Origin of the sequence: Paenibacillus sp. FSL H8-0457, assembly GCF_038051935.1 — a bacterium.
In the GTDB taxonomy this organism is placed as follows: domain Bacteria; phylum Bacillota; class Bacilli; order Paenibacillales; family Paenibacillaceae; genus Paenibacillus_AQ; species Paenibacillus_AQ lautus_A.
In genome coordinates, this window is record NZ_CP150293.1 from 4,984,435 (window position 1) to 5,042,105 (window position 57,671).

Here is a 57,671-nt window from a genome sequence, read left to right on the forward strand (position 1 = left end):
GTCTGAACATCACGCTGAGATTTAACCAGCCGTGAGATGCAGGCGATATTTCCTCTTTGGATATCGTCTGACATCGAAACGGTTCCTAAAGTTCATCTCAAGTCTAATCCATATTCGCTGCAGCTAAAAGCTCCTCCATTTTGAACAGGGAATGCAAAATAAGACCGGCTTCCTCCAGTCTCTGTCTTCCTGCCGGATTACGTTCAATGACGCAGATGACATGCTCGACGACCGCTCCAGCTTCTCTCAAATCGTGAACGCTTAACAAGATTTGTCCTCCGGTCGTCACCACGTCCTCAATCACACATACGCGTTTACCCTTAATGTCCGCACCTTCCGCCAATTTGCAGGTACCGTATTCCTTTGCTTTTTTTCTTACAAATGCGGACGGAGTGCCTGACTTCAAGGATAGCGCAGTTGCAATCGGAATCCCCCCCATTTCAAGTCCTGCTAACACTTCCGTATCTTCAGGGATAAGTCCGACCAGTTCCTCAGCTACTTGGGCCAGAATAGCGGGATCTGACTCAAACAAGTATTTATCAAAATACTCATCAGACGTTTGACCCGAGCGTAAAGTAAAGGTTCCCGTTAAATGGGTTACATCATAGATTTCCTTTGCCAAATTCAACGTCATCATGGTCCTCCCAGTGTGGATATAATCGTATGCTCTCCCGCCAGTTCCATCTGCTGCTCGATATAATGCGCCACGCCATCCAGCTCGTTCGAGTCGATAATATGATCAGCCAGCTGCCGTATCCTTTCATGCGCGTTCCGGACTGCGATCCGAGTGCCTCCGGCCTCGAACAAGCCGACATCATTGATGTGGTCGCCGAACACCACCGTGTTCTCCAGATCAATCCCCATGTGGGCGGACCATAATTGGAGGCCGTCTCTTTTGTTTGCTTTGGCATGGCTGAATTCGAGGAAATAGTGGTTGCGAATGTAATAATCCGGCATCATATGAGCATGAATCACGTCGCCGTAGAATGCCGTAACCTCTTGCCGAATCGGCTCCAATTCTTCATGTAATCCGATGTAGGTAAGAGCTAACGTCCGGTAATCCGGCGGACATTTCAAGTTCTTCACTTCCAGGAACCGCGGATCATGGGGGCGGCCGGCATAGAAGGTCTTCTCTCCCTCTCTGCGCAGCGTCTCATGCAGAACACGCTCCCGCTGGTCCTTATCGAGCGAGAAATAAAAAGGTGTAATGCCGTGCTTTTTCCCAACGCCGATAATCTCATTCGAAATGTCGCGCTCCAGCCAGTATCCATCCACAACGGTTTGATTCAACCCGTCATATAACAAAGCGCCGTTATATAGAATCACGGGGTATTTCCACGGGATATCCGAAACGACGCTCTGAGCGCTAATATAACCGCGGGCAGTCGCATACGTGACGATCAAGTCCCGCTCCAATGCATCCGTGACAACGTTCATCGTATAGGATGACAAGGTTTGATCCGATCGCAAAAGCGTCCCGTCGAGATCCGTAATATATGCTCTTTTTTTCATAGTGAAGCAGTCCTCCTTCGCCGTCCGGTATGTGACAAAACCCAGCCTTAGAATAGCTCATGCCAAGACTGGGCCATACGTGTGAGTTAGACGTCTTCCATGATTATACAACTTCCGGGAGGAAGATGGTAAAGCTTAATTGCTTATTTCGCTTCAACAAGCGTTTATTTCTGAGCCAGGTCTGTTAGCGCAGCATCGGGAAGGCTTCACCGCTCGGAATGAAGGCCCCCACCGGGCAAATGAAGCCGTTGAATCCTATTTGCTCGAGGAGCAGCGAATCGGGAGAGTATCGGAGTTTGTTAAACCGAGATCCGCTGCGGACATGCTGCTGGGAAGCTGCTATCAATATGCTTTTCAATTAAACTTCCTAGGCCTCCCCTTGTCCGATGAAGAGCAGAATGAGTATGACATCGGTGTTGGATACATTGTTTGCAGGCATTGGGAACGAATGAACGGAGAGCAGGCATGACTTGCCCTTTCTTTGGTAACCTTACACACCGAGAATCAGGTATCCCAGTGTCATGAATAGAAAAAGAAATAATAGCAGCACGGAGTGACCTACAATGGCTGTAATACCGATTCGTGATAGTTCACCACGAGTCATGCTAATGAGTGCCAACAGAATCCCCACGGGCGACAACAGAAGAATCGACGCATACGACAGTCCCTGTAAGGGACTGCCTGCCTCCGGCGGAAACATGAAGCTGTACAGCGTGAACAGGGTGATGCAGATAAATAATGTCAGAGACACATGGGACAAATACCATCTCATCACGTAACCTCGGCCAGCATGCCTGATAGAATGCCGGCTCTGCGAACGACCTCAATCTTTAGAGGAATTTCCCTTATAAAACTCAGCATAGGGTTGGCACCTCCGAAAATTATTTAGTGATACGCGGCTGAAGATACCCCACGACTTCTTGTATGTCCTGAATTTCGGCAAACGGTAAAACTCCCATGCGGTTCATTTTGGCGATGTCCCCACGATATGCGATAAACGGAATTCCGGCGCTCTCGGAGGCCTTGCCGTCCACCCAGGCATCTCCGACAGACAGCCATTCCTTCGGCGATGTATGGTGAAAATGCCTCAGCACCTCCATATATCCATCCGGCGCAGGCTTTAATAAGTCCATGGCTTCCCTGCCGATAATGAGATCGAAGTAATGAGCAATCCGGTTCTCTTCGAGTGCAGTCATCGCTGCTTCTACCGCATTATTCGTCACAATGGCCAGATGCAGCTGTCCATGTAATTGCTGGACGATCTCCATAACTCCATCTTCAAGTTTTGCTCCCGTCATCCCTTGAATCTCATGTTCCTTGGCGATATCCCACATCATGCAGCTCAGCTCTTCCGACAGCCGTCCCGTATTCATGGCTTCAGCGATGACGGTTGAGGTGGTATGGGTATCCATGGATAGGCCGGGAGACAGAATGCTGTGACTGCACAAAAAGGCATAGATGTCTCTTTTCATAGCTCCAAAATCAATGCTGGAATGCAGCAGCGTATTATCCATATCAAAGACAATCCCTTTTATCTTAAACTCGATATCTAATCAACTCCCGTCATGGTAACGCCATGAATGGCTGCCCCGCTAGGTAATCCTGATTTACGTAACCCCTTCATTCCCTAGTCATATACAACTTCCGTACCGGCGATAAAATCGTGCAGCGAACGCTTATCCTCTCGCAGCGCAACCATAAAGATGCTCACAATAATTCCAATTCCAAGGGTTAACGCATACACGATTCCCGCCACGAGGTTGCGAAGCAGCATCGTCCCGAGGCCCGGCGGCTCAAGAAAATCGAATTTGCGGATACGAATGCCGCACATGCGCTTACCGATCGTATACCCATTCCAATACACCGGCACCAGAATACCGTATAAACCGAAGATCAAGTTACTGATCGGCTCATTCTCATAATTCCCCGTGATAAGTCCAGCTATGATCGTTAGCGGAAGCGACACTATAAGTCCATCCAGAATGTTGGCTCCTAGCCTGATCCAAAAGCCGGCCACTTGGTTATCGGTCATCTCGACTCCCCCTTGAATTCACTCCATACTCAAAAAGACTCCCTGCCGACACTTCATTTGTTATTAGGCGGATCGAATTCCTTCCAGTTCTTCTTGATCTTATTCAAATCTTCCGAATTCCATTTGCCGATGCTCGGACCTAAGAAACACAAGATGCCGACAATCAGGCTGATCCAGCTTAATACCAGCGGGCCTTTGCCTACATAGGTCAACATCGAATCAAACATCTCTTTGCTCCATGACGTCAAGTTGGATCCGAATATGGCAGCTGCCAGATACCGGACAGCATACAAGAACACCGAAATGCAGATAAATATCATACCCATCGTTTTATGGTTCATCGAATGCCTCTCTTTCCACACAACATTTTCCAAATACCTGATATCATTGTAAGCTTCGGTTCCTGATCGAACAATAGTTTTTCCACTTTTCCCCATTCCGTTGTCATCATACCAAGGAGTAAATAACCTTTACACGCAACAACATTCGCCACATAAAAGAAAGGAATGACTTCCTACGTTGTAGTGAAGCCATTCCATTCTGCTTGTTATACACTATTGTGCCGTTGGCCGGATTATGCAGCTATCCGCTCCTCCATTTCCTGACGACTCCCAGCAATTCACGAATATTTGTCCAGAACAAAATCCTCGATCATTTCAATATTTCGGCGATCCATAGCGTACTGTCTGATGTGTTTCTTAATATTCGGATACAAAATAATGTCGTCCAGCTGCTCGAGCGGTATCCATTTCACATCGGTTTGATTCGGATCTGGCGCCGCCGGAAGCTTCGGAAATGACCCTTCAAGCGGATAACATTCGAACACGATGTATAACGTATGGATGCCCGATAAATTATCTCTGGACTGTTTATGCGGAGCATACTCGTACACGAATGCGACTGGCCCCACCTGCGCCTCCAGCGTGGTTTCCTCACGCAATTCCCTCAAGGCTCCCTCCACGATCGACTCCCCCGGCTCGGCCCCGCCCCCTGGCAAATTATAATGCAATCCGTTCTCATCTACATACTCGACTAATAACACAGACTCATCCCTCAGAACCAAGGCTGTCGGTCTCACCCGAATGTGATACGTCATCATAACCACCTCTCCCGGCTTACAAAAAACGGCCGAACGTACTTGATCTGTCTATCATACAATCAACGCGGCCGATATGGAAATATGATGCATCCTTTCCTCAGTATATCGCTAGTCAGTATATCCCGTGTTTGTTCTGCTATCATTCACTTCGATCGCTTTCATCCAGTCTCACGTTTTCTCCCGTTACGCGGGAAACATTCGCCGCCTCCAGAAAACGAACGATCTCCAGCGTTTCGGATAAGGGAACATCGGAAACCCCCGTCGTGAACATCTTCATGATCTGATCCAGCAGACTGGCATAATAGGGCTTGGGGTGCTCCATGATGTCCACGAAGGTGCTGGCCTCCGCGCGATGAACGGTCAACCCGAAGCGGTCGTTGCCTGCCCGATTGCCCCGTATCGTTCCGATCCTCCCGTCATTCCAAACCGCCGTTAACACCTCGTGCAGCTCCGTTGCGGCTACATGGACGCTTACGCATCCGGGTCCGAGAACACGGTACAGCATTTCAGCCGCATGAATGCCGTACCAGAAAAATCCCGGCTGCGTAGGTTGAAGGGGAAGCGGTCCTGCGCAATCCACGCCAATGATATTATCCGCCCCGCCCCGAGCCAATTCATCCTGTAATCCTTGCGCATACCGGAGAGACGAGCAACTCATAACGGTCACCTGATACTGCTCCGCCAATTCGGCAATTTCCCTTGCGTCCTTACTGCTCACCGCAAACGGCTTATCAATAAATACCTGTTTGCAATAAGGAGCAATCGCGCGAAATAAAGACAGATGCGACCTTCCGTCCACCGCTTCCAGCATGACGGCATCGACCTGTTTGGCCACGTCTTCCGGACTCTCCAATATCTCCGTTCCCCATGCCGCGAGTTCCTTTGTATATCCCTCCACTCGGTTTACGCTCAGCTCAAAGTCCGGCGACCCTCCGGGAAAAGCCGCCGTCACCCGTGCACCAGGAACGTGATATGGATGCGCCTTGTCATGGAGCATTTTCGCGAAAATGGAAACATGGGATGTATCCAAACCAATCATACCGATCTTCATAGTCATAAGTTCATTCTCCTTTACCTTCAGCATTTTAGATGATCACGCTGATTTTCCACTCACTACATTACTGAGGATATCCAGCTGCCGGACATAGGCTTTTCTTTCAACCATCATATCATCCTGTTCGACTAAAGGACGTGACTTTAAATCGTCTTTTATCCTGCACCTGGATCCAATACAAAAAGACCGCCTCCATCTGTCAACCAGATGAGGGGCAGTCTTTCGCATGAGCTTAAAAATGTGTTATGCAATTGCATAATGCGCACTTTCAATATTCTATGGCTGCATCCTCCACTTGATCACGAAGAAGCGGTTGGCCATAGCCACGATAGCGAACACGATGGCAAAGGTTATTAAACCAGAGTCGATCAGGCAAGCAACCGCCGTCGCAAATATGAGGAATTCAATAAGCAGCACGACAGCAAGCGGCAGCTTGACCCTTGCCTTCGGCGATATGGTCATGCCCCAGATGACGGCTGCCAGCAGCGGTAGTCCAATACCGAGAGCTGCCTGTGCCACGAGACCGGAACCATAATGGAAGCCCCAGTAACCTATCGAAAATAACAGAATCAATTCCAATATAAATCGGACGGCGAGATTCAGTACTTTGAACATGGAGGGACACCTTCCGTTTCATGTCATGAACCTATTTATAGTGCAGGCATTAAAGCTCGATTTGCTCCAAATGATGGATCAGGTGATCAACATAATCGTTAAACAACCACTCCAGCGTGACCTCCGTTTTATCGGGCAGCACGCATTTCTTCTGGAAGTCGGATGAATCGGCTCTTTGCATGACCCGCAGAATCATCCGGTTAACCTGCTGCCACAGTGCCAAAACATCCGATTGATCATATCGATTCTGATAATCGTTCACCCGAACCCAATCGTTCTGCGCGTAACCTTGAATCGCGATAGGGTAATCCGACACCAATATTTTTACAAACCGGATATGGTTATTGACCGCCGAATCGCATAGATGGCCCAGGATCTCCTTCTTGGACCATTTATCAGGCGTAAGCTTCAGATTGAATTCCACCTCGTCGATTGCCGTTACAATCTCCGTTACTTCAGAGATCAAAGATTCCAGCTTCATAATGGATTCCATGCGTTATTCCTCCTTCTCGTTCATGATTCTATTCGTGTAATCGGCAGGCCCATGAAATCACTGTAATGTTTAGCCGCCTCCCGAAACGCCTCTTCTCGATCGCCCAACGCCGAGAACGGGCTTAACGTGATTTCGATGCCGCTGCGCTTGATCTCCCGCTTCCAGATACCGACCACTTCTCCTCCTGCGACCATGATGGGTTGGAAAACCCCGTTGCGAAAGGGAGCGATTTTGGCATCATGCTCTGACTCAATAATTGCGCTGCGATCCTTGTACCCCAAGTAATATTCATCAAAACCCGGAAGCAGAACCGCCGAATCCGTATCAGCGGACGCGGATGGCCCAGTAACAGAGCTCCAGTATTCCGTGCCGTTGACAAAATCTAAACGAAGATTGGAATGGACAGCCTCAAAGCCTCGTTTAGCTTCTGTCAGCGTTAATCCGACCCACCATGCAAAATCTTGGACCGTTGCAGGCCCGTGACCTGTAAAATAGCGGAGCGCAAGCTCCGCCAGCGATTCTTCGAGCGATAGCTCCCTTGAATTCGGGACCCACTCGTCGAGCAGTACGAAGCTTTGCTGTTTGCCTTCATGCGGGCCGAAACAGATCATGCCGGTCCGCCCCAAATATCCGAGAATGTAATAGCCGCGGCCATTCTTGGTGCTGATCCCCGCTTCCTCCAGCTGCTCCATCAGTCTAGGGCGGGATACGGGTAAACAGCCTCTCAGCGCGTTGCCAATGATCGTACCGCATTGATGGAGCGTACCTTCGTCAAGCTCAAGCTCGGCCTGCTTCTTCTTATCATGCGTCTGAAACCGCGATGCCGTCAGCCTCAGCATCCACTTGGCATCCTCCGCAGGCACGAAGAAAATCGTTCCACGCATCGGCCAAGTCAGCACGATTTTGCGATCGATCACGGCCTGCTCCACATCGGATATCTTGGCAGACTGCGTACGGAGACCGATTCCCCATACCGCTTGGTGGTAATCCTGTGTCTGAACAGCGCCTAATTCTCTTACTGCTTCTACCGGGCTCACATGCTTCATCCCTGTTATGCGCTGATTGTAGAGCCGTTGATTCGCTATGGTGTGACTTAGCACATCTATCCACTCTCCCAGGCCATGAATATTGTCGGACGCAAAGCTTCTATTTCAAGTCCGGAATGGACATCCAGGCCCGATCATTCTGCCAGCTCACCTCGACCGGCGTCTCAAAGAACGAGGTCAAATTGTCGCTGGTCAGCATGTCCCGGGAACGTCCCTTCCCGAAGACGGTCCCCCGGCGGATGAGCAAGGAGTGCGAGAAAATCGGCAGAATTTCTTCGATATGATGCGTAACGAACAGCAGGGTCGGCGCATCGGGCTTTGAAGCCAGAGCCGTTATGCTGGACAGCAGCGCTTCCCTCGACAGAAAATCCAGTCCGTTGCAGGCCTCGTCCAGTATCAACAGCCTTGGCGAAGCCATGAGGGCCCGGGCGATCAGCAGTTTCTGCTTCTCCCCTTGCGAACAAGTTTCATATGTACGCCCCAGCAGATGAATACAATTAAAATCCTTCATCAACTGCTCGGCCCGTTCCCGGTCTGCTTCATCCACCTTCTGATACAGTCCGATCGAGGCGTGTTTGCCGCTAATTACGACATCCAGCGTGGATTCGCTCGGGCGGATTCTTTCCTGCAGCGAGGAGCTGACCCAGCCTATCGATTTACGCAGTTCTCTTAAATCCACCCTGCCAAAACGATGCCCGAGCACCGAAACCGTGCCGCTGGTCGGCCAGATGTAACCGTTAATCATATTCAAAATGGTTGTCTTCCCGGAGCCGTTCAGTCCGAGCACCGCCCAATGCTCCCCTTGCTGCACGGTCCAATCCACGCCTGTAAGAACGGTCTTTTGCTCCCGTCTCCAGGTTACGTCATCCAGTTCAATCATCGTGTTCATTGCCGTTCCCTCTCCTTCTTCAATCTGCTGCGCCATTTCGTTTCTCTTTTCAAGGATTATACCAGCAATTACATATTCCTCAATAGGGAGATGAAACCCCGCCTTGTGATCAGCCTACGACTTGGAATCATGCAAAGTATGCCAGGCAGGACATTTCATGCCTAAACGAGGATTTTAGTTCATAAATTGAATATTGACAAATAATTATTTTTATGTTATAATAAAATATTTTTCTGTTTACAAAGGTTCGTTGATTTGATAATCTACTTCTGCTCGTTCTTCTCTGGAGATTGAATTTGGGAGAAGACATTCCAATATAGTGGAGGTATGTAAACATGCTACTAATCGATCAAGGCATTGCCATGCTGGAAATTTCCGCAGCCATGATGGGACGTACCGAAACGATCCACCCGACATTCCTCTGGGATCATCAGAATCGGGTGCTTATCGATACTGGCTATCCCGGTCAGTTCCCGCTGATTCAGGAGCAGATATCGGACTGCGGCTTTTCCGTTCAGGATGTAAGCAAAATTATTATAACACACCAGGATTTGGATCATATCGGCAGTTTGCCAGCTATAATCCAGCACTGCAAGCAAGCCCCGGAAGTGTTCGCCAGCGAAATCGAAAAGCCTTATATCGAAGGAGATACAAGGCTTGTCAAATTATCGCCCGAGGCGATCGCGCAAGCGCTGGCTTCGTTGCCGGATCACGTGCCGCCGGAGTGGAGGAACGCGTTTAAACACACGCTGGAGAACCCGCCCTCAGCACCCGTGAACCGCATGTTGCGCGACGGCGAGATGCTGCCGTTTGGCGGCGGTATCATCGCGATCCATACGCCGGGCCATACCCCGGGCCACACCAGCTTATATCATATGCCGAGCAAAACCCTGATTGCAGCGGATGCGCTGAACGTCAGAGCGGGGCAACTGATCGGGCCGGATCCGGCAACCACTATTGATTTGGCGTTAGCCCAGCTCTCCTTGCAGAAGCTCACTCACTATGATATCCGCAACGTGATCTGTTACCACGGCGGATTATTTACGGACAATCCCAACCAGCGCATTCGTGAATTGGCTTGATGCTTAAACGGTTGCCGGTCCACTGTCGATCAAGAAGACTTCACTTCGATCTTCTGCCGTTAATCCAGCTAATCTCAAGGTACCACGTATACGTGCCGCCAGCCGGCACTTCGGCCGCTGCCTGACGATGCATGGCATACGAGAGATCATCGAGCAGCCCCGTCGCAGGCTCAAGCGCAAGATGATACTGTCCCTGATAGCCGCCATAGTTCGCCCATATCGCTAGATAAGGCACCTGCTCTTTAGGAAACATCATGCGTAGTCCTTCACCTGTAACCGGATCGTAAATGGAGGCTGTCCCCTCCGGCAGCTCACCAGCAAAATAAAACTTCTCCGCCGATGCTTCAAGCCTGCTGCCGGTTCGATTCAAGCGGATTTGGGGATTTTCCTCCCATGGCTGCGGCCATTTCCGAATATCGCCGAAATCGCCCAACCGACCGTTCGCAGAGTATGATACGATGATCTCCCTCAGCTCGTGTGGAACGATAATCTCTGCGCCTTCATCGATTTGAAACAACGGATGCGCAGCCCACAGGAAAGAGAACGGGAACGGACTCGAATTATGAACGGCATAATCGATCCGTAAGGTATCTTCACGGGGGAAGGAGTAGGTTTTGCGCAGCCGATAAGGAATCCGGATTCCCTGCACGCTGCAGTGAAGCTGTTCTTCCTCGCTGTGCGCCTTCCATGGAATGGACCATACCTCGCCATGATCCGGAAGCTCCGTTCCTTCCCATGGATGCGCGGGATACCGGCAGACATTGATCGTTGGAAACATTTCGTCCCAGCCGCTGCCGTCCCGCTTTCCGAAGGAGCTTGCATACCCGTTCTTTTCCAGAACTCCAACAGGCTGCACCAGCCATTCCCGGCCTGTCATTCGATTGCGAAGGGAGATGACCCTGCTTCCGAGTTCAGGCACCACGACCATCTCCATCACCTCCGTGCGCCCTGTCCAAACCTCATATCCATCCAGCATCCCTTTGCTCCAGATCATTCATCGTCATCCTCCTCCGTTGTAGTCAACGCATCACCCGGAATGCACAAATGCTCAAGGACCGTTCGTAACGGCCCTTGAGAATGAAGTGTCAATCTCTTACACCAACGTCTTGCAAAGCGCCAAATGCAGCGCAGCTCCTTGATGGTGAGACTCCAGCTGCAGCACCTCGCGGAACAGGGTTTCCGCGGACTGCCGGTCACCAAGTCCAAGATGCCCGAGGCCCATCATGTAGCGGCAATGAATTTCGTTCCTTCGGTCCAGATCTTCATCAAACACCAGGAAGTCCGGCAGCGATACGGCAAAGTAATCAATGCTCTGAGGCTCGAATATATGCTTCTCCCCGTAATCGATCAGCTTGTTAAACCGGCTGCGGGCTTCATTCTCCCGGCCAAGCCTCCGCAGCGCGGCTCCTTGATAAAAAATCATGTGCGGCGGCTGATCGTTGTAATACATCGCGCTGGTCGGCTGATCCAGCCCCTCCGAAGCTTTCAGGAAGCACGCCTCCGCCTCTTCCGACAAGCTCAGCCCCTCGTATGCGCAGCCCAAGTAATAATCGATATTATTCTCCTGCGCTCCCGTCAGCTTCCCTTCATTGATGTTGAGCGGATATTGCTTGGCAGCAAGCAGCTGCTCTATAGCATCCTCGTAGCGACGATCCTGAAGCAGCTGCTTCGCCAGCTCCACGCGGGCCAATACATACTGGGCCGGCACCTTGCCCTCGCCGCCTTCCCAAGGGTGAAAGTTGCGTTTCAGAATCAATGCCAACGCCTCCTCATAACGATTCAGCGTATTGTGCAGCGTCAAGTATTCCAGATATACATCGTCGCGCTGCTCGACCAGTTCCAAGTGCTCCTCCATCGCTTTCAAGCGATCAGCCGGAGCATGACCGAGCTTTTTATACAATTGGTCCAGTTCGTAGAAGATCCTCGCGTCCGCCGGATTCAGCGAGAAGGCGGTTTGCAGGGATGCCAATGCTTTATCGTGGTCCTGCCTCTTGTTATAGTAAGCGAGCGCCAGATTCCGATGCGGCGTAGCGAAGCTGCCATCCAAAGCAACCGAAGCTTCCCAACTGCTTATGGCCTCCTCGTAGCGCTTCTTGTCGTACAGCAGATTCCCTAAGTAGTACAACGCCTTCGCATCCTGTGGCTGTACGCTGAGCGCCTGCTTTAACGTCACATAGTCATGCTGGGAATTCGGGAAGCAGTACGAGGGATCGGCCTCCGAAGCCAATCGGTAGCAAGCGGATGCCTCTTCCGCCCGGTTCATCTTCATGAGTGCACTGCCTTGGTAGTAATAAACCATCGGATAGACGGCAGATGCCGTAAGGCGTTCGATGCGCTGCAGCACATCCAAAGCGTCATCATATTGGCCTGCATCCGCATAGTCCTGAGCTATGGCAATATAATGGTGCGGATTATCGCGCAGGCGCTGGACAAGTGATTCGTAAACATGCCGGCTCTTGTCCTCTTGCTTCAGTTCTTGATATACGGCTGCCAGCTCGTTCATCGCGCCCGCATCCATGGGATCCAGCTTGAGCGTTTCCTCAAGCCATGATGCCGCATCCGCCAAACGTCCCAGCTTTCTTAAGACGAAACTCTTGAGATGCCGCGCCTTATAATTACGGTACTGGGCAGCCAGGGATCGTTCGATCAGCTCGAACGCTTCCTCATATTCCTGCTTCTCGCAGGCAATCTGGGCCAAAGCCAGATACCCTGCACCTTGCCAAGCCCCCGACCAGACCGATTTGTAAAGATAAGCGCACGCTTCATCCAAACGTCCCTGCCACTTCAAGGCTTTGCCCAAATGGTAGAACGGTTCGCTGTCATAAGGCCGGGCGTTATGGCGGGTCAAGGTTTCGATCGCTTTTTTAAAATAAACCTCACTCTGCGTAAAGCACCCTCTGCGCAGCAGGAGCAAACCATAGGCATTGTTCAGCCTTGCGTCTCCCGCATCGCGCCGAAGCCCTTCTACATAATAGGCTTCCGGTTCATAGGTCGCGTGCCGGTACTGCTCCAGATGCTGCCCAGCCAAGAACAGCGCTTCGGTATTCTTCAGGTCCTCCGGCTTGCCAATCGCCGTAGCCGGGTCCGGCGTTAGCTCCAAGGTACGTGGCTTGGGCTGGTAAGCGACCAGCTCTCTGCCGTCCGCAGCCAGTACCGCGATCCGTACATCTTCCTCCCTCATACCTGAGGCGAGTTCGATCTCGGCCTGGAAGGTGTCGGCCGGCGACAGCTTGACCTTTCGATCCAAGCAGGTGTTTCCCGCTCCGGTCACCAGGATGCGAGCCTCTTCGATAACCGAGGTTGCATAAGCATGTACTACGACCTTGCGGCCGTAGACTTCGAGATTTACGGCGGCTTCAATGGACGCATTCTTCACGAGCCCAATGTCTTTATAGGGCATGAAGTACTGCTTGAAGCTTTTCTCCTCATACGGCGCCAGCCAGGTGAAATCGGGCTGGTTATCGGTATACACGCCGGTCATGAGCTCGATGTACGGGCCGTCTTCGTCGGTCAGGTTGCGATCCCAGGCCTGGCCGAATTCGCCGTGCCCCCACGTCCACTGCTTTTTGCCGGGAGATATATGTTTATTGGCGACATGCAGAATCCCCGCTTTCAAGCCATGGTCATATCCGCCGACGAAATCGTAATCCGAATGATAAGCCATATAGGAGGTCGGAACGGGAATGTTGCGGTACATGGAAATATCGACGCCCGCCGAATAGTCCTGCTTATAGTACGTGCCGGTTGCGATCGGGAATTTGGACACGTCCCGCTTCCCATGATCGAACACTGCATGAACGTCCGGCGGAAATACGGATTGGGTATGATCGTTGACCGCTACGGCCGGATTCGCCCACCACAGAAAGGTCTGCGGCTCCGAAGTCCGATTGTACATTTGCGCGTGAATTTCAAGATACGCCTTGCCCGGGTACAGCGTGAAGCCGGTAGACACCTTCGTGCCGTACATCCGGTCGATCTCGCCGACCCATACCGTCTTGCTGCCATCCGGGTGATCCGTTAGACTCCACTCCACCTCGCCATAGGTGTTCGGACGGTGATGCTGCGGCCAGTTGAACTCGATTCCCCCGGATATCCATGGACCCGCAAGGCCAACCAAAGCCGGCTTGATCACTTGATTGTGGTATACAAAATCATAGTTGTTGGTTTTATCGATGGCCCGGTAGATCCGGCCGCCAATCTGCGGCATGATCTGAATCTGCACGTACTCATTTTCAAGGAAAATGATCCGGTAGGGCTTTAATACTTTCTCATCGTAAATTTTATCGATGACCGGCAGCGGATAGACACGCCCCGAGCTCCCCTGATACACCCGTTTCTCCAAAAACATCGGGTTCAGGTCCGGCTTCCCCACTTCATACGTGGGAATCTCCACGGTCTCTTCCCGTACGCTCACTTGCCGTTGTTTTGTCATGAGTCGTCATCCCTCCATTAGCATCCGCGTTGGCTGCGTTATGTCTCTATCTTATAAGCCAGCCTGCCGAAGAGCCATTGACGATATCATGTTGATGATGGATTATATTCTGATTATCAGGTGCTCCATCCGGTTGACAACAATTCCGTTCAGATTCATAGTAAAGCTATGGATACCATACGAAAACCAGACGGATTCGAGTCCCAGAAAATCATTGTCCTCCCGGATCATATTATGAAAGAGGCTGCCCGTCATTCGCTTGTGGAACCGCTGCACGTAACCGACGTCGGGTACTTTCCGCGTGCGCTTCATCACTACCGGGAACGCCCGGAGGGCAGCGGCGCGTACATCTTAATCTACTGCGCGGAGGGGGAAGGCTGGTACCGGTTGAACGGCGGCAAAACCTATTCTCTGCTCAAGGGGCAGGCGGTTGTCATCCCGCCGGATACGCCGCATGAATATGCTTCATCGGAGTTTCATCCCTGGAGCATTTACTGGTGGCATATGAAGGGGACGCATGCAGGTTTATTGTTCGAGGGATTTACCGGCGCAGCCGAACCCGCCATCGTTCCGGTCGACCAGTCAAGGAGCATCGTAGAGCTGTTTCAGGAGAGTTACGAGCTGCTGCAAAAAGGGTATACGCTGAACCATATCATCCATGTCTCGCAGCTCGCCGGCCACTTGGCGGCCATCATCCGCCTCGCCCGGCTCCAACCGCAGCGGGGGCAACACCAGCACAACAAGCATGACATGGAACAGACGCTTCGGTTCATGACCGAGCATCTGGAGGGCCATGTGAGCCTGAAGGAGCTGGCGGCCTACGCCAATCTGTCCATACCGCACTTCACCTTCCGGTTCAAGGAAGCGACGGGCTACTCCCCCATCGATTACTATCTGCGGCTCAAAATCCAGCGGGCCTGCCAGCATCTGGATCTGACCGGCGAGAGCGTCAAGGAGATCAGCCACCGTCTCGGCTTCCAGGATCCCTACTACTTCTCGCGGCTGTTCAAAAAAATCATGGGAAAATCCCCTTCCGAATACCGAGATACCCGGAAGGGGTAGTCCCCTTATTGCCTCTTAGCGGCAGCCCGTTTTTCGTAACGTCGCTGCTTATTCTTTTTTGGCTCGTTTCCTCGAAGGGACCATGCCCCGCACTTTCTCCTGATCTCGCTCCTTGCGAAAGTTACATTTGTGCGCTTTAATACCCATCACATTGATCCTCTTTGTATTGATAAATCAAGTGTTCTACAAAAATTCAACTTCATTCTTTGAAACTGTTTTCAATATATCCACGTATTAATCAACAAAAAGGAGTGGTCATAAATGGAAGAAAAGGTCGGAATGAATTTTGTTTCAAATCTAAGAGAGATTACAAATTTTTATGATGATGAACTATCTAGTAATAAGCTTATCCCAACAACTAAAAAGGATGCTTTTTACCTAATGAGTGCTTCGATTCTACTTATAAGTGGGATAGTACTCCTCTTTGTAACCTTGGCGACCTTAAAAATTTCCCTGTCGATTCTCGCAATAGTAGCAGAAGCAACCTCTTTAGGTTTTGTGAATCTTGCGATCAAATCAAGAAATCAATCCGTAAGATTGCACTTTGGAAATGGTGAAAAACAACAGTATTTATCACTTGCAAATAAGAAGCCGATTGAATACGAAAGAAATATACTCTTTGCATATCGCACAGATAGAATTGCAAGGAAAATGAATGAAATGGGAATAAATAGAGCTGAATACATTACAGCTATGGTTGGACACCTGGAAACCCTTAGTCAAAACACTAAAAATAAAAAATGGCTTCCAATAGGTATTATCGGATTGTTCTTAATTGCTTTGTGGACAGAATTTGTTGGCATGTACTTAAGCAACTTATCATCCGTTGTTGTTTTAATTTTGTTGGGATTGGTAATTTCTTGCGTTGTCGTAATATTGAACATTACTATCAGGATGTTTCTTTGGTCGGAAGCTGAAAGGCATCAAGAGATTTCCACTATCTTGAAAGTTATTATAGCTTCAAGGGCTTAATCGGATTTAGAGAGAGGGGTGCTCGTTACTGAAATGTTGCGAGTACCTCTCTTATTCCAAATCAAACTAGAACTTTATGTTGAAAGATATTCACTACTTCATCTCCCCAGAATCGTAAGAAATAACCGATGGTATCAGTAACGCCCTCAAAGGAATCAAACTACCTGTTACTATAATCCCCGTCAGCAGGTCGATAGGCTAGAAAGGTAATCCACATTTCTCCCCTCCTTTATGTCCATGATGCATCTAAAATCATTCATAACATTGACGTTAACGTGGAAGTCGACGAAAAAAAAAACGCCGCATTGCCTATAAGACAACACGGCTCTTTCTATTTAGGCAGTATCTTATCCCAGTTTCTGAATCCGATACACCAAGCTGTCAAAATCCCCACGCAGCGGCAGCTCGATCCCGATGTTCATGAGCGCCCTGCCGCTCCATGTACCGGCCACCCCCTCAATGGCATACGACTGATCGGCTTGCAGTCCGGTCAGCCGCAGTCTCGGTAGCGGCTCTCCCAGCTTCTGGCTGTGCAGGAACGCAAACAGCACGTTGTCGCTGCCGTCTGCGCTGCCGTACTGCACGGCCGTTACGCCTTTATGCCGAAGCGAGTCTAGGCGATACTGACTGCCGAACTGAACCAGATGGCGAATGGATTTATACTGCGCCACATATTCGGCCGATTCCGCAATCAGCTCATCGCTCCACTCATTCAGGTTGGAGCCGATGCCGAGCGTTCCCATCATGGCGCTGTGGAAGCGGTATTTCAGGGATACCTGCCTGCGGTTCATCCCGGTCGGCGACTCCGTCACCCAGCAGGTCATCATCCGCGGAGCATACGTGTACGAGAAGCCCTCCTGAATGCTGAGGCGGTCAAAGGCATCGGTATTATCGCTCGGCCAGGATTGGTCGGCATACCGGAAGATGCCAAGATCGATGCGCGCTCCGCCACCGGCGCAGGTTTCAAACGCCACATGCGGGAATTTGCGCCGCAGCTCCGCCCAAATCTCGTACAGGCTCTGAACATGGCGAATCCAGATCTCCTTCTGGCGGTGAAGCGGATGGTCCTTCATGCCGGGTTCGGTCACCGTCCGGTTCATGTCCCATTTAATGAACTTGATGTCATGCTGCTCCAGCAGGTCGGTCATAAACTGCAAAATGTAAGCCTTAACCTCCGGCTTCGAAATGTTCAGCAGCAGCTGATTGCGAAGCTGCGACCGCTCCCGCGTCTCGAAATGGTACACCCAATCCGGGTGCTCCCGGTACAGGTCGCTGTCCGGATTGACGGACTCCGGCTCCACCCAGATGCCGAAATCCATGCCCAGCTTATGCACCCGGTTAATCAACTCTCCGAGACCGTTCGGGAATTTCTCCCGGTTCACGAACCAATCGCCAAGACCGGCGCGATCATGATTGCGACCGCCGAACCACCCGTCGTCCACGACGAACAATTCCACGCCCAAACGCGCGGCTCTTTCGGCCAAAGCCATTTGATCCTTGGCACTGACATCGAAGTATGTTGCCTCCCAAGAGTTATACAGGACAGGTCTCGTTTCGCGGCCCGGCAGAACATCCGAATACTGATAGCGGTGCAGCCGCCGGCTCATCCCGCCAAAGCCCCCGCTGCTGTATCCCCCGACGAAGCTTGGCGTATCGAAGGCTTCTCCCGCTCCCAGCACCCACTCGCTGTCGAAATCGTTGATGCCTCCGGTCACCCGAACATGCTCGAACACCGTCCGCTCGGCCGTGATCTTCCAGTTCCCGCTCCAGGCCAGCGCCCCGAACCAGACCTGCCCCGCCGATTCCGTGGCATGTCCGTCATCCATCGCAAACCACGGGTTGGCATGGCTGTCCGTAAAGCCCCTGCGAGATTCCAGCACCTTCTTGCCTTCGGTGAGGAAGGTGCTGCGCAGTTGAAATTCACCGGACCACTTCCCCGTCACGTGCGTAAGGCGGTAATCCGCCAGATAGGGGATGACCCATGCCGCGGATTGCGCGTTCTCCAGCACGATATCCGCCTCGCTGCGGTTGACGATCCGGGCCGAACGTTCGATCAGATCGCACTCGGGAATCGCCCGGTAGGACAGCTCCACTTCCAGCGGGTACGCTTCATCCTTCATGACGATGATCAGCGTCTCCCTGCCTTCCGTCTGCAGCGTGCGGTGCCCGGCATAACGAACCGCCAAGTCGCGCACGCCATCCGGCATGCGGACCTTCAGGCTGGGCTCGCTGTATTTGACGCCGCCCCAGAAGCTGTATTCCTCCACCTCCGAATGGACTTCCGCGTCAAACGAGCTGTGCGATCTCGGCCGCAGCAGCGGCGCCGCGTCTTCGATCGCGACGGACTCCCCCCAGTAGAGATGCTGCAGATTGCCGCTGTCGTTGATGCCGAACAGATAGGAGCTGTTATCGGTTTGTATCGCAAACACGCGAAACTGTTCTTGGTATTGAATGGTCACAGAATATCATCCTTCCGATTCGTGTTGATCTGGTTTATGCCTGCGCAAGAAAAAAGGAGGAGTCAAAAGACGAAGCATCTTTTGACTCCCCTTGGTCAGATTATTTGCCCCACAGCTCTTGACGTTTGTTGAAGTTGTCCGTATAGATCTTTTCCAGCTTGGCCAGGCCAGCCGCCTCGATCTCCGCCATCATCTGGTTGTAGGACTCCACCACTTGATCCTCGGATGGCGACAGGGCCATCTTCAGGAAATATTTATTGATGGTGTCGTTCACCTTCGTTTCCATAATGGCTTCCGGCGTTCCGCCAGCCGGACCCAGGTTATCGTACGGTGCCGTATCAAACGACGTATCGGCCAGGTTCTTGATCGCCAGATCCGTGACCGGATCGGTCTGGTAACGGCCCATCAGGTCATACGGGGTTCCGTCCTCGCCTGGACCGTTCTTGATCATCCAGGTCCACTTGCGGATGCCCGTCGTACGGGAAGCTTCATCCCAATTCTTCTTGAAGGCGTCCAGCACTTCTTGTCTTGGCACATGCTTGCCGTCCTTCATGTCCCAATGCTCGCCCTCTACTCCCCACATCAGCAGATACTGGCCTTCCTCGCTGGCCAGGAAATCCAGCAGCTTCATCGTCCGGACCGGATCCTTGTTGGAGCGGCTGATGGCGACGCCGTCCCAGCCCAGGGAGCTCTTCGGTCCGTAAGTGGCCTCTTCCGGTTTCACGCCCGGGGCCAGCACTTTATATTGGTAGAACTGACGCTCTTCCTCGGTGGCCTTATCGGCTGCTTCGGTTTTGAGCAGCGCATTCGCATTGCCTACATTCCAGAGCGCTTCCGCCGTGGCAAATACGTTGCCGTTTCCGAGCTTCTGTTCGAACTGCTTGGTCTTCATCGTTGCCCATTCTTTATCGAGCAGGCCTTTGCGGTACAGAGAGTTCAGGAACTTGACCATTTCGAGATAGCGCGGATCGCGGACGTCCTTCTTCAGCTCCCCGTTCGTTTCGTAATACGGCATCATGCCGTACATGCCTTTGAAGCTGCCGGTCACGGCTCCAACGTTCTCGCCGTTGAGCGTCATCGGAATGCTTTCTTTGCCGTCAATCGTTGGATATTTCTCCTTGAACTTGACGAGCAGCTGCTCGAATTCCTCCGCGGTAAACGGTTCGCCGTTGTTGACCTTATCGCCGACGCCCAGCTCCTTCATGATGTCCATGCGCATCATAAATCCGAACACCGGGTACTGCTCCAAGCCGTACCAGTTGGAGAAATAATAATTGTTGCCGTCCTCGCTTCGGGTTTTGGCAAGCGTGTCGCCGTACATTTTTTGGATATTCGGTCCGTGCTCTTCGATCAGATCATTCAGCGGGACAACCGCGCCAGAGGTAATATACTTGTTCATGATATCGCTTCCACGACTCATCAAAATAACGTCCGGAAGATCGCCGCTGGCGAGCATCAGATTCAGCTTCTCGACCGGATTGCCCGTAGGCTGCTGGATCTCAACGGTCACTCCTGTCTTTTCCGTAATTACTTTAGCGACCGGATTCGTAAAGGCATCCCCCGTGTTTTGGTCAAACCAGGTTAACGTGATCGGCGCATTGCTGTCCGCATCCGTGCCGCTGTCTCCGCCCGATGCCGCCTTCTGGTTGCCGCCGCAAGCCGAAAGCGTTGTCATAACGAGCGCTGCTGCCAGAATCAATTTTAGTTTCTTCATTCCCTGAACCCCTTTCTAAGGTCGTCATATTCATATGCTCGAATATATCTATCATTGTAAAAATCGGGAGTTCATTGATCTATAACGCAATCTTACAATCCATGATGCAAAATGTCTTTCATTCAGGGTAACGCCTGCTGCGGGTCCCGTTCGTTTGCAGGATGTCTATCGGAGATTACAGGTATCCGAATGGTCACCGCCGTTCCGATGCCGAGCCGGCTGAAGATGCTGACGCCATATTCCTCCCCGTAGGTGAGTTTGATCCGGTCATCCACATTTTTCACGCCGTAGCCCGACAGATTATCCGATTTGTTCAGCGCATGATCGAGCTGTTCGGGCGTCATCCCGATGCCGTCGTCGATGACCTGGAGCAAGATGTCGTCCCCCTCCTGCCTCAGCTTCACGTTAATGTTGATTCCCGATTCGTCCCCAATGGCATGATTGATGCAGTTCTCGATGAACGGCTGCAGAATCAGCTTGATCGTTGTGTTCCCGAACAGCTGCTCATCCAGGTCGTAATGCATATGAAGCTTGTCCCGGAACCGGATCTTCTGGATCGCGACATAATTCTTCACCAGATTGATTTCCTGCTCCAGCAGAATGATGCGCTTTCCTTTATTCAGCGACACCCTGTAATACTTGGCCAAGTAATTGACCATCTGGTACACCTGCATGGCCCCTTCCTTAATCGCCAGGGAAGAGATGGAGGACAAGGTATTGTACAGAAAATGGGGGTTGATCTGGGCTTGGAGCGTATTCAGCTCCGACTCCTTCCTTGCGATCTCCTTGACGTACACGTCATGGATCAGGGATTGTATGGTCGAGGCCATCTTATTGAACGCGAAGGACACCTGGCCGATCTCGTCATGGCCCATCGGCTTAATCGACAGCCGGAAATCCCCGCGCTCCACCTTCCGGATCTGCTGAAGCAGCACCTCGATGCGCTTGGTCATGACCTTGGTCGTAAAATAGAGCAGCAGGATGGCCATGCCAATCGCCAGTACGGAGAACCAGATAACGTTCTTGGTCGCCTGATTCGCATTGGCCAGCAGCTCGTCGTAGGGCACGGTGATGACCGTGGACCAGCCGTTACTCAGCTTTTTATACGTGAAAAAACGCTCCTGGCCGTTTATCTTCATATCGAATGAACCCGCATCCTGGGTCATCCGTTCCTGAATCGGAAACACGTCGAACAGCTGGTTCGATTGGAGGTTCTGATCCCCCGTGCTGATCACGCCGCCAAACTCGTCGATAATATAGACGCTTTTGTTGTCGTTCTCCATTTTGATCAGGGAGTAGAATTCGTTTGCGTTAATGTCCATGGTCAAAATCCCGTACGGATGCTGCAGGCTGAAATAACTTAACGAACGGGCAATGGTAATATACGCATCATGGGCCTTGAAATTCCCGGAATGGAAATACACCGTATTGCCGGCGGCATCCAGCACCTGCTCCTCCATCGCCCGGGGCAACTCTTCCGTATATTTGACGTATTGACCGTCCGAATAAAGGGTATGGTTCCCCGTATAAATGGTGATGCCCAGAATGTTGGCATTCAGGGTCATCAGGGACGGCAGCGTCCGGTTGATATATTGGAAAGCATCCAGATAATAGTACGCCTGCTCATAATCGGTAGACAGATAATTGCGGAGCTGCGCATCCATGTAGAGGATGTTCGACAGCTGATTGTAATACTCCAGCCGCTTCTCCACGTTGGTGTTAATCTGTGCCAGCGATCCGCCCAAGGCCGTATAGGTATGCTCCGTAATCGTGCTGCGGGTCGAAGAATACGAATAATAGATCAGCAGCGAGAACGGCAGGATGATCACGATCAGAAAGATGAAAAAGAATTTGTGCCGGAGCCGCCAATTGGTGTATGCGCGTAAGTACGCGAACGGGAAAGCCCCTGCCAGCCGGCTCCACGGGCCGGACGGGCTAGATGTTTTTGCGGTATTCATTCGGCGTAACTCCTTGGCTTTTTAAGAATAAGGAAATGAAGTAGGATGTGCTCTCATAACCGACCCTTTGAGCGATATCCTGCACTTTGAGCGAATCGTCGGCCAGCAGCTCCTTGGCTTTGTTCAGCCGGATCCTCGTTAGGTAATCATGGATCGTCATGCCGGTTTTCTCCTTAAAGATGGAACGCAGGTAGTTGGGAGACAGATACACCTGATCGGACAAGCTGTTGATCGTGATGGCCTGGTGATAGGTCTGGTCAATCGTCGTGCGCACCTGGTGCACCAGCCTGGCATTTTTATCCATGAACCGGTGTTCCAGCGCCCGAATCGCATGCCCGGCGTAATCCATGATGATCGCTTCGATTTCAATCATGGTTCGGCACTGATAGATGGCATGGTAAAGCTCCGCCCGCTTGTGGCTCTCCGTGATCGGTTCGTGGATCCCCTCCAGCAGACGCTCCACCAATCCGATGGCAAAATCGCATACTTCGGTTTTTCTTATCCGCAGCATGACCAGCCGGTTGAAGTAATCCCGCAGCTTCTGCGCGGCCTGCTCGGACGCCAGCTGATGAATGTCCTCGAAATAAGCCGGCTCTTGGAAAGGAGGAATTTGCCGGCTCTCCAGCTGCCGCTGCACATCCTTCGCATAAATGACTCTCCCGTTCCCGACGTAAAACATCTCCTCCAGCATCAGCCGCGTCTCCCGGTATACATCCTGGATGCGGGACAGCTCTTCCGGCTCCTCGTTCACAGCCGCGGTCATCGTAAAGCCCAGCGCATCCTGCATCTGCTTCAACAGATCCTCCCACGTAAAGCGGCTCAGATGGCTGGCGGCATCCATGAAGATGCCCAGCTCGCCTTCCCGGCAGATGACCAGATCCGCCTCCAGCTTCTTGTCCGCAAGCCACTCCTCCATATGCGTCTGCAGACGCGCCATGCCATCCTCGAGGGACAGCCCCGGCTGTGCAGCGTGCGGAGCATCGAGGCCGAGCAGCGTAAGGGTATACGTTCTCGGCTCCGTATGGCGGGACAGCTTATGGTAGCTGGCAGCGAGGTTTCGGAATCGCTCCTCGTTCTGCTCGAATATCATCTCTCGTACGATATTGGATTTGGTCACGCGAATGGAGCGGTTCTTCATCCGCACTTCCTCGCAGCGCCGCTTGACTTTATCGATAACGCTTACAATTTCGCTCAGATCCAGCGGCTTCAATAAATAGCCGACGGCTCCTACGTTTAAGGCTGATTTCACATAATTGAATTCATCGTGTCCGGTCAGGAAGACGAATTGAATCCAGTCGAATAACTCACTCACCCGTTTTGCCATATCGAGCCCGTTCATAACGGGCATCTGGACATCCGTCAATATGATATCGGGCTGAATCACCTCGATCTTCTCCAGGGCATCCCTGCCGTTCAGGGCTGTTCCGGCCACATATATCCCCATCTCTTCCCAACGAATATAATCTCGGATCATCTCTAGCTCCAGCTCTTCGTCATCTACGAGAAAAATGCTATACATGCTCATACCCCCTGTGTCGGCCTTATCCCTTCATATTATAGCGATTTCGTTATTTTAACTATGGGAACAAGCAATGTAAGTTATTTTCAAGCATCTTTCGTTACATTGTCATATCGACACTCATTTTTTCCGAGTCTTATAATTTGAGTTAACTTGAGATGCGAGGTGCCCCATATGAAACCTGCTACAACCTTACAGACGCGGAGTGACTTGAACTTAAGTCCTCATCGAAAAAGCCGCTGGGCCATGCTGAAGCAGCAAAAGTATTTATTCCTGATGATGCTGCCCGGACTGATCTGGGCCATTGTGTTTGCGTATACGCCCATGGTTGGTCTATACATGTCCTTCGTCAATTACCAGCCGACGCTCGGCGGCTTCTGGTCGACCCTGTTCACGAGCGAGTTCGTCGGCCTGGAATGGTTCCGTTACTTCTTCAACAACGGCGACTTTTGGATCGTCATGCGAAATACGCTGGCCTCGACGTTGATCACGCTCCTCTTCTCCTTCCCGATGCCGATCCTGATCGCCATCGCGATTAATGAGATCAAGAGCGTGAAATTCAAAAAGACGGTGCAAACCGCCTCCTATCTTCCCTATTTCATATCCTGGGTGATCGCGGCCAACATCATCGTGACCCTGCTCTCCTCGGATGGGGCCATTAACGGTATTTTGAAATTCCTCCATATTACCGATGAAAGCGTTTTATTCCTTCAGAACGGCAAGTACTTCTGGTGGATCGTCGCGCTCGGCAATACGTGGAAGGATATGGGCTACAGCTCGATCATGTATTTGGCGGCCATCTCGTCGATCAACCAGGAGCTCTATGAAGCGGCCAAGGTCGACGGCGCCAACCGTTTTAAGCAGATCCGGTACATCACCCTGCCCCACCTGAAGCCAACCATTGTCATACTGCTGATTCTGGCGCTTGGCGGCATCCTGAACGCGGGCTTCGACCAGCACTTCCTGCTCGGCAATGACCTGACGCGGGATTACTCCGACGTCCTGTCCACTTATTCGTTCCGCTATGGTATCCAAAACGGCATGTTCTCCTATGCGGCAGCCGTCGGCATGTTCAGCTCCGTGGTGGCGTTCATCATCGTGGTCATCGTCAACTATACGGCGAAGAAGCTGAACGGGCAGTCCCTATTCTAAACCATAAGGAGGTACATCCATGTTAAGCAAAAAAACCGTGCCCGAGCGTATCTTCGATGCCTCTTTATACCTGTTCCTGACCGGCATCTTCCTCGTGACCTTCTATCCGTTCTGGAACATCCTGGTCATATCCTTGAACGATGCAACCGATACGATGCGGGGCAACCTGTACTTCTGGCCGCGCGTGCCAACCATCGAGAGCTACCTGACCATCTTCCGGAACCCGGAAATCTGGAGCGCCATTAAGATTACCGTGCTGCGTACCATCGTCGGGACCGCAGTATCCATCTTCTTCATCACGCTGCTCGCCTATCCGCTCAGCAAGCGCAATCTGCTCGGATGGAAATACTTCTCCTTCTTCTTCGTGTTCACGATGTATTTCGGCGGAGGTCTGATCCCGACGTATATGATCATCAAATCCCTGGGGCTGATCGACTCCTTCTGGGTCTACATCTTCCCCGGCCTGATCGGCGTCTTCCTGATGATTCTGGTGCGCACCTTCATGGAGCAAATCCCCGGCGAGATCGAGGAATCCTCCAAAATCGACGGCGCGAACGACCTGCAGACGTTCTTCCGCATCATCATGCCGCTGTGCGTGCCGGTGCTCGCGACGATCGGCCTGTTCCTGGCCATCGGCCATTGGAACTCCTGGTATGACTCCTATGTGTATACCTACAAACCGGAGCTGAAGACCCTGCAGGCCGTCCTGGTCAAAATCCTCAACCAGTTCCAGACCGCCGGCATGATGTCCGATGCGCAGCAGCTGGCGCAAGGCTCCAAGCGGATCCCGGTCTCCAGCGAAAGCATCCGGATGGCAGTGACCATGGTCGCCACGCTGCCGATCATTATGGTGTATCCTTTTGTGCAAAGGTATTTTGTGAAGGGGATTATGATGGGGGCTATCAAGAGTTAGGTTCTGGGGAAATGAAGAGGGCCCTTACCCGGAAGGGTAAGGGCGTATTTTTGGTTAATTTTTGCTATTACTAGTAAAGCTAACTGTATTTAGCTTTGAAGCGCGACAGTTGTTATATTTCTCCTAAATCCTTGAACAGATTGTATGAGATGTTGATTTATTAATTATTCACTACAAAGAACTCTCTTCATTTATGATTCAGTTTCCCTTGTAAATGAAATGTCCCATCCCTTCAATCTAAACATTTCAATTTCTTCATTTGTAATAAAGTTTCTATCCATAGCAAATGTGAATAAATGGGTTGGTCGACTCATAGCAACATATAAAAGATTTCTCTCAACCCAATTTCCTGATAAATCCTCATCCCATTCACAGAAGTATGATTTTATCATTTTTGTGTGAATCTTTGGATTCTTATCTTTCTCTGAATCGATAAGTAATACTGATCTATGTGTTTCTCCTTTTACTGAATGAATAGTACTAAAAGTAAATTTATGATCTTCTTCAGTCTGTACAGGATTTATATATATGTGATCTATTATTGAAGATATCTTAGAGAATACACTATTGCTTGCTTTAACACCCTGTCCTCCTTTTTCATAAATCAACTCGTTTAAATAATCCACTAATAGAGAAACTTCTAACTTTCCAGCTTTAATACTCCTCACTATACAAATCTTAAGACTTCGATATGTGGGATGCTCCTTTAACCAGTCTCTAAGGATTATGTTGTTATTCCTTACATTAGGTATCTTATGAAATAGTATTTCTTGAAGTAAGTTAATTATCTGTATGGTAAACGATTCAGTATCTTTAATCCTGGTTCTAGAACTCTTTATATTATTTGGTTCTTCCAGATATTCGTTGATAGTATTATTTTGTATCCCCAGTATCGAATCTTTTTTCTTAACAGCTGAGAAACGCTGATCCTTTAAATACTTGCTAAACTGAATCTTGTAATTATCGATTAATTTTGTTTTAGAAGTATAGATTAGAAGCATTGGATTAAATGAATATTTATCCTCAAGACATTGAATGTTTAAGTTGTCAACTATATATGGTAGCTGGTTTCCAATTTGATAACCAAATCTATTACATATATTTAAGTTAAACGCATTTGAAAGATCTATTGAAGGCATTTCACCTTCAAAGTCCAAGGTTTGATTAGGGTCTCCGATATACTGAATTACATTACTCTTCGAATTAAAAATACGAGTGATTAAATCTATACTACCTTTTTCAGTATCTTGAAATTCATCTATAAACACATATTTAAATCTTTTACGCAACAATGATAATCCTTTTTCATTTTGTATGGCAGCTTTAGAAAAAAGAAATATATCATCAAATGAAAAGCAACCTAACTTCTTTAAGCTCCATTTAAGTTCGAACATGTGGGTTCTATGACGATCAAATTTATCCCAACCAGTTGAATTTTCAATATCAAACTTTTTATTTGTAAAATCAAAATACAACTTGCTAATACTCGTTTTTTGAACAGCAATACTTCTGGGCCTTTCTTGCCATCTTCTAAAGTACGGGTGTCTTTCAGCAAGCTGTGTTAACAGTTGAAGATAATCACTCTCCTTAGCAAATCGAATTTGCTTTGGATTCAACACCTTTTGAATGAATGGAGTTGCTAAGTACGTATTAAAAAACTGATGTATTGTACCAACAAAGTGTGGATGTTTCATTTTAGACTTTCCAACATGATTTAGTATACGGTTGATTTCATCAACAGCTACATTGGTTTTTGTGATAACACATATTCCATCTTTTGAGTTATTTTTAATGGAATTTAATAATAGCAGGACTATCTTTGCAGACAATGAAGTTGTTTTTCCAGTCCCTGGACCAGCTATGATATATTTCGATTCCATTAACTCTATAAACTCTCGTTGTTTATGATTAAAAAAATTACCGTGTAATGTAGCCTCTTCAACCATTCTAAATTCTTTTTCTGTGAAGTACACTTTAACATCCCCCGGTTACGTGAAGGATAGAGTCATAAAGATACTTAAGCTTAGGATCACTTCTAAAAATAGTACTCACCGATGTTTTATTTTCAATAAGTTTATTTGCAAGTATTTGAGCAACTGCAGCTTTTGAAATTTGATTGGTTAGCATGAACCGATATATTTCGACTGCTTTTTTTTCAACGCTACCAATAATATTCCATTCTGCTTTTTTTGCAACTCTATTTTTAAGGGTTACGAAATTAATTTCCAAGACTGCATCCTGTAAATACTCCGATAATCCACTTTCAGCTATGGCAAATTCTAATGTCCATGGTGAGCTAATAAATACTTTAGTACTTTCCACGTTATTATAATATCTTGTTTCTAACTCATGTATTTTTTGAAGCAGTATGTCTTCATATTTCTTATTTTTAAATTTTTCTAGAAGACTAATCAATTTCACGAAATTATCTGGGTCAACATCTACCTTGCCTTTAATACGTTGCAACAATATATCAAATGTAAAATAACTCCCAACGAGAGAACTATCGAAATCATAGTCAAACAATGCACCAATTTCTCCTTCGATTGAGTTATCAACTTCAAAATATGTAATATAATTCTTATCAAAGTAAGATCTCGGTTTAAGATCTACATCAGTTACAATGGATACAGGAAAATTCAGTGCCTGACTGTCCGCTCTCAACAGAATCGATGCATAGCGCTTAAATGCTAAGTTCCCCACATTTACTATAGATACACCGTAATCATAGAGAGGTCTATCAATTATTTCGGCGAGTGCAGGTATTAATAGGTTCTCACTATCACCTTCAACCATAATTATACCTCGTGCAAAAAACATATTTGATTTCGTTGCATCTAGGAATCTTTCTAAAAACTTATAATCATCTTCATCTAGTAAAGTTAAACCAGCATGCATTGGATAAGCTCTATTATTATAGATTAAAATTATATGTTCTAATGATATTGAGGATGCCAGAATTGGACTATGAGAAGTTAGAATGTACTGTATACCATCTTCTTTACTTTTTTTCTCAAAGTATTTTATCAGTCTTAATTGAGACTGAGGATGAATATGCGCCTCAATTTCTTCTATTAGCGCTAATTGGGGACCGAACTTATTCTCACTTAATAGCAACAATTCTGCTGCCATAAATAGAAGGTTTGAACTCCCCAACCCAGTTCCAATTTCGCCTAAGTTAAGCTCTAATTTTTTTACAAATTCATCAAATTTCATATTTCTCGGCTGTATTACTGGCTTCCTTTCACGACTTTTATCGAAGAATGATTGAACTACATCTTCCATTTTATTTAGCACTGGATCATCAATTTTTTGTTGAACATCCGAAAACGCTACAGTCAGTATCTCTTCTATCTCCTTTTTTATTACTCCATCATTCTCTTGAAAAACATTTAAATTTTTCAGAATTTGAGCAAATCTAGATCTATTACCTGGACTTAATTCAGACTCAGCGTCTCTTAGTGGCTTTAAGTATGTTACTGATAACAAGTGTCTAACATTATCATTAATTACACTTTCTTTTCCTGCCTCTCCACCTAATAAGACTCTACTAATTCTTTGCTTACCATTTAAATCCTTTATATTCTCAACTTCTAGCACTACTCTAAAAATTGACTCTTTTTCTACAAAATACAACCATTCGTATAGAAACGCCTCTTCATCTTCTGTTAATTCTTTATAAAAATATTCAATCTTTATTGGTAATGATGGATCAAAAAAATCTGATTCAAGTATCCATGTTACATCTTGACTATTCGTACTTAAGCCTGCTTTTATTGCATCTATAATTGCAGTTTTACCAGAGTCGTTTTCTCCAACAATGACGTTTAAATGTTTATTGAATACAATCTCAATACTAGCTTTCTCATTATCTACTACTTCAAATTTTCTCCAGTTCCAAATACATATCCTTTCAAGATACATTTAAATCCCCCCGAGAATTCTTCTCTTTACTTCACATTAAACAAAGTATACGTTATATCAAGTGGTTAATTTGTCGAATGCTGTAGAATTATCGAAATTTAAGTGAGAAGAGTTCTAAAGATTTACATTATTAGTTTGGCAGGCAATAACGAATTATTTTTTATAATCTTAATATTATTGACCTAACTGATAATTCAGCATAACCCACCTTGTTACAATCCACGATTATTTTCAAGTTAAATCAATTCTAGAAGAATGCAATTCACTCGATTTATGTGTAGTCCCACCCCTCCCCTCATAAAACACCCGCACACTCTTATCCTCATTTCCCTTCACCCTCGCCTCAACCAACTTCCCATCTTTCCATCTCATATCCACCTCAATATTCCCTTTCGCCTTCAGCCCTGTCACGCTGCCCGTCGGCCACATCGCCGGCAGTGCGGGCAGGAGATGAATCTCGCCTTCGTGGCTCTGCAGCAGCATTTCCGCAATGGCGGCGGTTCCACCGAAGTTGCCGTCGATGACAAAGATGTTGGCCTCGGCTCCGGCTACGCCGGGTTTGGAGTAGGTGAGCATGTTGTCGAAGCACAGTTCCCCGATCAGGTGGGCGATATGCTGCACCGCTCGGTCTCCGTCATGCAGTCGGGCGTAGAAGAGTCCGAACAGCGCTGCGGTAAATTCGATATCCTCCAGGTCGGCCCGGCTGTTCCGGTTCTCCAGTGTCACTCGGGCTGCCGCAGCTAGTTCCGGCGTACGATGCGGGGTGATTTGGCTGCCGGGATACAGGGCATATAGATGCGACAGATGGCGATGCTCCGGCTGCGCCTCCTCATAGTCCTCCAGCCATTCCTGCAGCTGCCCCTTCCTGCCGATCATCAGCGGAGGCAGTTGATCCAGCGCCGTCTGCCACTGCTGCTGAAGCTCCTCATCCACGCCCAGCGTCTGTGCTGCGTTCACGCAGAACGTCAGCAGATCCCGAACCAGGACCTGATCCATGGTCGGGCCCATGGACAACTGCTGATGCCCATCCTCCGGATGGCCGGTATAAAAGCTGTTCTCCGGCGAATTCGACGGACCTGTCACCAGCCAGCCATACTTCGGATGCACGGTCATGTAATCCATGAAAAAGGCCGCGGCCTCCTTCAGGACGGGATAGGCCAGCTCCTCCAGAAAAGCCTGATCCTGGTTATACGCGTAATGCTCCATCATATGCGTCGCGATCCACAGTCCGCCCGTCACGTTGAGCCCCCAGGAGGTTTCCCACCCCGGTGACGCAAATCCCCAGGCATTGGAGAATACATGGGCCACCCAGCCTTCGGCATCATAATAATGGCGCGCAGCCGAGCGACCGGCCACCGACAGCTGCTGGATGTACCGCATGAGCGGCTCATGGCTCTCGCTCAGGTTCGCGGCCTCCGTCGGAAAATAATTCATCTGGGTGTTCGTATCCAGGTGATAATCGCAGCTCCAGGCCATCTTGTTGGCTTCGCCGTCATTCCATATGCCTTGCAAATGCATGGGCAGGATAGAGTCTGGTTGTGATCCACTAATCGTCAAGTACCTTCCATATTGATAAAACAACGCAAACAACGCCGGATCATCCTGCTTGCCCTGCTTGAACCTGCCGATCCGCTCGTCCGTAGGCAGACTGGCATGCTCGGAGCTTCCCAGATCCAATCGCACACGGGCATACAGCGGCTGATAATCCGCCAGATGCTTGGCTCTGAGCGCGTCATATCCCAGCAGCACAGCCTGTTCTAGCTGAAACGCGCTTTTCTCCCGCCAGCTCTCACCTTCTTGACGGTAATCCGTATTCACCGCAAAATAAATCGCCGCCTCATCCGCCCCGGATACGCTTATGGTGTCAGCCGTGCAGCTCACCTTCCCGCCTTCCGCAGCGACCCGAAGCTGGCCTTGGCAGGACACCCCGCACTCCCCATTGCTATGTACGTCTTCCAGCGCCTGTCCCCGGAATTCGATCGTGTCCTTCCCCGTTACGTTAGCATGAAAAGGACCATTCTCGCCTCGAATCGAAATGCGGAATGACACGCCTGACGAGCCATGGCTGCTGCGAATCCGCGAAACGATGACCTGATCGGCATGGGAAGCAAATACCTCTCGCGTCATCTCCGCTCCATCGATCTCGCAAAAAGAACGTGCCACCGCCTCCTGCAGATCCAGTTCCCGATAGAACAGCGGCTCAGCTGCTGCTTCTTGTCTCCCGCCTTCGGATGGCTTCACGTTATGATCAAACTCCAGCACGACTTGGCATAGTCCCAGATTGGTGCCAAAATTCAATTTTTCCGGCTCCAGGTGCTTCTTGGCTAGCCGATCGCCTTCGCGATAATCGCCCTGGAAGAAATGCTGCCGCATCCGTTCTAAATCCGCTTTGCTGTTGCTTCGCCCTTGAGCCGGCTCCGGCTGGCCGGACCAATAGGTGGTTTCGGTGATATTCCATATTTCTCTGTCAGGAGCGGATATGACCACATTCCCCATTCGGCCATTGCCGATCGGCAGTCCTTGCGACCAGCCCTGGGCCGGTTTCGTGTACCATAGTTTCATATCTGACATGTTGTTTTCTCCTCTTCATTTGATTTTCCAATATTGAGACAAGCACTACCTTTACAGCAAAAGCAAGAAATCGCGATTCCCGGATGGAGCCGGGAACCGCGATGAACTTGCAGATGTACATGATGATTCGATGACTACTTGTTATGGATTAGGGACGATTTTATAAAGCTTGGATTCGGCCGCTATAAGCGTCACATCCAGCGAAGAGCCAGACACCGTCTGAGATTGGCCGCTCCATACATCCGTCACCGTATAGGACGCCGCCCCTTCCGAAGCGATACCGGCACGAACGAGATCTACGGTGCGCTGCGCCGCATTTTGCGTATAGTTAAACACGGCTACATAGCGGGTTCCCTGATCGTCCAGTACGAATACGTTGGCTGCCTGCGTGCCCGTGTTGCCTTCTACCGGCCGGAACGCCTTGCCCTTCATCGCCAGTCCGTTCACTTCGGGGTTGGTCAGCAGCGTTTCCATGTACTGCCGTGCCGTCGCATCCGTTACGTCATCCGAATTCAGGAAGACCGTGCCGGAGATCGCGGCCGCATTGACGCGAGACTGCGCGCCTTCCATCGACCCGCCTTTGGTTAAGTGCATATAGTCCGGATCGGTATAATGGTAGATCGTTCCGTTCTGCCACCAGCCGTACGTCAGATTGTTCAGCTGGTATTCCGTGCTGCCGATGCTGCCGTCGATATCGCAGGAGATGCGGCGGCTGTGCGCATATTGGCTAGGGAACAGCGGCGCGATGGAAGCGCTGATGAACATGGAGCCGTCCAGCACTTCATTCACGTAAGCCATCCCTTGGTTATAGGCCTGGATGCCGGTTTGAACGCTAGGGTCATCATGCTTGCCTTCCATTGCCCCATGGCTCAAAAAATCGATTTTGATATATTCAAAGCCCTTGCTCTTGAACTTATTCATGTAATAATCGATCCGTTGCTTCACGCCCGGATGCGTCGGGTCCACGGCATAAGCGCCGTCCAGCGTCGGCAGCACGTTGCCGTCCCAATCGCGCAGCACGATATCGCCGTATTTATATTTGCCGTTGGTCCCTTCGACCTCCTGCTCCATATTGTTGCCCCAGTACACGAACGGCGAATAATAGATACCGGCCTTCTGTCCATTGCTATGAATGAGCTGAACCAGATCCGTCAGCTGCTGATCCGTCATGTTATCCCAATAGGAATCGAGATTGATGTAGATATTGCCTTCATTGTTGAAGGAATGGTTCTGAATATGGTCTTTAAAATAATTGGAGACCGAGACTGCCTTGTCATAGCTCAAATCGCTGGCATAAGCTCCCCAGCTGTTCCAGCCGACCGGAACGCCTTCAGGAATGTCCTCGCCAAAGGCTAACGGAGGCTGGATCGCTGCATTCACCTGGCCAAACGCCTCCAGCCCGGTCCGATAATCCTCGAAAAAGCCGACCATGATTTTCGGCGAAGCAATCTGCTTGCCCGTTACTTTTCCATGCGAGATCGTGTCCCACGTGGAGGTGGATGACGTAAATCCGCCATATACGCGCAGTTTGTTCAATTTGTCATTCGAGCCGCTCCAATAGATGCCGGTTTTCCACGTGTCATGCGTCACCGATCCGATAACGAGGCCGTTCCGGCTCGTATTGTCATAGATGGCCGTAAGCTCCGAGCTGATATACAGACCATTGTTGAGGCCGGTATTCATCGACTTCGCTTGGTATCTGGACCAAGCATCATTGTCGAAAGGAACGACGAGGACACGGTTATCGTCATAGCTGCCGATGTCGATGCCGCCTCTCGCTTCCATCGCGATGGGCGCTATGTTTCCCGAAGATATGGCGGAATTGTGGGTAGCGACTGTTTCCGTAAGCAAATATGGCCCGTCTTCGTAGACATAATAAATTTGGCTGAGCGATGGCATTCCCCCATCCTCATTCACGACCGTCACCTTGATGCCCTTGCCGGTGGCATCCTGGAATGGGACCACCTGATTTTTATAAAATTTATGATGTTTATAGTCCTTGCTTGCAACCATCCGGTCGAGCTGGATCTCGCTGTATAACCCCTTGGCAACCGGTTTGCCGTTCCAATTGTATTGCGACAAACCGGTCGAGGTGTTGTACAGCAGCTCATACGTCGGATTGGATACCTTGAAGCCGTTGGCATACTCGGTCAAGGTGATGGAGCCATAGCTCGTGGCTTTCTTTTGCTTGCCTAAATCGCCAATGCTTCCATCTGGGTCTGATCCGTCATCGCCGGCTGAATCAAAGGTCAGCTCAATTTTGTCAAAATCGGGCGAGTAGCCGCCTGCATCATCGAACAGAATCGTGTTGCTGCCCTGCTTCAAGTAAATTTGAATCTGATAGGTGCCGATCGTGTTCCAATCCGCTGTTTTCGGAAAACTGAAGTTCTCCTTCTCCGCTCCGTTTACGGAGATCGAAGCCGCGCGGGAATCCCCGGAGATGTAGAACATGTTCATATTGTAGATACCGGCCTTATCGGCCTGAATCCCGTTGAACGTCAGCGTGGAGCCGCCGTACAGATTGCCGGCTTTTTGCCCGCCCGAACAGAAGCCGCAATCGACCGCTCCTGCATTGCCGGTAAACGTGTTCTGAGATGCCTCGGCCTCGTAGGAAAGGATGCCTCCGGCCGTTTGACTCGGCGGCTGCGGTTCTGCCGAAGCAAAGGAGCTGCCTAGCATAGCCCCCGCTAACAGCATCGATAAGAATAGCATGAATGGCTTTTGGAAGAATTTGAACGGATGGATATTCACTGAACCTCTCCTCCTCTTATTCATTGATTTCGGCTAACTTTAGAATTTTCGATTCGGCTGGCGCCAGCTCGACCGTAAGTGTGCCGTTCGCTTGACCTGTCAAGCCTTCCCACACATCCAGGACCGAGTAGGAAGCGTGCGCCTCGAGTCCGCACCGTTCCAAGGAAATCGTCTTCTGCACGGACTCGGCCCCGTCAAAGTTAAATACGGCAATATACGTGGTTCCCGCTTCGCTCGGATGGGTCAGTACAAACGTATCCGCAGCCTGTTTCCCCAGATTCCCCTCTACGGGCACAAAGGTTCTGCCCAGTCTCGCAATCTCTGTGATCGCCTCATTTCCCAGCCAGTTCTTGGCGCGCCATGCCGCTTCCTCATGCCGGAAGTCATCGCCCAGCAGCAGCACCGTTCCCGAGATCACGGACGCGGTCAGACGGCTTCGCCCTTCATGGCGGGTCGTCGAATCCTGATTGAAGCTTTTATAGATCACGGCATGGTCCGGATCGTTAAAACGGTACAGCGTATCGTTCATCCACCACCCGTGCGTCAGCGAGTTCAGCAAATATTCCGTATCCTGGATCGTTCCGAACACATCGCAGGAAATTCTGCGGCTGTGCGCATAGGAATAAGGGAACAGCGGGGCAATCGACAGGTTGATGAAGAACGGTCTGCCGATCCGCTCCGGGGAGAGTTTATCCGTCAGATACGATAAGCCGTAATTGTAAGCAGCGATCCCCGTCGTAATATTCGGGTCGTAATGCTTGCCTTCCAGAGCCGCATGAGCCATGAAGTCCAGCTTGATATACTCAAATCCCTCGGAGACGAATTTATCCATGAACCAATCGATTCGCGCCAGGTTCCCGGGATGCGTAGGATCAATCGCAAGTCCGCCGTCAACATCCGGCAAAATCTCGCCATCCTGGTCGCGAAGCAGGATATCGCCATAAGTATACTTCCCATCGGTGCCCTCCACGGGGCTGCCGAACCCGGCCGGACTTCCCCAGAAAGCAAACGGCGTCCAGTATGTACCGGGTTTGTGCCCGTTCTCGCGGACCCTTTTCAAGGCATCCTCCATCTCGACAGGCGTCAGGCGATCCCAGAACGCATCGAAATTCATGTACAGGGTATCCTCGTTATGAAAGCCCTGCGGCTGAACCTCCCGCTTCAGAAAATCGCTCGTCGCCACATAGAGGTCGTAATCCAGCGTGCTCATGGCGGCCGACCAGCTGTTCCAACCGATCGGGACACCGCCGTCCCAACTCAGTGCAGGCGCTACCTTCGCATTCGCTTCCCCATACGCTTCGAGTCCTGTCCGGTAATCGTCGTAATCCCCTACCATAACCAGCGGAGATGCGACGCGGGTTCCTCTTACGTAGCCATGCGGCTGGGAATCTCGGGTCATGGCGTCGGCAGCGCCAGCGTACAGTTCCAGTTCATCCAGCTTGCCTGCGGTTTCCCCTTTGACGCGAATGCCGGTTTTCCATACGTCATGACTGATCGATCCCAGAATCAATCCATAACGGCTGTCCGGCTGGAACAAGGCCGTCACTTCGTAGCTTTCCGTCTCCAGCGGGGCCGTCTCCGTCAGATAGCGCACCCATTTGTCATTATCATAAGGCACGCGCAGCACATGCAGCGCTTCTCCCGGAACCGTCTCGCTCCCGCTGGATATGCTATCGGTTTTCACCACCGCGATGCGGTTTACCTTTAATTCCTCTTGACCGACTATGACGACTCTTGTGATGAAAGATGAAGCTCCCTCATAGACATAAAAATGCTGTTCCAGGCCTGGGAGCAGATCGGATTCATGCTTAATCACGGCATGGATTCCGGTTCTGAACGAATCTTGGATCTTCTCCGGCTGCCCCATCATATAGTGGCGGTCGTAATGTCCCGTATGGTATTCCCGGCCCTGCCATCGAAATCCGCTTCGTACTTCTTGCAGAACGAATCCCTTGCTGCCTGCGTAGGCGTAACCGCCTTTTTCCAAATCCACCTCAATGGCTACCAGGCCATTCGCCAAGCGAATGTGAGTTTCGGCATTCACCCCCACGTTCACCGCCGTATCGCTGCTTCCTAACATCTGTGGATTGCCTCCTTCTGCGTGCATCTGTGCTGCATTCAGGCCGTTTTATAGCATCAAGCGCCTTTTACAGCTTGCTACCATTATAGAAGGGCGGTTAAAGCGCTTACTATACAACGATCTTCCGATCCATATCGGGATATAACGCATCTGGAGCGACTCATTTGTTAAAATGCAATATGGCCTCTTTTGGCTGATCGCACCGATCGCTTGCGAAGGATATGCTCATAAGAAACAGGCTATCTCAGAGCGCCTAAGCTCTCCGGATAGCCTGTTTTACATATGGATGATGAAGTACCACTGTTCTCACGCTAAATCTTATCATTAGACGGTTGGTATGGTGCCGCCGTCGATCACATATTCGCTTCCCGTTATGGATGACGCCCGGTCCGATACAAGAAATGCCACCAGCTCGGCTACCTCTTCCGGAAGCCCGGGACGTCCAAGAGGAATCCCCCCGAGCGAATCCATCAATTCCTGAAGCGCGCTTTCTCGGCTTCCTGATACCGACGCAATCCGGTCGATCATGGCATCTGCAGCCTCTGTCTGAATGAATCCGGGCGATACGGCGTTAATTCGAATGCCCCGCGGAGAAAACTCGTTGGATAACCCTTTGCTGTAATTGGCAAGGGCAGCCTTCGCCGCGGCATAAGCCAGCGTGGTTTCATAGAGCGGCAGGCGTCTCTGTATCGAAGTGATATGAATGATGGCACCCGATCCCTGCTCTACCATATACGGCAGCAGCCCCCTGTCCAAACGAACCGCCGCGAGAAGATTCCAATTCAAGGCTTGAACCCAATCCTCGTCAGTCAAGGCAAGCGCTCCTCCAGGGGGTGTGGTCGAACCGCCTACGCAGTGCACCACAATGTCAATTCCATGCAGGTGCTCCTGTACACCTTGAATCACCTTATCGACGCCTGTAGACGTCGCAATATCGGCTTGAACGAACAAGCCGGAGCCGACCCGAACGCTAGGTTCGGAACGGGCGGTAGTCAGTACAGCCGCCCCTCCGTCTGAAAGCCGCTTTACGATGGCCTGACCCATTCCTCTGGTTCCTCCAGTAACCAGCACTCTTTTGCCTTCAAACTCATTCCATGGTCCTTCATGTCTATGTTTCATAATGGCCCTCCAGTATTCGAACGCTCAAATTTTGATTATGGTATTTTTTCCTTACTTTGATTCAGTAATCTGTAATTTTGAAATCTGACCGCTTTGCACCGTGAAACAAAAATCAAAATAGTAAGGGCCTGCCGGATAATCACCATTTACTTCGGTTGAAACGATGTACTGGTCTAGGCGTTGATGAATGTTTGTCGCCCGGACATTTACCCGTGCGCCGATGAATTCGTCGTCGCTCCATTTCTGTATGGCTGCCTTGCCCCTAAACTCCCTGCTGTCATCGACGACTATAGCATCCTTGCCGATGCACGAAAGCATCCGGTTTGTATCATGATCATTGCTTGCGGATATAAATGTGCGAATTATACTCGGCAGCTGCTTCTCGCTTATCTCGATCATAAACGCTTCACTCCTTATGATATGATATTCCTCAGGCTTGACGCCGCTTATCCTCCCCCGCTCCGGTTGAAGACAAGGATATCTTACCTTGACGCTTTTATTACGTCCAATTTATAATAATCATAAAATCTATAAATAAAATTCATATAAAGTAGGTGCTTAGCGATTGGAGCTTACACAGCTGGAGTATTTTTTGACGGTTTCCCGTCTTCAACATATGACGAAGGCATCGAAAGCGCTCAGCATCACGCAGCCGGCTTTAAGCCACGCCATCTCCAAGTTGGAGAGTGAGCTGGGCGTCCCGCTATTTGAACGAAATGGCCGTAATGTGAAGCTTAACCGCTATGGCAGCATGTTTGCCAGATGGGTGGAGCAGGCCCTCCAGGACATTCAGAACGGGATGCAGGAAATCGAAGAATCGTCCAATCCGGACACGGGGATCATTTCGGTTTCTTACCTGAATATTTTAGGGGTCGATCTCGTCCCTGCCCTTGTCAGGGCCTATCAGCTGGCTCATCCCAAGGTTCGTTTTGAATTGCATCAGGGAAACCTCGGCGATATTGACGAACATTTGGAAAAAGGACATTCGGACCTCATGATTACATCGAGAGAATCAACTATAGATCAACATAACTGGCTGGTCATGAGAACCATGCCTTTATATATCGTGGTTTCAAGTCACCACCGCTTGGCGAATCGCCCCTCGCTAAGTCTGATGGATTTGTCCGGAGAGCCGTTCGTCGGCTTGAAGCATAATTGCGGCCTTCGAGCCACGATTCAATCGCGATTTCAGCATACCGGCTTTATTCTGTCTTCGACGTACGATGCAGAAGATTTGGCCACCGTTGCGGGTTTTATTAAAGAGGGACTTGGCGTCTCCGTTCTGCCGAAAACGGCCGGCCTCATGCTGGAAGGCCTCTCGTGGATTCCCATTACCGATGAAGGCTGGTTCTGGGAGATTGGCTTGAAGTGGAGGGAAGACCGCTACCTTTCGCCTGCGGCCAGACGATTCATTGAATATGTGGAGCATCATTATCAAGTCAGCGGGAAGTAACCGGTTGGCGCACAATAAAAAGGCTATCCAGGTCAAAACGACGCTTGGATAGCCTTTGCTAACTCATCGAAAGATCACGTCAATCACCTTCGCCACGACCACGCACTCTATGACGAAGATCAGTAAACAACAAAAATAGAAAACGGACAGCTTCAGTTCCCCGAACTGATCCTTCCAATAACGTCTGCGGAACAAAGAGATAATATCCGGCGTAAACGAATACTTCACCGACTGCTTCAGATCATCCACGTCATCGAAAATTCGTCTAAAGATCCACTTATAGATCGGAATATTCAGGATGAACAACACGACATAGATTAGAAGTTCCACAAGGCCGTGTCACCTCCTAGTTAAACATGCTTCCACCAGACCCCCGCGCACTCCGGCACCGTTGACCATTGGTTCGCTATGATCTTACCCGTTAACTCTTCACCGAAAAAGAAGCCTGTGTGTAGCAATGCCTCCTCTACCGTATCAAAAACATAATCGGTCCGAATCCACTGATGGCTAAATCCGTATTGCTGCTCCAATTGAGCGTAATAACCGGTTAGGAAATCGGGAGGATTCGGCGTCTCCGTTCCGGTTCCCATCGTTTCCAGTATCAAGATCGTCCCCCCGGGTCTCAAAACTCGATGCAGCTCCGACATCACAAGTTCAAGATTCTCACGCCATTCCTCATGGCTGGAATCGGCCAGATAACTAATGCTCCAGCCCGATACAATCAGATCTACACTCGATGAAGCAACCGGGAGATTGCGATGATCAGCAACCATTGTGGTCCAATTGCGAGAATCTAAAGCTTCAGAGCATTTATCGTCCAAAATAACAAGCATGGGTTGCGATATGTCGGTACAGATCAATGATCTAGCGTCGGCGGCAAGCAGCATCGATAATCGGCCTGATCCTGCCCCCAAATCAAGAACATCCAGTCCTTCGTGCGGTCTGACCCTATGGATAAGTTCAGATAAATCAGGCTGTCTGCTAACCATGGCCTCATAGGCTTGAGCCTGCTTGTCGTAAATTTTATCAATAGACACAATTTGTCCCCCTATCCAGCCCGCTTACGAAATTAATTCTCCGCGGATGTTCCTTGTCTTCTGTTCATGATGTCCTGTATCAGTTTGTACATGAAGCACAGCAGCAGCGAGAAGGCAATCATCATGAAATACGTGTTCCAATTGAAAAATTGATTGTTCATATGTATCGAAAGGAGACCGCCGGACGTTATCGATACGATGTGATCCCAGTCCGTTTGGCCCCACCTCAATTGGAAAGCCTCGGCTAGGATTTCTCTATAGATTTCGAGTCGATGAAGCTGATAAGCATACCCCGCTATGATATAGCCGATCAGCACTAAGATCAACAAACTCAATCTGCTGAGTGACAACTTCACATCTTTAAATAAACGAATCCATTGATAGACCAACATAAGAAAAAGAATGCTTAAAGGGATCAGCAGCAGGATGGCAGGATTGCCGTTTCCGGAGCTGCTGCCGGGCCGAGGCGTCATCATATTGCCGAATAGAACCACGCCTAGCGCGGCAAGCGCAATGATGATTAAAGCGGCAAAACGTCTCATTTTCATATCGGCACACCTCGTTCAAGCTTCCTTGCAAAAGCCTATAATCTCTTCATGAACGAGCTCCGGCATCTCATGGTTAATGGCGTGACCCGCCCCGTTAACGATGCGGTAGCGCATCCCGTTCGTCTCCAATCTGGCAACCGCCTTCGGATAATGACTAAGCAAATCCCGCTCGCCAATGACGAACAAGGTCTTGCTGCGAATAGCCTGAACGTCCGCTGGCGAATGGATCGTAATCGCATGCTTCATCATGGAGCGATTGTTGAAGTACTTCAGCAAGTAGAACCAGTGCTGCATCAGCTCCGGATTGTTCTCGAATGCATCTGCATGGGTACCGCACAGCTTACGAAGCAATGAACGCACATTTCGTTCCGAAGGGAATAAGGCTTCCGGCAGAAAAGCCCTCATCATTTTGCTCATCACTTCAAACTGGCTTCCGGCAATGCTCCCGGCCAAACAAACAATCCTGTTCACCCGATCCGGTCTGACGATGGCGTAATGATAGGCCAGATAAGCTCCATAGGATACGCCCGCGATATAGACAGCGTCCACATTCATTGCCTCAAGGACCTCGTCCAACCATGTTGCCTGATTGAATTCGCGAGCATACTTGTCGTTCGGCTCGCTCTTCCCGGACCCTCCGATATTGTCCACCGCGATGATATGAAAGTTACGGGATAGCTCCTCCACGTTATATATCCACATCATGGCGACGTTATCGCCCGTTCCATGCAGTAACAGCAGCGGAGGAAGATCCGAAGAACCTACTGTTATAACGTGAGTCATACCGTAGGAAGTAGAAATATTATGCTGCTCATACGGTACCGTCCATGACGACAGCAGGCGGTCGTAGGATGCATAGACGAGCTTTTGTCCATGATTGCTTTTGAATCGCTTCAATACCTGCACCTCCAATGACATAAAATTTATCTTATGCACTTGCCTTCATGGTGTTCGGCATATATAGGGATCAATTGTTCCAGCTTATGTATGGTCCTGTATGGCTTCACGTCCATAGAGGCGTCCCATCCCCCGTCTCTCGTATACCAGATGGCTTTGATACCGCATTGTGCTGCCCCGATTACATCGTTATGCGGATGGTCTCCGACGTACCATGCCTCTGATGGCATTACGTGAAGTTGGCTCAGAGCTCTCGTAAAGATTGCAGGCTCCGGCTTTTTGACGCCAGCCTCTTCGGAGATCACGATAGAATCGAAGTATTCGCGAATTCCCAGCTGATGGATCTTGCCCTCTTGGACTTGAACGGTTCCATTGGTGATGATGCCAAGCTTAAGTCCCCAAGTCTTCAACTCGCGCAGGACGGAAACCAGCTGATCCATCGGCTGGATACAACTGGCGATTTCCCCTCTGAAAAATGACAGGTATTCATCCGCCTCCGGGGGATTCACCCACGGAAGCTGCTCGACCAGCATCTCATACACTTCGCGCTTGTCCCGATAGCCGTTATGATCCGCTTCCTTGAATCGCTTGGCTATCATCATTTGTGCAGCTTCATCGGAATCGGGAAAGTACCTGGCAATCAATCGCTTGATGAACGTGTTAATTGCTGCCCTTCTGTCCGTTAATGTCTCATCCAGATCGAAGATGATCGCTTTTACTGTCATAGGCGGCGCCTGCTTTCTATTAAAAATGTGCACGCTCTCCATTGGCTTTAATGAAAATATGCTCCGGGTATTTTAGAGCCGTCGGCGGCCGCTGATCCTCCGGATAGAACGCCAGCTCCGCAAACTCGTCATTCTCCGGGTCCAGCTCACCGCTCACAACGCTGCACTCGAACACAATGGTGAGGTACTCCACTTGGTGTCCATTGCTGTATGTATATCGGCGTTCTTTTCCGCCATACACCCCAATGATTCGCTCAGGATTGATATCAAGCCCCGTCTCTTCCTTCGCCTCGCGAATCATCGCCTCCGCCGGCGACTCACCCAGCTCGATGGCACCTGCTACAAGGCCCCATAATTCTTCCTGATGCTTTCTTCCGAACAAAATATCATCCTGATCATTTCGGATAATGCCTGCAACGGACGGCATGAATATCAGCTGATCTCCGATCTTCTCTCTCAAATCTTTATAGTAATCCGACATTCCCATGGCTTTACGCTCCTTTGGTTTGGTTCTTCATGCTGACATGGAAGGCTTAGAATCTAGCTTCTTCTGCCCTGGATCTCCAGCTCATATGGGCTCACTCCTTATGTAACTTCACAGTTTCGAGGTTCGCTATGGATCTTATCTGTGCGATATGATGCTGGTTGTGCCATACGAATCGCTGCAAGGCGATGTCCAGGGTAAAGCTGCCGAGCACTTGGGTTCTCATGGTTCTTTTGAAATCCTCGGGATGCAGATCCTTAAGCAGGATAAGAAAACGAAAATGAAGTGTTTCCAGAAGCGAAAGCGAGTTTTCAACGGGAACCTCCGTGTAATCGCTCAGCTCAGCCCATAAATCCTCCCGGTACGAGCTAGCCAGCGGCTCATCCTCAGTCAATGCCCGCTTAAATCGCAAGTAAGCGTTCATGTCGTTATCGGCGAGATGGTGCACGATTTGCTGAATGCTCCAGCCACCTTCACGGTATGGCATGTGCAGCTGGGAAAGAGGACACTTCATGATGATTTGCCGAAGCGTCGGTACGATTGAAGGAATCTGCTGCATAAACTTCTGTCTGTCCTCCAAAGTTGGCTCCACCAATGGCTCAAAGGAGCCCAGGGGATAACGGATGCTGACCACCACTTCCTTACCTCCTCCATACATCATCGTACCCTTCATATGTTTCTAGTCGCAGATAGATCGAATAAACAATACACCGGATAATACGGAAAGCAGCATGTGTATTTCCGGTTTCCCAAACATCTCTATAACGAACAGCCTTCCAAGTCCAAACCACTCAATCCAATAAATGCCAGGAATGAAGATGATGACTGTAAGTAAAGCAGCGGGCAATAACAGCCAGCTTAATCGAACTTGCCCCTTAATTAAACTACCCCATGCTCTCCACTCTATTAAAACTCCGAACAGGAATCCGTATAAACTCATCTTTAATAACGAGAATTGCTGGGGAGATAAATCTGTATAGGCCCTTTGAATTTCATTATGAGTTTCACTCATCAGGTACAGTAATATGAACATACCAATGACAACGAATCCGCCAAAAGCGATTTTTTTAGGTTGGATCATCCCTCTTTCGCTCCTTTATTCGAAAAAATAATACGAAATATCCGCTAAGAATTATGATTATGCGATGACCCCGAAGTTAGAAGCAGTTAAGACGGATGAAACAGCGCAAGCGGGTGCTGTACGCCTTTTTCGAGGCTCTCCACAATCCGCCCCATGACTTCGGCATCCCGGAATATCATGCTGTCATCCGCTAAGAGATCAGGCAGCGTGACCCAGCGGCAATCCTTGATCTCGTCAGCACCCAACTCAAGCGAGCCCCCCGTCACGATTCCGGTAAAATGAAACATGACGACATGGTAATTCAAACTGCTGATGAACTGATAAACCCCTGTTGTACCCGTCAGTTGTACTTCATACCCTGTTTCTTCCTTCACTTCTCTAATAGCCGCCTCAAACATCGTTTCTCCAGGCTCGATGCGCCCTCCCGGGAAGTTCCAGGTATCCCGAACCGAAGGTTTATTTTCTTGGATAATAAACACTTGATCTCCCTGTACGAGGGTAACGCTGACCACAAGCACGATCCCATTTTCCGTCATATCCACAATCCTTTGCACATGATCTACATAAACAGAACCCGCCTTTGGCGTTAACCGCGAGGAGGGTTCTTGGATGAAATATCTGGTAACTCCCCTTATTCTACCGTTATCGCACATAACACGCAATCGCACGACGTTAATGAAACTTCAACTCGGAATGACTCCCCTTCTCACGCATATCTCCATCGAATAAATACTCCAGTACGAGACTGCCCCAACTGCTAGGAATAGTTTTTTATGTAGATAGAGTCACGCGTCGGGTCAAGCCGATAAGGCAGAGAATATATTATTGAAGACTGAATGCTCCAGAACATCGCCCCATGATCATGATGTCAAATTCTCCGGTCACCCTTCTGAATGCCAGCATTGCAACAAGCAAGCACGTTCTACTGAACATTCCCATCGAAGATTGTTGAAGCCTTTTAATTTTCTTCGAAATAAGGGAACTACGATATATTGGAGGTTGAGCGATGTCCGGGTATGTAAATGTTGATGTCCCGATCGAACTGCTGTTCACGGATCTGGTTACGGAGGAAAGAAAAAAGGATATTCCCAACTACACCGATTCCTGGTACGAACATCATAAACTTTCCGCTGATATGCCGATCATGCGTTTTGATTCGCACAAGAGCCTGTACCGATATTTCATGAACGAACAAGCCAGCCCGTCCGCGTACCTGGATTGGTATAAGAAGATCTTTCTCACCAGGGGAATCGACCCGCCTTTACAGGATGAAGAGGTCCTCTCCTTTAGGAAAAATCAGTATCACATGATGAAGGTGGATCTGTCGTCCAACAGCGCTTTTTTTCATCAAGACCCGCCTTTGGTGAAATTTAATCGCGCAGGAGGTTATTTTAACCTGAAGGACGGACATCACAGGTCGACTTTTTTGTATTGCCAAGGCAAGAGGAGCATGAAAGTCAAAATGTCCAGCGAAGATTATATGGACTGGATGAATATCGAAGGACTGTCAGAGGTTGCCGATTCTTTTCAGAGATATCAACGGAGCCTTATTTATACCCCCATACTGCACCCTTCCTACCTTCTTTTGAAGAGCGAGCGCGATCAAACCTATCCGACAAGACTTGATGTCATTATGGATTTCTTGGGTACACGTTCTCTTCTCGGCACGAAAGTGATCGATATCGGCTGCAATATCGGATATTACGCGCGGCATTTCGCCCGCGAAGGTGCGCACGTAACCGGATTGGAGCCGCTGGCTGAGCATTATGATCTGGCTTTGCAGCTGAATCGGCTGGAAAGGGTGAACTTTGACCTGCTTCCGGACCGTTTCGAATCTTCATCAAGACTTCAGCGGTATGAGATCGGCCTCCTGTTAACCGTTTTTTATCATCATATGGGAGACCAAGATATCCGTAACGCTTTTTTGCGGAAAATCAATCAATGCATTACCGATATGCTCTTCTGGGAATCAGGCGGCGAACCGGAAACGGAAAAAGCGCTGCTACTGCAAAATACGCATTTCACCCGGTATGTAAAGCTGGCGGCCACATCGGGTACAGGGAAAGTAAGGGAGCTCGGCGTATTCTTAAAAACCTGAAGCTGGTAGTTAAAGGTGAACTAAAACTCGGGAGCCTGTGCTTCTTGAGGCGTTATTTACGTTCATGACGGTATTGAGGTCAAAGGGGCCTGCAGCTACAATGGTCTTCTTGGCCTCTTTCTTGTGCCGTACCACCGCGGAGCCGGAAACAACCGGAGAGGCGGAGCTAGGTTTACATATTACGAACAGCCTGACGGACCTCATATCGCCATCATCTCTCCATATTAATATTCTCTTCTTTCCCGAGTGGCCTCTTCCAGCCATTTCCTCCACGAATAACCAAAACAACAGCAAAAACCTAAAAAAATGTAAATACGCAGCCCGCTAAAAATACGATATGATATGGGCAAATCAGGAAGGGAGGACAAGTGACCTGCTCAGCATCCATTAGGAACATATTCTTGCACATGACAAAGGAGGAATTTTAATGAGAATCCCCAAAATCACCAGCCTGTTCATGATGCTTACATTTCTGACAACGGCATCGCTATCCGCTACCGGCGAAATGGGAAGCACCGCGGAAGCCTCGTCGGGCCCTTTAAAGGTTATGAGCTTCAACCTGCGGTATGCCGCCAATGACAGTCAGCCCTGGGAGAACCGCCGCCCAGTCACCAGAAACCTCATCCTGGAGCATCAGCCGGACGTCATTGGAACGCAGGAAGGACTCCACCGGCAAATCGTGGATCTGGAGAATGATCTGCCGGGATATGATCGGATCGGAGTCGGACGTGAAGGCGGGAGCTTAGGGGAATATATGGCGATTTTTTACAATACGGAACGGCTGAGGCCACTGGAGCAGTCTCATTTTTGGCTGTCCGATACGCCCCAGACGATCAGCTCGGCCAGCTGGGGCAACCAAATTCCGCGGATGGCAACCTGGGTTCGCTTTCAGGATCTTCGAAACGGCAAAACCTTCTATATGGTCAACACGCATCTGGATCATCAATCCGAGGTTTCCCGGCAGAAGAGCGCCGCACTTATCGTTGATAAGATGAAGGCATTTGACCCGGATATCCCCGTTGTAATCACCGGCGATTTCAACACGCTTCCGGGGAGCGATACGTATTCGATTTTTACTAGCAACGGGTTGTCGGATGCGCATGTCACGGCCAAGAAGCGAACCAACGATGATCTGGGAACCTTCCATAACTACAAGGACCCTACGGGCGGCGGCAGCGGAAACCGGATCGACTGGATTCTGCACGGCCAAGGGTGGAATGTCCTGCACAGCGAGATTATCAACTACAAGGAAGACGGCCAATACCCTAGCGATCATTATCCCGTCATGATGGAGGGCACCCTACAACAATCCAACAAAACCACCGGAGAAACGGTGCCCAAGCAGCCCTTGACCACAGCTCTGCATATCTCCGAAGTGGTCGCCAACTCGAACGAGCAAGGGAATTACAATTATGTGGAGATCTATAACCCCACGAACCGGGAAATCGACCTGGAAGGGTATCAAATCTACTATTATTACGATCCTGCCCTTCCGTTCGACAAATCCAAGTCCAACCGCTGGACCATTACGAAGGATCGCTACAGCACCAACACCCTTATCGGCCCGAATGAAACCAAGGTGGTCTGGATCAAGAAGCAGCCTTGCTGTTATGACCTGGAATTGGAGCAGTTCCTTGCCAACTATCATGCCGATGGGGATGAGCTCTTACCGTCTCAGGTGCTTGCCGTCTTCACGCCGGGCAACAATCAGGGCCTGAACGGAACCTCCACCAGCGGACGTTCCTTGGGTATTTCATCGCCATCCGGCACGCATCTCGTAGGGGTCCAGTTTAATAACGGACAGCTGGATGCCGGTGTGAACGAATCGATCACCTATCAGGAGCCTGCGCCGCTGATGAGCATTATGCAGAAAAAAGACACATTTCAGCGCCCTTCCCCTGGTCAGCCGTAAGCTTCATACTCCAAAAAAACAGATAAACCTTCCACATGCCATGACTCAGGCTCATGGTGCGTGGAAGGTTTCTTAGGTATTCACCCTCAGAAATCTAGTTCTATGTAATTAATTTCATCTGTTTCATGTCATATAACATAACATAGATATTGTTAAACTTATCCTTCTCCATGTATAATGCTGCTAGATTGATAATATGCACAGGATATGCGGGAGATAATATGTCATCAAGGAAAAGAAATACTCGCTTTCATTCCATCACCGCAGCTTTATGTACGATTTCCTTGTTCACCGCTGTACCCGCGCAAGCCGCTGCCCTCGATTCGTTTCCCATCCTGCAATCCACCAGCAATGAGCAACTCAGAGCCGATTATTATGTCCCCAGCACCGTAGAGAATATCAGTTGGGGGCATCTACCGAATCGGGACAGCAAATCCATCATGACCGTCACCTCCGGCAGCACCGTCACGTTTGATACGATATCCCATGAAGGCATCCTTGAAGACCAGGGAAGGGATCCGGAGAAGTATTTTGCTTCCTTCGGCATCCGGCCAGATCAAGTGCTAGATGACGCTAAAGCGGTTGCTGCCTCTGCGCTGCAGCATGATTTTGACAACGATGGACCGCATGTCGTAACGGGACCGATCGGAATCCAGGGAGCAGAACCTGGAGATGTGTTGAAGGTCGAGGTTCTTTCTCTCACCCCCCGGGTTCCCTACGGCGTCATATCCAACCGGCATTATAAGGGGGCCCTTCCCGGCGAATATCCCGAGAATGACGGGCGTAAAGAAGGAGCAAGCGCAGCAAATCCCGAGCTATACCAAAATATTTCCAAATTCACGCCGGTAGAAGAAATCAACGGTAAACTCTATGGCGTGCTTCCCGTTGAACAGGGCGGGCATGTCCGCTTCCCGCTCAAGCCTTTTATGGGACTTATGGGCGTCGCACCGGATACCAGTGAAAAAGTTAGCAGCGTCCCGCCGATCGAAACCGGAGGCAATATCGATATCAACGAGCTTGGCGTCGGATCTACGCTGTATCTTCCGATTCAGGTAAAAGGCGGGCTCTTCTATACCGGCGATCCTCATTTTGCACAGGGAGACGGCGAGGTTGCCTTGACTGCAATGGAGGCCTCCCTTCGCGGCACCTTCCGGTTGACGGTGCTGAAAGCTGGCGATCCATCCTTGCCGCGTGCAGAGCTCAAGCAGCCTTTTGCCGAAACGGAGGATTACTGGATTCCCGTCGGTCTCGATCCCGATCTGGATGAAGCCATGAAGGAAGCGGTGCGCGAAGCCCTTGGGTTCTTGAATGAGAAGCTGGGCATGGATCGCGCAACGGCTTACGCTTACATGAGCGCGGCTACGGATTACGAGGTCTCCCAGGTGGTGGACAAAACCAAAGGAATTCATGCGCTGATTCATAAGCGGCATTTTATTAACAATCTCAAGCTGTCGATCGCCATCAACGGTTCCGCCCTGGGCTCCTCCATCATCGGGGATGAATTCTATGTTCCCCTCCGTCCGCTCGCTGAAGGTTTGGGCTATGAAGTGGAATGGGATCCTAAGCGGCATGCGGCCTTAGCAACCGCCCCGGGTAAAAGCATAACCGTCCCGATCGGACAGGCGATCTATGAAATGGATGGCAAGGCGGTGTACAACAGCGAAGCGGCCATCATGAAGAATGACATAACCATGATTCCCATCAAGACAATCCCTGCTCTGTTCGGGGCCCATGTGAACTGGACCACCAGCGGGAATGTGCTTAAAGCCAGCGTAACGCCTTCCCTGGATTGATCTTGTACACAGTCGCTATATGATTCTACCGAAACAAAGTCCCCCTTAGCTGGAAACGCCATCTAAGGGGGACTCGTTTATTAGATCGATGTGGTTTTATATTGAACCGTCAAACACTGCTTGGCGATATAAAAAATTTGACCCATATGCTCCGAATAATGCGTGGCGCACTGATGCAGGATGTCGAGATTGCTCCGTTCTTTTCCCCGGACCGGTTGAACCTGTTCAAAGTCCTGACTCGACATGGATTTCACCGTATCGATCAGGAACTGAAACCGATTCTTCACAATCTGGATCAGATCATCCCGGCTGACAAATACCTGGGTCAACTCCTGCTCCCGATTTCGCGGGGCAACGTCTTGTTGCAATATTCCTTTCATGACCCGTTCTTGAATGTTGCCTTCGATGTGCCTGATCAACGTAGATATGCTTAGACTGGAATGATTGGGCCGCCAATTCACTTGCTCATCGTTTAACTGCACCAACGCTTTCAAGATACGGCTGCGGATGTTTTCAAATTTGTCCTCCAGCCACTTCCGGTTGAACTCATGATCCATATCGCACACTCCTTATTCGGTATGATAAAAGATCCTTGATTCACGCCTTCATCGCTTTCCAGATATATTTGTGCTCGCGGACTCCAAGCTGGCCGTCGATCTGGTTCTCCCGTATCCTGTTCTCGAGCTCACCCTTCATTTCCGGTAAAGTATAATCGGGATTGCCTGGCGTATCCGACAGGTTTAATGCAAATTCGTGGGCATTCGGGAAGTAAATAATCGCTTCATTATACTCCTCAATCTCGACATTCATGTAGCCATTCTCCGACAATCGCCTTCGAACGTGAGTCACATCGGTATGTATCCCGAAGATGGTGCCGCCTGAAGCTAATATCCTCGGGTGTTCCAGGATTGAGGTAGGTCCTCTGCGGTCATAGATAAGGTCGAATTGCCCGTCTTGAAAAGGCATCTGTGTCTTCGTCGTGGCAAACACGAATTCCACATTCCGGGTTCCGCTGCTTTCAAGCAAGGATCGGGAGATTCGAATCATCTCCGCGGAATTGTCAAAGCCAATGATTTTCTCAGCATGTCTGGACATCCGAAGCGTGAACTCGCCATGCCCGCAGCCTGCGTCCAGCACGGAATGATACTGCGGCAGCATCTCCACCAGCCGCTCCTCAAACACTTCTTCCGCCGACCTTCCGACTACGGTACACACCGCTCTTCCTCTATAGCCGCCATTCCTGCGCGCGATCATGTCATACCAGTCGATTCCCATGCGTTCCCCCCTTTCGTGATAGGCTGTACTGCATTCACAATCCAAGATGGCACAACCCTGTCGTTACATGATCTTGAGCATGCCAACAGGTACCGAATCAACGAATCAACCGCTATTGCTAATGTCTTAAAATATTACCATTTTGTTCCGCAATGTCAACGGTTACATTTAAATTTCCCGTCGAAAATCATCCACTTTCATTCGGTTTCCCCGGCATTCGTCTTCGCTTCCATTACGCTTCGGACCAAGAACAATGCAAACCGACTCTTTTTCAATAGGTAAGGAGGACTAAAAAAACATTGCTCTTGTCATAATTTGTCGTCTACAATGGAGGAATATTAATCCAATCTATCGATACATACAGGAGGATTTCATGTTTTTAAAAAGGTGGCGTCAATTATTATCTTTAACCCTTATTTTATCGTTTTGCATGACATCCGTGGCAAGTGCGGCGGAATCTGGTCAAACCAAGTATGCATGGGCCAATGAGTCCATTGACTTTCTTCGATCCCATGGGGTTTTTGAGAACATGGAGTATCGGACAAAAACGCTAGGCAGGATGGTGACCAAAGCCGATCTTACCCTTATGGTTCACCGGCTGTTTACCGATTTCCGGGTCGAAGCTGATAAGAAGTTCGACATTCCCGGCGTCCCTAACGGGCACCCATCCTACCAGATTTTTAAGGATGTTTACGGCAGCATACCTTCGGCGCCGAACGGATTAATCGGAGCCGCAGACAGAATCAATTATGGCGATGAAACCTTCAAGTATATACCGGAGAAAGTGTTGACACGCTGGGACTTGTTGATTACGCTGAATACGCTGTTCGATGATATTGGTTATTCCTTGGAATTACCGGACGGTGAGGATATCGCGAGATTGCGGGCGATTAAAGACCTGCCCAAAAGATATTTCAATTCCTACAAGCAATATGATAAGTGGAAGTATGCCTATCAGCCATTGGCACCCGAAATCGGATTGATGCAAGACAAAAAATACGGGCCTTCCTTAGCCTCCGATCTGGATTACGTCAAAGCCTATGCCCTGCTCGGCTTTGCCGAGGCCGGCATCATGAAACCCGACGCAAGAGGGTATTTTCGCCCGAATCAAAAGGTAACGTTAGCCGAAACGGCGGTCGTCCTGCATCGAATTTACGACTATTTTGATGGCGGCAGCTATGTCCGGGAACCATCGCCGGATGATCTCATTCCGAATGGCACAAGATATTTTATATACAAGGATTCCCCATCAGCGCACGGGGCGAGTCCGGTTTCCGACTTTGCTTTGGTGAATTCCGATGCCCTGCCGGAATTCTATCTGGCCTTGAAGGCTACCGAGAAAATCGACTTGCAGATCAACGTGAACGGGGAGCCATCCTATTATACTTACGAGCAGTTGAGCAACCCTAAGCAGCCTGTTCGAATCCCCTTGAACGGCGCATACTATGCGGAATTCATCCCCATTATCCGAAGCAAAGGTCAAAAAGCAACCGGCGAAAATAACAATATTGAAGTTATGTATTATTACGCTGATACATTCCAGGACTTTACCCAAGCCATATGGTATGAACCCAATCTCCAATTAAAATGACACAAGGGAGTGCATAACTGTTGCATACAGTATGCTCTCCCTTTTTTGTCATACAATGCTTGTCGTCCCGTTACGCCTTTTTCGAACACCACTAAGTTGATGTCTTATAGCTCCAGCTTCGCTACGGATTCTCCCCCCGACCAGGGCATAACGCCGATTTCCTCAAAACCCGCTTTGATGTACAGTTGTCTGGCCCGTTCGTTCTTCGGATCAAAACTTAGCATAAGGACATCTGTCCGGCCATGTTTGTTTCGGATTTCTTCAACGATGTATCGCAAAGCCTCTTTCCCGTAGCCCTTTCCTTGGAAATTCCCGTCGATCATGAAACGGTAAATCCAATAGTTGCCGTCATCGGCGTCCAAGCCATATAACGCGAACCCGACCATCGTCTGATCATCATAAATGGCCATCGCTTCAAAATGTTCAAGAAATTGATACTGGGCAATCGAATACAGATTGGAGGCAATGAAACCTTCTTGCTCCGGTTTCGCTTTCAGTTTAATGCATTCGGTCCAATTATCCTTATTTACGGGCTGCAGTCTAATCATGTCAAGCTCCTTCAAATCATTGTTGATGTTCACACGGGTTTACGCCAAATATTTAACAAAATAATAGTGCTGATGTCCCCTTGGGGCATCGTCAATGCGAGTTATCTCTTGAAATCCATGTTTACGGTAGAATGCCGGCGCTTGAAAGCTGAAGGTATTGAGCTTGATGAAGGTGCATTGCTTTTCTTTTGCGATCGTCTCAATCTCTTGTAGTAATCTTGAGCCATATCCCCGCCCTCGAAATCGATCATCGATCCACAGAATATCGACCTCAATCCAATTCCAGCAAAATACACTGTTGATGCCGCCTGCGATCTCTCCAAACTCATCTTTTATATGTAAGTTGATCTCCTCGTAATTCTGCTGCAAATCTTCTGCGATAAACCGTGCATTAAATTGAATCAGGTTCGTCCGTACCGCAAGCGCTTCTTCCGGGCTGCTTCGATTGATGTTGATTTGCGACAATGGGTCACCCCCTTCTCTTAACCTCCGGTTAACCGGCTTCAATTCCATGTCCATTTCATGGCCCCCCAAGCGAGCATACATTAACCCAAATAATACCACATAAAGAACCCCTACTTCCGGGATTAAACAACTTTAGATAAACTTTTCCTAAATACTTCTAACCTTATCAACTATAATCTTCTATCACGGCGATCCTATCGTTTTTAAACGCGAATACGGACTTTCCCTTCATATGAATCTTCTCCCCGGCCTTCATACCGTTAGGTAGATCCTTAGCGAGGATACCCTCGTAGTCAATCTCAATCTGAAGCTTGTCATCTTCAAACGAAGAACCAACGATAGTCTGACAACGGTGGGAGAATAACGACTTGGACTGTTCGGCTATTTCCCGAAATTCCTCAATGCCTTTTTTCTCCACGTCCACCAATCCGCTAGAACTATTTCTGAATTCGATCTCCTCATGCAGAAGAGCTATCATCGGCGTCAACCCTGTTTTTGAAAAACTCCGCCTTTTGCTTTGCACAATTCTCATCAACTTGTCATTTAATATACGGACTCTACTAAAGTATAAGAGGTGATTTGAATGGGTCGTGTCACTGCTGTTCCTCAGCGGGATTTAGTATTGATCAGTTGGTCAAGAAATCCTCTTGTTGCGGGTTCTCCGCGTAGAATCGTGGCCGCACGCGTTATTGGCAATGCTTCACCTTGCCGGGCTGATTTGACGCCGAATGCCTTGCTTAGAACCGCCTTGGCCTGCTTGCAGGATCATGATGTAGGTTTCAAAATCGTATTCCGTCAAAGAACATCCAACATTAGCGGTTACCTGTTATTGCAGCGCAACTAATGAAATGATGGAAGGAGCAGCGTCTTGCTGCTTCTTTTTTATCTACGAGTTTCTAATATGAAAAAGCTCGCAGGCTATTCCGTTCACCCTGCAAGCTTCCTCGTAAGAACCTCTATTTCCTTTTTCATATCTGAAATATATCTCTATCACCTTAGAATTATCTCTATATTTATTTCAATTGGGCAACGCTTACTGCAACCTTCTCCAGCTGCGCTTTGCTTAAGGAATGATCCGGGGAGCTGATCGTCACGAAGCGGTCATTGATCTGAAATCCCAGCATATCCGTGTCATCCGGTGTATACCATTTCGCTTTAACCCCATTGGACAATGTAACCGGTTTGCTGTCATATCCATGAGAGTAGTCTCTTGGAGAGATGTACACCGTCATATGTTTGAAGACCATGTTCACGCCATCTGCCGATGCGCCCGTCTTTTGATACACATCGCCTTTTACCATCTGACTTGGAGCGTACGGTGTTTGGAAACCATCAAATTTGGCGAATGCGCTTTTGATCTCTTTTAGTTGGGCATCGCTGTAATTCACGTTGGTCAGCTCGATCGTCTGACCGTTTCCAGGATTACTTCCGATTAACACCTGGTTATTCTTCGCATCGTATCGCACAGGAACTTCCAGCACATCGGCAATCGCGCGTACCGGCAAGTACGTTGTATTCTGATACGTGATCGGAGTCAATTTCTTGCCCGTGTTATAGACGGTACCATCCACCTGGATACCGATGCTGTGATTTAGGTAAGCCGAGATTTTCTCCAGGTTGGCTCCCGCATAGACGCCAGCGGCTCCCGTCAACGTCATTCCCAGCACGGCAACCGCCGCGATTGATTTTTTCAATTGTTTCATTTCATCCATTCCTCTCGTTGTCTCACCAACCGTTCAAGTCGATGAGTCATAGTATGAAGCGCAATAACTTTTATTGAAAATCAATGACATGCGTTGCAATTAAAGCATCTTTATCGTCAATCGTAATTCCCAGTCTTTTTCCAGACGGACTCCAGGTCAGCGGGTAGACCGGATGGGCCGCAGGGTGCACCGCTGAATAATAGGGCGCCATCCAGCTTACTTTCCCGGAAGCCGTATCAAACACATACACGCCGTTCATCCCGCTTTCATTCTCCGAGTACACATCAAAGGCTAATCTGGCAGAATCCGGCGACCAGGACGGGTAAGAAATCAGATTGCCTTTTCCGATAAGCGATCCTTGCAAGCTGCCGGCCGCGTCATAGATCAGTAAATTGCTGCCTGAGTTCCCTTCCGTGTTGGTTGCTGTGGAGACGGCAATGTACTCTCCATCCGGCGAGATGGTGAAACTCCATACATTATCGATGAGATGTACCGGCTTCGACTGCCCCGGTTCAACCACCTTAAGCACCTGATTTACATCGGTATAATAGATCCGGCCTTTACTCGCTCCGAATTGGTTGTAAACTTCAACGTCCTCATCCTCAATGGCGGTGGTGGTGTAAGTACCGTCCGTGGAAATGAGACGAATCTCTCCCTTGCCGCTCATGGAGCCTGCCGCAAGAACATAGGTATCCGCATCGAGCCAACCGCCAATTTCCATGTAGTTGTCCCCTTTTACCGGAATGCTCTTGCCGGTATTAAGATCCTTCATGAAATTGTCTGCCGTGTACTTATCCCTCCATTTCTGTACAAAGCTATATTTACCGTCCGGCGAGACCTCTTCCTTGACCAGATGTTGGCCTGGATGCGACGTCTCATGATTCGTGAGCTCACGCCGCTCGCCCGTGCTTACGTTCACCTCTTCGGTGGCGTACGCATATTTCGGTTCTTCCGTTGCGGTTGCTTCTTTGACCATTTTGGTGGTAGTGACCCTGACCATATCCTCCGATATCCACGTCTCGATGTTGGACGAGGCAATCCGGTGCGTCTGATTCACGACCACTTCCCGACTTGCCTGCCCGCTCGCCCCGTCAACGACCGTGAGCTTGCGTTCTCCCGGTGTCTTACCTCCTCCGGCATTCGATACAGGCGGCTGGCTGGTTTGACTGCCCGGTTCCACGATCGTCAGCCGATCCTGGGACTGGCAGGCCGCAAGGGCTGCAGCCACAGCAATGATAGACAGCAACTTGATCCCATGCTTCCCAAATCTATGTTTCATAACAGGTTTCCTCCTATGCTTCTCCCCCAAAGAGCTTCGGCAGCTGCAACTCATGTGACTTGTCATGCGCCTCTTTCCCTGTTGAACTCAGTATAGAATGCGAATATCTCGATACGATATCGAGCTTGTAACGAACTTGTAAACAAAGATGTACATTTTAAAAAGAGCCCAGACCTATTCCAAGTCTGAGCTTTCTTCCACCGAATGAACCTCCTGGGATTGCGGCCGTTCCATCGGCAAGGTGACCACAAACGTAGAACCGTTTGGGCCGGATTCCGCAACCTCCACATAACCGCGCTGCTTCTCCGCCAAATTGCGAACCAGGGATAACCCT

General features: G+C 49.5%; 54 protein-coding genes (1 of these 54 running past the window's edge). 12 read left to right on the top strand and 42 right to left on the bottom strand.

What is annotated here, in order from left to right; all coding sequences use genetic code 11:
• Nucleotides 1-103: 103 nt before the first annotated feature.
• Together pyrE and MHI43_RS22195 are read right to left on the bottom strand one after the other, a co-directional pair.
• Nucleotides 104-634: an orotate phosphoribosyltransferase gene (gene pyrE, locus MHI43_RS22190; protein ID WP_145038463.1), complete on the bottom strand. Its 531-nt coding sequence runs from the start codon at nucleotides 632-634 to the stop codon at nucleotides 104-106.
• A complete protein-coding gene (locus MHI43_RS22195) occupies nucleotides 634-1,512 on the bottom strand; it encodes an HAD family hydrolase (RefSeq protein ID WP_036664105.1) in 879 nt (292 codons plus the stop codon). The genes pyrE and MHI43_RS22195 overlap by 1 nt, the downstream gene beginning before the upstream one ends.
• Before the next feature lie 139 nt (nucleotides 1,513-1,651).
• Between MHI43_RS22195 and MHI43_RS22200 the strand changes: the two genes are divergently transcribed.
• On the top strand, nucleotides 1,652-1,981 hold the full coding sequence (locus MHI43_RS22200) for a TetR family transcriptional regulator (protein ID WP_235201835.1): 330 nt from the start codon (nucleotides 1,652-1,654) through the stop codon (nucleotides 1,979-1,981).
• A gap of 21 nt (nucleotides 1,982-2,002) precedes the next feature.
• On the opposite strand, the gene MHI43_RS22205 is transcribed toward MHI43_RS22200, so the two are convergent.
• The 10 genes from MHI43_RS22205 to MHI43_RS22250 form a co-directional block, all read right to left on the bottom strand.
• A complete protein-coding gene (locus tag MHI43_RS22205) occupies nucleotides 2,003-2,284 on the bottom strand; it encodes a hypothetical protein (protein WP_081746336.1) in 282 nt (93 codons plus the stop codon).
• 109 nt (nucleotides 2,285-2,393) lie between these two features.
• A complete protein-coding gene (locus MHI43_RS22210; protein WP_036664109.1) occupies nucleotides 2,394-3,026 on the bottom strand; it encodes an HAD-IA family hydrolase in 633 nt (210 codons plus the stop codon).
• Nucleotides 3,027-3,139: 113 nt separating this feature from the next.
• The gene (locus MHI43_RS22215; protein ID WP_009589894.1) at nucleotides 3,140-3,544 is read right to left on the bottom strand and encodes an RDD family protein; all 405 of its coding nucleotides are present in this window, start codon (nucleotides 3,542-3,544) and stop codon (nucleotides 3,140-3,142) included.
• Between the two features lie 53 nt (nucleotides 3,545-3,597).
• Entirely contained in the window at nucleotides 3,598-3,870 is a 273-nt protein-coding gene (locus MHI43_RS22220) for a hypothetical protein (RefSeq protein ID WP_341283163.1), read from the bottom strand.
• 293 nt (nucleotides 3,871-4,163) lie between these two features.
• A complete protein-coding gene (locus tag MHI43_RS22225; protein WP_015736496.1) occupies nucleotides 4,164-4,640 on the bottom strand; it encodes an NUDIX domain-containing protein in 477 nt (158 codons plus the stop codon).
• Nucleotides 4,641-4,782: 142 nt separating this feature from the next.
• Nucleotides 4,783-5,700: a Gfo/Idh/MocA family oxidoreductase gene (locus MHI43_RS22230; RefSeq protein ID WP_036664111.1), complete on the bottom strand. Its 918-nt coding sequence runs from the start codon at nucleotides 5,698-5,700 to the stop codon at nucleotides 4,783-4,785.
• A 273-nt stretch (nucleotides 5,701-5,973) separates the two neighbouring features.
• On the bottom strand, nucleotides 5,974-6,312 hold the full coding sequence (locus MHI43_RS22235) for a YrdB family protein (RefSeq protein WP_036664113.1): 339 nt from the start codon (nucleotides 6,310-6,312) through the stop codon (nucleotides 5,974-5,976).
• 49 nt (nucleotides 6,313-6,361) lie between these two features.
• A complete protein-coding gene (locus MHI43_RS22240) occupies nucleotides 6,362-6,805 on the bottom strand; it encodes a DinB family protein (RefSeq protein ID WP_015736499.1) in 444 nt (147 codons plus the stop codon).
• A gap of 20 nt (nucleotides 6,806-6,825) precedes the next feature.
• A complete protein-coding gene (locus tag MHI43_RS22245) occupies nucleotides 6,826-7,905 on the bottom strand; it encodes a winged helix DNA-binding domain-containing protein (RefSeq protein WP_036664114.1) in 1,080 nt (359 codons plus the stop codon).
• Nucleotides 7,906-7,951: 46 nt separating this feature from the next.
• Nucleotides 7,952-8,740 carry an ABC transporter ATP-binding protein gene (locus MHI43_RS22250; RefSeq protein ID WP_036664317.1) on the bottom strand — a complete coding sequence of 263 codons (789 nt, stop codon included), beginning with the start codon at nucleotides 8,738-8,740 and terminating at the stop codon, nucleotides 7,952-7,954.
• A 335-nt stretch (nucleotides 8,741-9,075) separates the two neighbouring features.
• Between MHI43_RS22250 and MHI43_RS22255 the strand changes: the two genes are divergently transcribed.
• On the top strand, nucleotides 9,076-9,822 hold the full coding sequence (locus MHI43_RS22255; protein ID WP_036664116.1) for an MBL fold metallo-hydrolase: 747 nt from the start codon (nucleotides 9,076-9,078) through the stop codon (nucleotides 9,820-9,822).
• 40 nt (nucleotides 9,823-9,862) lie between these two features.
• Here MHI43_RS22255 and MHI43_RS22260 read toward each other — a convergent pair whose 3' ends face one another.
• Together MHI43_RS22260 and MHI43_RS22265 are read right to left on the bottom strand one after the other, a co-directional pair.
• Nucleotides 9,863-10,816 (bottom strand): hypothetical protein, encoded by a 954-nt coding sequence (locus tag MHI43_RS22260; protein ID WP_036664118.1) that lies wholly within the window; start codon nucleotides 10,814-10,816, stop codon nucleotides 9,863-9,865.
• Nucleotides 10,817-10,915: 99 nt separating this feature from the next.
• Nucleotides 10,916-14,254 carry a DUF5107 domain-containing protein gene (locus MHI43_RS22265; RefSeq protein ID WP_036664120.1) on the bottom strand — a complete coding sequence of 1,113 codons (3,339 nt, stop codon included), beginning with the start codon at nucleotides 14,252-14,254 and terminating at the stop codon, nucleotides 10,916-10,918.
• A gap of 168 nt (nucleotides 14,255-14,422) precedes the next feature.
• Here MHI43_RS22265 and MHI43_RS22270 point away from each other — a divergent pair, with 168 nt between their 5' ends.
• Together MHI43_RS22270 and MHI43_RS22275 are read left to right on the top strand one after the other, a co-directional pair.
• Nucleotides 14,423-15,316 (top strand): AraC family transcriptional regulator, encoded by an 894-nt coding sequence (locus tag MHI43_RS22270; protein ID WP_015736505.1) that lies wholly within the window; start codon nucleotides 14,423-14,425, stop codon nucleotides 15,314-15,316.
• Nucleotides 15,317-15,577: 261 nt separating this feature from the next.
• Nucleotides 15,578-16,288, top strand: a complete 711-nt coding sequence (locus MHI43_RS22275; protein ID WP_015736506.1) for a hypothetical protein — start codon at nucleotides 15,578-15,580, stop codon at nucleotides 16,286-16,288.
• Between the two features lie 347 nt (nucleotides 16,289-16,635).
• On the opposite strand, the gene MHI43_RS22280 is transcribed toward MHI43_RS22275, so the two are convergent.
• From MHI43_RS22280 to MHI43_RS22295, 4 genes are all read right to left on the bottom strand, one after another.
• Nucleotides 16,636-18,747, bottom strand: coding sequence for an alpha-galactosidase (locus tag MHI43_RS22280; protein WP_036664121.1), 2,112 nt, complete (start codon nucleotides 18,745-18,747; stop codon nucleotides 16,636-16,638).
• A gap of 100 nt (nucleotides 18,748-18,847) precedes the next feature.
• A complete protein-coding gene (locus tag MHI43_RS22285; protein WP_036664123.1) occupies nucleotides 18,848-20,461 on the bottom strand; it encodes an ABC transporter substrate-binding protein in 1,614 nt (537 codons plus the stop codon).
• Between the two features lie 122 nt (nucleotides 20,462-20,583).
• Nucleotides 20,584-22,419, bottom strand: coding sequence for a sensor histidine kinase (locus tag MHI43_RS22290; RefSeq protein WP_036664124.1), 1,836 nt, complete (start codon nucleotides 22,417-22,419; stop codon nucleotides 20,584-20,586).
• Entirely contained in the window at nucleotides 22,397-23,938 is a 1,542-nt protein-coding gene (locus MHI43_RS22295) for a response regulator (RefSeq protein ID WP_036664126.1), read from the bottom strand. The genes MHI43_RS22290 and MHI43_RS22295 overlap by 23 nt, the downstream gene beginning before the upstream one ends.
• 174 nt (nucleotides 23,939-24,112) lie before the next feature.
• On the opposite strand from MHI43_RS22295, the gene MHI43_RS22300 reads away from it, so the two are divergent.
• Nucleotides 24,113-25,090 carry an ABC transporter permease subunit gene (locus MHI43_RS22300; protein ID WP_051425387.1) on the top strand — a complete coding sequence of 326 codons (978 nt, stop codon included), beginning with the start codon at nucleotides 24,113-24,115 and terminating at the stop codon, nucleotides 25,088-25,090.
• 19 nt (nucleotides 25,091-25,109) lie between these two features.
• The gene (locus MHI43_RS22305; protein WP_009590032.1) at nucleotides 25,110-26,003 is read left to right on the top strand and encodes a carbohydrate ABC transporter permease; all 894 of its coding nucleotides are present in this window, start codon (nucleotides 25,110-25,112) and stop codon (nucleotides 26,001-26,003) included.
• A 191-nt stretch (nucleotides 26,004-26,194) separates the two neighbouring features.
• Here the strand turns inward: MHI43_RS22305 and MHI43_RS22310 are convergent, their stop codons facing one another.
• The 7 genes from MHI43_RS22310 to MHI43_RS22340 all read right to left on the bottom strand — a co-directional run bounded on the left by MHI43_RS22310 (nucleotide 26,195) and on the right by MHI43_RS22340 (nucleotide 38,847).
• Nucleotides 26,195-27,976, bottom strand: a complete 1,782-nt coding sequence (locus MHI43_RS22310; RefSeq protein ID WP_036664129.1) for a UvrD-helicase domain-containing protein — start codon at nucleotides 27,974-27,976, stop codon at nucleotides 26,195-26,197.
• A gap of 1 nt (nucleotide 27,977) precedes the next feature.
• Nucleotides 27,978-29,927, bottom strand: coding sequence for an AAA family ATPase (locus tag MHI43_RS22315; RefSeq protein WP_036664130.1), 1,950 nt, complete (start codon nucleotides 29,925-29,927; stop codon nucleotides 27,978-27,980).
• Between the two features lie 231 nt (nucleotides 29,928-30,158).
• A complete protein-coding gene (locus tag MHI43_RS22320) occupies nucleotides 30,159-32,498 on the bottom strand; it encodes a glycoside hydrolase family 95 protein (protein WP_051425388.1) in 2,340 nt (779 codons plus the stop codon).
• A 141-nt stretch (nucleotides 32,499-32,639) separates the two neighbouring features.
• A complete protein-coding gene (locus MHI43_RS22325) occupies nucleotides 32,640-35,249 on the bottom strand; it encodes a carbohydrate-binding protein (RefSeq protein WP_036664132.1) in 2,610 nt (869 codons plus the stop codon).
• A 16-nt stretch (nucleotides 35,250-35,265) separates the two neighbouring features.
• The gene (locus MHI43_RS22330) at nucleotides 35,266-37,329 is read right to left on the bottom strand and encodes an alpha-galactosidase (protein WP_015736515.1); all 2,064 of its coding nucleotides are present in this window, start codon (nucleotides 37,327-37,329) and stop codon (nucleotides 35,266-35,268) included.
• 324 nt (nucleotides 37,330-37,653) lie between these two features.
• The gene (locus MHI43_RS22335; protein WP_015736516.1) at nucleotides 37,654-38,448 is read right to left on the bottom strand and encodes an SDR family oxidoreductase; all 795 of its coding nucleotides are present in this window, start codon (nucleotides 38,446-38,448) and stop codon (nucleotides 37,654-37,656) included.
• Nucleotides 38,449-38,499: 51 nt separating this feature from the next.
• Nucleotides 38,500-38,847 (bottom strand): nuclear transport factor 2 family protein, encoded by a 348-nt coding sequence (locus MHI43_RS22340; protein WP_015736517.1) that lies wholly within the window; start codon nucleotides 38,845-38,847, stop codon nucleotides 38,500-38,502.
• A gap of 166 nt (nucleotides 38,848-39,013) precedes the next feature.
• Here MHI43_RS22340 and MHI43_RS22345 point away from each other — a divergent pair, with 166 nt between their 5' ends.
• Nucleotides 39,014-39,901 (top strand): LysR family transcriptional regulator, encoded by an 888-nt coding sequence (locus MHI43_RS22345; protein ID WP_015736518.1) that lies wholly within the window; start codon nucleotides 39,014-39,016, stop codon nucleotides 39,899-39,901.
• A 63-nt stretch (nucleotides 39,902-39,964) separates the two neighbouring features.
• Here the strand turns inward: MHI43_RS22345 and MHI43_RS22350 are convergent, their stop codons facing one another.
• The 9 genes from MHI43_RS22350 to MHI43_RS22390 all read right to left on the bottom strand — a co-directional run bounded on the left by MHI43_RS22350 (nucleotide 39,965) and on the right by MHI43_RS22390 (nucleotide 45,209).
• On the bottom strand, nucleotides 39,965-40,231 hold the full coding sequence (locus MHI43_RS22350; RefSeq protein ID WP_015736519.1) for a hypothetical protein: 267 nt from the start codon (nucleotides 40,229-40,231) through the stop codon (nucleotides 39,965-39,967).
• A 20-nt stretch (nucleotides 40,232-40,251) separates the two neighbouring features.
• Complete coding sequence (locus MHI43_RS22355; protein WP_036664136.1) at nucleotides 40,252-40,938, bottom strand: class I SAM-dependent methyltransferase; 687 nt, start codon at nucleotides 40,936-40,938, stop codon at nucleotides 40,252-40,254.
• 32 nt (nucleotides 40,939-40,970) lie between these two features.
• Entirely contained in the window at nucleotides 40,971-41,486 is a 516-nt protein-coding gene (locus tag MHI43_RS22360) for a hypothetical protein (protein ID WP_015736521.1), read from the bottom strand.
• A gap of 15 nt (nucleotides 41,487-41,501) precedes the next feature.
• Entirely contained in the window at nucleotides 41,502-42,383 is an 882-nt protein-coding gene (locus MHI43_RS22365; protein ID WP_015736522.1) for an alpha/beta hydrolase, read from the bottom strand.
• 26 nt (nucleotides 42,384-42,409) lie between these two features.
• Entirely contained in the window at nucleotides 42,410-43,108 is a 699-nt protein-coding gene (locus tag MHI43_RS22370; protein WP_015736523.1) for an HAD family hydrolase, read from the bottom strand.
• Between the two features lie 19 nt (nucleotides 43,109-43,127).
• Nucleotides 43,128-43,595, bottom strand: coding sequence for an NUDIX domain-containing protein (locus tag MHI43_RS22375; RefSeq protein ID WP_015736524.1), 468 nt, complete (start codon nucleotides 43,593-43,595; stop codon nucleotides 43,128-43,130).
• 91 nt (nucleotides 43,596-43,686) lie between these two features.
• Complete coding sequence (locus tag MHI43_RS22380) at nucleotides 43,687-44,253, bottom strand: YfiT family bacillithiol transferase (RefSeq protein ID WP_049788730.1); 567 nt, start codon at nucleotides 44,251-44,253, stop codon at nucleotides 43,687-43,689.
• Between the two features lie 18 nt (nucleotides 44,254-44,271).
• The gene (locus tag MHI43_RS22385; RefSeq protein ID WP_015736526.1) at nucleotides 44,272-44,673 is read right to left on the bottom strand and encodes a hypothetical protein; all 402 of its coding nucleotides are present in this window, start codon (nucleotides 44,671-44,673) and stop codon (nucleotides 44,272-44,274) included.
• An 86-nt stretch (nucleotides 44,674-44,759) separates the two neighbouring features.
• The gene (locus tag MHI43_RS22390) at nucleotides 44,760-45,209 is read right to left on the bottom strand and encodes an NUDIX hydrolase (protein WP_015736527.1); all 450 of its coding nucleotides are present in this window, start codon (nucleotides 45,207-45,209) and stop codon (nucleotides 44,760-44,762) included.
• A 470-nt stretch (nucleotides 45,210-45,679) separates the two neighbouring features.
• Here MHI43_RS22390 and MHI43_RS22395 point away from each other — a divergent pair, with 470 nt between their 5' ends.
• The 3 genes from MHI43_RS22395 (at nucleotide 45,680) to MHI43_RS22405 (ending at nucleotide 50,476) form a co-directional block, all read left to right on the top strand.
• On the top strand, nucleotides 45,680-46,771 hold the full coding sequence (locus MHI43_RS22395) for an SAM-dependent methyltransferase (RefSeq protein ID WP_036664144.1): 1,092 nt from the start codon (nucleotides 45,680-45,682) through the stop codon (nucleotides 46,769-46,771).
• Between the two features lie 427 nt (nucleotides 46,772-47,198).
• Nucleotides 47,199-48,683, top strand: a complete 1,485-nt coding sequence (locus MHI43_RS22400; RefSeq protein ID WP_036664147.1) for an endonuclease/exonuclease/phosphatase family protein — start codon at nucleotides 47,199-47,201, stop codon at nucleotides 48,681-48,683.
• A 221-nt stretch (nucleotides 48,684-48,904) separates the two neighbouring features.
• Complete coding sequence (locus tag MHI43_RS22405; protein WP_051425389.1) at nucleotides 48,905-50,476, top strand: acetamidase/formamidase family protein; 1,572 nt, start codon at nucleotides 48,905-48,907, stop codon at nucleotides 50,474-50,476.
• Nucleotides 50,477-50,556: 80 nt separating this feature from the next.
• Here the strand turns inward: MHI43_RS22405 and MHI43_RS22410 are convergent, their stop codons facing one another.
• Complete coding sequence (locus MHI43_RS22410; protein ID WP_036664150.1) at nucleotides 50,557-51,033, bottom strand: DinB family protein; 477 nt, start codon at nucleotides 51,031-51,033, stop codon at nucleotides 50,557-50,559.
• Between the two features lie 40 nt (nucleotides 51,034-51,073).
• Complete coding sequence (locus MHI43_RS22415; RefSeq protein WP_036664153.1) at nucleotides 51,074-51,751, bottom strand: class I SAM-dependent methyltransferase; 678 nt, start codon at nucleotides 51,749-51,751, stop codon at nucleotides 51,074-51,076.
• 529 nt (nucleotides 51,752-52,280) lie between these two features.
• Between MHI43_RS22415 and MHI43_RS22420 the strand changes: the two genes are divergently transcribed.
• On the top strand, nucleotides 52,281-53,342 hold the full coding sequence (locus tag MHI43_RS22420) for an S-layer homology domain-containing protein (protein ID WP_235201836.1): 1,062 nt from the start codon (nucleotides 52,281-52,283) through the stop codon (nucleotides 53,340-53,342).
• 104 nt (nucleotides 53,343-53,446) lie between these two features.
• Here the strand turns inward: MHI43_RS22420 and MHI43_RS22425 are convergent, their stop codons facing one another.
• The 3 genes from MHI43_RS22425 to MHI43_RS22435 all read right to left on the bottom strand — a co-directional run bounded on the left by MHI43_RS22425 (nucleotide 53,447) and on the right by MHI43_RS22435 (nucleotide 54,887).
• Nucleotides 53,447-53,890 (bottom strand): GNAT family N-acetyltransferase, encoded by a 444-nt coding sequence (locus MHI43_RS22425; protein WP_015736535.1) that lies wholly within the window; start codon nucleotides 53,888-53,890, stop codon nucleotides 53,447-53,449.
• A gap of 39 nt (nucleotides 53,891-53,929) precedes the next feature.
• Nucleotides 53,930-54,409 (bottom strand): GNAT family N-acetyltransferase, encoded by a 480-nt coding sequence (locus tag MHI43_RS22430; protein WP_235201837.1) that lies wholly within the window; start codon nucleotides 54,407-54,409, stop codon nucleotides 53,930-53,932.
• Nucleotides 54,410-54,521: 112 nt separating this feature from the next.
• A complete protein-coding gene (locus MHI43_RS22435; RefSeq protein WP_015736537.1) occupies nucleotides 54,522-54,887 on the bottom strand; it encodes a nuclear transport factor 2 family protein in 366 nt (121 codons plus the stop codon).
• Between the two features lie 51 nt (nucleotides 54,888-54,938).
• Here MHI43_RS22435 and MHI43_RS22440 point away from each other — a divergent pair, with 51 nt between their 5' ends.
• Nucleotides 54,939-55,199 (top strand): hypothetical protein, encoded by a 261-nt coding sequence (locus MHI43_RS22440; protein WP_081746337.1) that lies wholly within the window; start codon nucleotides 54,939-54,941, stop codon nucleotides 55,197-55,199.
• Between the two features lie 169 nt (nucleotides 55,200-55,368).
• On the opposite strand, the gene MHI43_RS22445 is transcribed toward MHI43_RS22440, so the two are convergent.
• The 3 genes from MHI43_RS22445 to MHI43_RS22455 all read right to left on the bottom strand — a co-directional run.
• Entirely contained in the window at nucleotides 55,369-56,058 is a 690-nt protein-coding gene (locus MHI43_RS22445) for a stalk domain-containing protein (RefSeq protein WP_036664157.1), read from the bottom strand.
• Nucleotides 56,059-56,128: 70 nt separating this feature from the next.
• Nucleotides 56,129-57,337 carry a hypothetical protein gene (locus MHI43_RS22450; RefSeq protein ID WP_036664160.1) on the bottom strand — a complete coding sequence of 403 codons (1,209 nt, stop codon included), beginning with the start codon at nucleotides 57,335-57,337 and terminating at the stop codon, nucleotides 56,129-56,131.
• A gap of 174 nt (nucleotides 57,338-57,511) precedes the next feature.
• Nucleotides 57,512-57,671, bottom strand: the 3' portion of a protein-coding gene (locus MHI43_RS22455; RefSeq protein ID WP_036664162.1) for a HAMP domain-containing sensor histidine kinase. 1,376 nt of this gene lie beyond the right edge of the window; only the last 160 of its 1,536 coding nucleotides appear in the window; the start codon falls outside the window, past its right edge — the gene reads right to left on this strand; its stop codon occupies nucleotides 57,512-57,514.

Bases quoted from the DNA above. Each gene is read 5' to 3' on its own strand.
- pyrE (WP_145038463.1), bottom strand. From the start codon at position 634: ATGACGTTGAATTTGGCAAAGGAAATCTATGATGTAACCCATTTAACG.
- MHI43_RS22195 (WP_036664105.1), bottom strand. From the start codon at position 1,512: ATGAAAAAAAGAGCATATATTACGGATCTCGACGGGACGCTTTTGCGA.
- MHI43_RS22205 (WP_081746336.1), bottom strand. From the start codon at position 2,284: ATGAGATGGTATTTGTCCCATGTGTCTCTGACATTATTTATCTGCATC.
- MHI43_RS22210 (WP_036664109.1), bottom strand. From the start codon at position 3,026: ATGGATAATACGCTGCTGCATTCCAGCATTGATTTTGGAGCTATGAAA.
- MHI43_RS22215 (WP_009589894.1), bottom strand. From the start codon at position 3,544: ATGACCGATAACCAAGTGGCCGGCTTTTGGATCAGGCTAGGAGCCAAC.
- MHI43_RS22220 (WP_341283163.1), bottom strand. From the start codon at position 3,870: ATGGGTATGATATTTATCTGCATTTCGGTGTTCTTGTATGCTGTCCGG.
- MHI43_RS22225 (WP_015736496.1), bottom strand. From the start codon at position 4,640: ATGACGTATCACATTCGGGTGAGACCGACAGCCTTGGTTCTGAGGGAT.
- MHI43_RS22230 (WP_036664111.1), bottom strand. From the start codon at position 5,700: ATGACTATGAAGATCGGTATGATTGGTTTGGATACATCCCATGTTTCC.
- MHI43_RS22235 (WP_036664113.1), bottom strand. From the start codon at position 6,312: ATGTTCAAAGTACTGAATCTCGCCGTCCGATTTATATTGGAATTGATT.
- MHI43_RS22240 (WP_015736499.1), bottom strand. From the start codon at position 6,805: ATGGAATCCATTATGAAGCTGGAATCTTTGATCTCTGAAGTAACGGAG.
- MHI43_RS22250 (WP_036664317.1), bottom strand. From the start codon at position 8,740: ATGAACACGATGATTGAACTGGATGACGTAACCTGGAGACGGGAGCAA.
- MHI43_RS22255 (WP_036664116.1), top strand. From the start codon at position 9,076: ATGCTACTAATCGATCAAGGCATTGCCATGCTGGAAATTTCCGCAGCC.
- MHI43_RS22260 (WP_036664118.1), bottom strand. From the start codon at position 10,816: ATGATCTGGAGCAAAGGGATGCTGGATGGATATGAGGTTTGGACAGGG.
- MHI43_RS22265 (WP_036664120.1), bottom strand. From the start codon at position 14,254: ATGACAAAACAACGGCAAGTGAGCGTACGGGAAGAGACCGTGGAGATT.
- MHI43_RS22270 (WP_015736505.1), top strand. From the start codon at position 14,423: ATGGATACCATACGAAAACCAGACGGATTCGAGTCCCAGAAAATCATT.
- MHI43_RS22275 (WP_015736506.1), top strand. From the start codon at position 15,578: ATGGAAGAAAAGGTCGGAATGAATTTTGTTTCAAATCTAAGAGAGATT.
- MHI43_RS22285 (WP_036664123.1), bottom strand. From the start codon at position 20,461: ATGAAGAAACTAAAATTGATTCTGGCAGCAGCGCTCGTTATGACAACG.
- MHI43_RS22290 (WP_036664124.1), bottom strand. From the start codon at position 22,419: ATGAATACCGCAAAAACATCTAGCCCGTCCGGCCCGTGGAGCCGGCTG.
- MHI43_RS22295 (WP_036664126.1), bottom strand. From the start codon at position 23,938: ATGTATAGCATTTTTCTCGTAGATGACGAAGAGCTGGAGCTAGAGATG.
- MHI43_RS22300 (WP_051425387.1), top strand. From the start codon at position 24,113: ATGAAACCTGCTACAACCTTACAGACGCGGAGTGACTTGAACTTAAGT.
- MHI43_RS22305 (WP_009590032.1), top strand. From the start codon at position 25,110: ATGTTAAGCAAAAAAACCGTGCCCGAGCGTATCTTCGATGCCTCTTTA.
- MHI43_RS22315 (WP_036664130.1), bottom strand. From the start codon at position 29,927: ATGTATCTTGAAAGGATATGTATTTGGAACTGGAGAAAATTTGAAGTA.
- MHI43_RS22320 (WP_051425388.1), bottom strand. From the start codon at position 32,498: ATGTCAGATATGAAACTATGGTACACGAAACCGGCCCAGGGCTGGTCG.
- MHI43_RS22330 (WP_015736515.1), bottom strand. From the start codon at position 37,329: ATGTTAGGAAGCAGCGATACGGCGGTGAACGTGGGGGTGAATGCCGAA.
- MHI43_RS22335 (WP_015736516.1), bottom strand. From the start codon at position 38,448: ATGAAACATAGACATGAAGGACCATGGAATGAGTTTGAAGGCAAAAGA.
- MHI43_RS22340 (WP_015736517.1), bottom strand. From the start codon at position 38,847: ATGATCGAGATAAGCGAGAAGCAGCTGCCGAGTATAATTCGCACATTT.
- MHI43_RS22360 (WP_015736521.1), bottom strand. From the start codon at position 41,486: ATGAAAATGAGACGTTTTGCCGCTTTAATCATCATTGCGCTTGCCGCG.
- MHI43_RS22370 (WP_015736523.1), bottom strand. From the start codon at position 43,108: ATGACAGTAAAAGCGATCATCTTCGATCTGGATGAGACATTAACGGAC.
- MHI43_RS22375 (WP_015736524.1), bottom strand. From the start codon at position 43,595: ATGGGAATGTCGGATTACTATAAAGATTTGAGAGAGAAGATCGGAGAT.
- MHI43_RS22380 (WP_049788730.1), bottom strand. From the start codon at position 44,253: ATGATGTATGGAGGAGGTAAGGAAGTGGTGGTCAGCATCCGTTATCCC.
- MHI43_RS22385 (WP_015736526.1), bottom strand. From the start codon at position 44,673: ATGATCCAACCTAAAAAAATCGCTTTTGGCGGATTCGTTGTCATTGGT.
- MHI43_RS22390 (WP_015736527.1), bottom strand. From the start codon at position 45,209: ATGACGGAAAATGGGATCGTGCTTGTGGTCAGCGTTACCCTCGTACAG.
- MHI43_RS22395 (WP_036664144.1), top strand. From the start codon at position 45,680: ATGTCCGGGTATGTAAATGTTGATGTCCCGATCGAACTGCTGTTCACG.
- MHI43_RS22400 (WP_036664147.1), top strand. From the start codon at position 47,199: ATGAGAATCCCCAAAATCACCAGCCTGTTCATGATGCTTACATTTCTG.
- MHI43_RS22405 (WP_051425389.1), top strand. From the start codon at position 48,905: ATGTCATCAAGGAAAAGAAATACTCGCTTTCATTCCATCACCGCAGCT.
- MHI43_RS22410 (WP_036664150.1), bottom strand. From the start codon at position 51,033: ATGGATCATGAGTTCAACCGGAAGTGGCTGGAGGACAAATTTGAAAAC.
- MHI43_RS22415 (WP_036664153.1), bottom strand. From the start codon at position 51,751: ATGGGAATCGACTGGTATGACATGATCGCGCGCAGGAATGGCGGCTAT.
- MHI43_RS22420 (WP_235201836.1), top strand. From the start codon at position 52,281: ATGGAGTATCGGACAAAAACGCTAGGCAGGATGGTGACCAAAGCCGAT.
- MHI43_RS22425 (WP_015736535.1), bottom strand. From the start codon at position 53,890: ATGATTAGACTGCAGCCCGTAAATAAGGATAATTGGACCGAATGCATT.
- MHI43_RS22430 (WP_235201837.1), bottom strand. From the start codon at position 54,409: ATGGACATGGAATTGAAGCCGGTTAACCGGAGGTTAAGAGAAGGGGGT.
- MHI43_RS22435 (WP_015736537.1), bottom strand. From the start codon at position 54,887: ATGAGAATTGTGCAAAGCAAAAGGCGGAGTTTTTCAAAAACAGGGTTG.
- MHI43_RS22440 (WP_081746337.1), top strand. From the start codon at position 54,939: ATGGGTCGTGTCACTGCTGTTCCTCAGCGGGATTTAGTATTGATCAGT.
- MHI43_RS22445 (WP_036664157.1), bottom strand. From the start codon at position 56,058: ATGAAACAATTGAAAAAATCAATCGCGGCGGTTGCCGTGCTGGGAATG.
- MHI43_RS22450 (WP_036664160.1), bottom strand. From the start codon at position 57,337: ATGAAACATAGATTTGGGAAGCATGGGATCAAGTTGCTGTCTATCATT.